The organism is Xenorhabdus budapestensis, from assembly GCF_017743015.1.
GTDB classification, from domain to species: domain Bacteria; phylum Pseudomonadota; class Gammaproteobacteria; order Enterobacterales; family Enterobacteriaceae; genus Xenorhabdus; species Xenorhabdus budapestensis.
Window position 1 is genome coordinate 345858 of record NZ_CP072455.1, and the last position, 57671, is coordinate 403528.

The following is a 57671-nucleotide window of genomic DNA, read 5'->3' on the forward strand; positions in this document are numbered from 1 at the left end:
CAAATCACCTTTGAAAGGCTCTACTTTGCCATCATGTACCAGATAAAGTTCATCTGTCGTGGAACGCAATAAGTGTCTGTCGTGCGATACCACAACAAGAGCGCCATCGAAATCGATCAAGGCTTCAGTCAATGCTTGTCTCATATCGAGATCGAGGTGGTTGGTCGGTTCATCCAACAACAGAAGATTCGGGCGTTGCCAGACAATCAGCGCCAGCACCAATCGGGCTTTTTCTCCTCCGGAGAAACGGACAGTTGGATCGGTCACTTGGTCACCTTTGAAACCAAAACCACCAAGATAATCTCTTAACTGTTGTTCTGTTTCCTGAGGAGCAAGTCTGGCTAAATGTTGTAAAGGAGATTCATCTGCACGAAGGTATTCCAACTGATGTTGTGCAAAATATCCTAGCTTGATGCCTTTAGCTAAGGAAATCTCTCCTCGTTGTGGGGCGAGTTCCCCTGCTAGTAATTTTATCAGGGTTGATTTACCTGCACCGTTACGACCCAACAAGCCAATTCGTGAACCCGGAACCAGATTTAATTTGATTGAGTTCAGTACCATTTTATCTCCGTATCCGGCACTGACTTTTTCCATAATTAATAGTGGATTTGGCAGGCTGTCTGGCTGGCGGAAACTGAAACGAAATGGGTTATCAACATGAGCAGGTGTAATCAGCTCCATTCGTTCCAACATTTTGATTCGGCTTTGGGCTTGTTTTGCCTTAGAAGCTTTAGCACGAAAACGATCAATGTAGCTTTGCAAATGCGCTACTTTCTCTTGCTGGCTTTGGTATAAGGCTTGTTGCTGGGCAAGTTTGGCTGCCCGTTGCCGTTCAAAGGAAGAGTAATTGCCTGTGTATTCAAATAAGTTCTGCTGTTCGATGTGCAGGACTTTATCAATGATTGGATCGAGGAAATCTCTGTCGTGCGATATCAGGATTAAAGTACCTGTATAGTTTTTCAGCCATTTTTCGAGCCAGATTACAGCATCCAGATCAAGGTGGTTGGTGGGTTCATCAAGCAACAATAGCTCAGAACGACAAATCAGTGCCTGAGCCAGATTAAGTCGCATACGCCAGCCACCGGAAAATGAACGGACAGGTTGTTCCAGTTGAGCCTGAGAGAATCCCAGACCATGCAGTAAACTGGATGCACGAGCACGAATTGTCCATGCCTGAATGGTGTCGAGCAAGCCGTGAAGGTGTGCAATGGCATGCCCATCATTCTGTTCGTTGGCAATTTTCAGTTTCTGCTCTAATTGGCGGAATTCACGATCACCATCGATCACATGTTCCAGAGCCGAAATCTCCAGAGCTGGTGTTTCCTGATTCACCCATGCTAAAGCCCAATTGTTGGGAAATGTCGCTAAGCCACTTTCAGCTTGTAGTTCACCTTTCAGTAATGAGAGTAGGGTTGATTTACCACAACCATTTTTACCAACTAATCCCACTTTTTGTCCGGGATTGATGGTTGCGCAGGCATTGTCCAGTAGGACGCGAATACCTCGACGGATTTGCAGAGAAGAAAAAACAATCATGATGTTGTCTGTATGGGATATGTTAAGTTAATAATGAAATTATATGTATTCGTTTTGATAGCTTGGCATGCATGGTAACGGAAAATAGGTGGCCTGACACGTCCTGAAAGGGGACTGATGTTATTGTCTCTAACATGGTGATGTGAGCGAAGTGGAACTACTGCGTAAAACATTAATCAGGTTAGGGGGGGCATCTGCATCAAGCATGAACAGCAATGGGGGTAAGTATGTCAGTGAGTCGTAAACGTTTTATAGCAGGTGCTGTGTGCCCGAAGTGTCAGTCACAGGATACTTTGGCAATGTGTCAGGAAAACAAAGTTGATATTGTCGAGTGTGTTCACTGTGGACATCTCCAGCGACAAACTGATGAGGCTGTAACATCTCATATCAGAGAGCAGGAACAAGTTATCGGCATTTTTACACCTCAGTAACTCAATGTAATTACAATGGGTAACGGATAAATTTTTCCATCTCTAGGTACAGTGAAGTAGAATTCCGGTACAATCAGCGGCATTTTTTTAGTCGTAACAATTTTCCCCACGTTTTTTCCTGGGTATCGTAGGAGATGTCATGAAAGTAGCAAAAGATTTGGTGGTCAGCTTGGCTTATCAAGTAAGAGCAGAAGATGGTGTTTTAGTTGATGAGTCTCCGGTGAGCGCACCGTTAGACTATCTGCATGGCCGCGGTTCCCTGATTAGCGGTTTGGAAAAAGCGTTGGAGGGCCGTGAGGCTGGTGAACGTTTTGATGTTAGCGTTGAAGCAAATGATGCGTATGGTCAATATGATGAGAACTTAGTTCAGCGCGTACCAAAAGATGTTTTTGTTGGAGTAGAAGAGTTACAGGTTGGTATGCGTTTCTTGGCGGATACTGATATGGGACCTGTACCTGTTGAAATCACCGCTTTAGAAGGTGATGAAGTTGTTGTTGATGGTAATCATATGCTGGCTGGTCAGAACCTGAAATTCAATGTTGAAATTGTAGCGGTTCGTGAGGCGACAGAAGAAGAACTGGCTCATGGGCACGTACATGGTCAGGGTGGTTGCGGTGATCACGATCATCATGATCATGAAGGTCATAGCTGTTGTGGCGGTGGTTGCCACTAAATTAGCTGGTTAGCTGAAAAAAGGGAAGCTGGTTGGCTTCTCTTTTTGTCGGTTTCTTTGCCTTCCCTGGTCAACGTTTCCCCAATTGGATAGCCAGAAGCGGCCTCAGTGGATCTGTTTTTCAGTAATGGGGCGGAGGCGTTTCTTCTGAAAGTGGTGCAATAATTGATGACTGATGAGCTTTAAGCCGTTCGGCCATTAATTTTAGATGTTCTTTTAGCTTATCTATTTCTACCTGCTGTTTTCTGACTTCTTGATTCAACGCTTCAATGGTAACTTCCTGATAGGCCAGTTTAGTTTCCAGTTGCTCAAATCTCTGCTCAATGCTGGATAATACCATTACTTTTCCCCCTGTCTTTGATCATGTAATTACGCGATGGAATGATTATTGTAACCAAACCGATACTATAATACTTGAAGCACAAGGCCTAATAGCCAAACCTTAATGTCTAAATTTTTTGGTGAAGGTGGAAAGCAGAGTGGAGAGAAATTGGAGAGCAGGAAAGCTTTTCACTCAATGAGTTACTTCAAGGTTGTTTCAGTATTTTTCAGGGCGGCGTATAGCAAATATTGTTATTGGTTTTCGTAGGCAGTTATAGTACATGTGGTTGCATGATTTTTGCTGACGGCAAACTCAGTCAAATTTATTGGAGAATAAGATGAAATCATTGTTAAAAACAACCTTGCTGGCAACTACACTGGCAATGGCATTCAGTGCACCGTATACAATGGCTGCTGAAACAAAAACCAACGATGAAGTGAAACTGAATAAAGCTTTTAAAACGGTAGTACAGCAGGATTCTTATGCGTTGGGAGCTTCCATAGGTCGTTATATGGAAAAATCTTTGGACGAACAAAAAGCGCTGGGTATTGATATTGATAAATCTCAGCTTTTGGCTGGGTTTGGAGATGCAGTCAATAATAGAAGTAAACTGAATGACACAGAAATTCAGCAAGTTCTCAGTGAGTTTGATGCAAAAATCCGAGCTTCTTTACAGGCTAAGCTGGAGAAAGAGGCCAGTGAAAATAGTGAGAAAGGAGATAAATTCCGGGAGCAGTTTGCTAAGGAAGCGGGAGTTGTAAAAACGAAATCCGGTCTTCTGTACAAAATTGAGCGGGAAGGAAGTGGTAAAACTCCTGTAGCAAGTGATACCGTAGTTGTGAATTACAAAGGAAGTTTGATCGACGGGAAAGTGTTTGATAATTCCTATGAACGCAAAGAGCCTCTGTCGATTCCTCTGGATAAAGTGATCCCGGGCTGGAAAGAAGGTCTTCAGCACCTGAAAAAAGGTGGAAAAATGAAATTGGTCATCCCACCTGAGTTAGCTTATGGCAAAAATGGAGTGCAAGAAATCCCGGCTAACTCAACCTTAGTCTTTGAAATTGAATTGTTGGATATTAAACTTAACGCGAAAGCAAAATAATTTTCATCGTAATTAATACATGATTTTATAACAGGGGCTACCAGGCCCCTGTTTTGTTATACCAATATTTACTTCGATTTAGTAAGTAATAAACGTAAATATAGAGAATGAATTTTACCAGTTATTATTTTACACAGCATTAAATGGAATAATTTTCTCATATATCAGGTATATTTGAACATAAACACTGTGATAACTCTTGGCAGTCTATTCAGTAAGGCCTTGACGACAATCTAATGTAGTTTTAACGTCATTATTCTGGATAGAATACAGCGTTTTTGAAATGTTTTCTGTTAAGTTGCGGTTATAATAAATCTCACTCTGATGCTTTTGGTGAGGTGAAGTCTAAGCTTGAAGGATGGTGTATTACATGTCTACCCCACTATTGTCCGGAGATCAAATATCTGGTGATAACAGCGATATTGATTTACTGGAAAACCAACCGTTCAGTGAAACGGATCATGAAATTTTAAAATCTTATGAAGCGGCTGTTGATGGCCTAGCTATGCTGATTGGTGGGTATTGTGAAATTGTTCTTCATTCACTGGAAGACCTTAAATGTTCAGCTGTCAGAATAGCTAATGGCGAACATACGGGCCGTAAGATTGGCTCTCCCATCACTGATCTGGCATTACGGATGTTGCACGATATTACGGATGAAGACGCCAGTGTTTCCAGAGCCTATTTCACACGGGCGAAAAGTGGAGCATTGATGAAATCGGTTACGATTGCGATTCGTAATCGCCAGCGCAGAGTTATCGGGCTTTTGTGTATTAATATGAATCTGGATATTCCTTTCTCAGAAATTATTCAGACCTTTATTCCGGAAAAAACTCACGAAGTTTCTTCAAACGTCAATTTTGCTTCTTCTGTGGACGATCTGGTTGCACAGACGCTGGAATATACTATTGAAGAGGTAAATGCTGATCGCAATGTTTCCAACAATGCGAAAAACAGACAGGTTGTCCTGAATCTTTATGAGAAAGGTATTTTTGATATCAAAGATGCTATTAATCAGGTCGCTGATCGCCTGAATATCTCTAAACATACGGTATACCTTTATATTCGCCAGTTTAAAAGTGGTGAATGTACAAGTCCGGAGAAGTAATGTCGTCACTATCTTATTGTCTTCTGGTGACCGGGCCAGCATATGGGACTCAGCAAGCCAGTAGTGCCTATCAATTTGCTCAGGCACTTATTGCTTCTGGCCATAAATTGCATAGCGTATTTTTTTATCGTGAAGGCGTTCAGAATGGCAATCGGCTGGTAGCACCTGCTAATGATGAATTTGATCTCGTCAGAGCTTGGCAGTCATTGGCTGCTCAGCACCAGTTTAATTTATTCATTTGTGTTGCGGCAGCGTTGCGGCGTGGTGTTGTAGATGAACAACAAGCAAATGAACTGAATCTGGATGCTGCGAATCTAGCCAGTGGGTTTGAGCTCAGCGGTCTTGGTTCTCTGGCTGAGGCCATGATGTTATGTGATCGCGTGGTACAGTTTTAGGGGCATAGGCAAAAGGGTATTGAGGGTAATAATGAAAAAAATCGCCTTCGTTTTTACTGAAGCTCCCCACGGATCTTCTGTCGGCAGAGAAGGGCTGGATGCTCTACTCGCAACATCAGCTTTGACGGAGCAGATTGGTGTATTTTTTATTTCTGATGGAGTATTCCAGCTACTGTCCGACCAGCAACCGGATAAAATTCTGTCACGTGACTACATTTCAACATTTAAGATTTTATCTCTGTATGACATTGATAAGTATTATATTTGTCTTGAAGATCTAATGGTTAGAGGATTTAGCCCAGAAAATGATTTTATTCTGGAGGCCGAGTTTCTCTCCACTGAGGCCATTCGGCAAATGTTAGCGGGCTATGATGCTGTGTTGAAATTTTAATCTATTTTGGAGAGATAACATGTTATATACTGTTAGATGCTCACCTTACCAGGATGACTTCAATGCAATACTTGGCCTGATCACTGATGCGGATGATGTCCTGCTGATTCAGAATGGAGTATTGCTCAGTGTGAATGGTAATCGCTATTTAGCTGAGTTGATCCGCACAGGAGCTGGTATCTATGCTTTGCAGGATGATCTGGATGCACGGGGGCTTGCTAATCAAGTTTCAGATCGTGTACAGGTGGTGAATTACAACGATTTTGTTAGCTTAACGGTGAAACATCAGCAAAGTTTCAGTTGGTAAATATTTCTGTATTTTGTCCACAGACACTGCCTGTATTATTCAGCCAGCAATACTTGCTAACTCTTTGACGCCGCCGACCACCGTAGAAAGACTGTATATTTCTTGACACCTCGTCAAGTCAGCAATAAAATTCTGCGTCCTCTCGTTTTGTCATCATGACTGACAGAGGGTAAAATCCGTGTTTACGAAGCAAAAAACCAGGAGCTTTTTTAATAATGGCAACTATTAACCAGCTGGTTCGCAAATCTCGTAGCTCGAAAGTTGTGAAAAGCAACGTTCCTGCTCTGGAAGCTTGCCCGCAAAAACGTGGTGTATGTACTCGTGTATATACCACTACTCCAAAAAAACCAAACTCAGCACTGCGTAAAGTATGCCGTGTTCGTTTGACTAACGGTTTCGAAGTGACTTCCTATATTGGTGGTGAAGGCCACAACCTACAGGAACACTCCGTAATCCTGATCCGTGGCGGTCGTGTTAAAGACTTGCCAGGTGTGCGTTACCACACTGTTCGCGGTGCACTGGACTGTTCCGGTGTTAAAGACCGTAAACAAGGTCGTTCTAAGTACGGTGTGAAGAAGCCGAAGGCTTAATGGTTCTCCGTTAAGTAAGGCCAAACATTTTTTACTTTAATGTCAGAATAAACTCGTAGAGTTTTGGACAACCCTGAAATTCGAAACGGAGTATTTCCATGCCACGTCGTCGTGTAATTGGTCAACGTAAAATTCTGCCAGATCCAAAGTTCGGATCTGAACTGCTGGCAAAATTTGTAAATATCCTGATGGTAGACGGTAAGAAGTCTGTCGCAGAAGCAATTGTATATGGTGCGCTTGAGACCCTGGCTCAGCGTTCTGGTAAAGATCATCTGGAAGCATTCGAGCTGGCACTGGATAACGTGCGCCCGACTGTGGAAGTTAAATCCCGTCGTGTAGGTGGTTCTACCTACCAGGTTCCAGTTGAAGTTCGTCCGGTTCGTCGTAATGCATTAGCAATGCGTTGGATCGTTGATGCTGCTCGTAAACGCGGTGATAAGTCGATGGCTCTGCGCCTGGCGAATGAATTATCTGATGCGGCTGAAAACAAAGGCGCTGCTGTTAAGAAACGTGAAGACGTTCACCGTATGGCAGAAGCTAACAAGGCGTTCGCACACTACCGTTGGTAATCCATTTTTTGGTATACCATCGGCAGTGAATATGTTCTGGGTAGCTGCTTGGCTACCCGTTCTTTAAATTGAACGCCCACGAGAGAGGAAAAAATGGCTCGTAAAACCCCTATAACTCGTTACCGTAATATCGGTATCAGTGCGCACATTGACGCGGGTAAAACCACTACCACCGAACGTATTCTGTTCTACACTGGTGTAAGTCATAAGATCGGTGAAGTTCATGATGGCGCTGCTACTATGGACTGGATGGAACAGGAGCAAGAACGTGGTATTACCATCACGTCTGCTGCGACTACCGCTTTCTGGTCTGGTATGGCTAAACAGTATGAGCCACACCGCGTCAACATCATCGACACCCCAGGCCACGTTGACTTCACTATCGAAGTAGAACGTTCTATGCGTGTTCTTGACGGTGCAGTAATGGTTTACTGTGCAGTTGGTGGTGTTCAGCCACAGTCTGAAACTGTATGGCGTCAGGCGAACAAATATAACGTTCCACGTATCGCGTTCGTTAACAAAATGGACCGTATGGGAGCGAACTTCCTGCGCGTTGTTGAGCAGATCAAAACTCGTCTGGCTGCTAACCCTGTTCCTCTGCAATTGGCAATCGGTGCAGAAGATACCTTCACCGGTGTTGTTGATTTGCTGAAAATGAAAGCAATCAACTGGAATGACGAAGATCAGGGTATTACCTTCGAATACGAAGATATCCCAGCTGACATGCTTGAGCTGGCTCAGGAATGGCATCAGAACCTGATCGAATCCGCAGCAGAAGCATCAGAAGAACTGATGGACAAATATCTGGGCGGTGAAGAGCTGACTGAAGAAGAAATCAAAGCAGCTTTGCGTAAACGTGTTCTGGCTAACGAAATTATCCTGGTTACCTGTGGTTCTGCATTTAAGAACAAAGGTGTTCAGGCAATGCTGGATGCAGTTGTCGAATATCTGCCAGCACCAACTGATGTTGAATCCATCAAAGGTATGCTGCCAGACGGTAAAGATACCCCAGCAGAACGTCATTCCAGCGATGATGAACCATTCTCAGCACTGGCGTTCAAAATCGCTACCGACCCATTCGTGGGTAACCTGACGTTCTTCCGTGTTTACTCTGGTGTTGTTAACTCTGGTGACACCGTACTGAACCCGGTTAAAGATAGGAAGGAACGTTTTGGCCGTATCGTTCAGATGCATGCTAACAAACGTGAAGAAATCAAAGAAGTCCGTGCAGGTGACATCGCAGCTGCTATCGGTCTGAAAGATGTAACTACAGGTGATACTCTCTGTGACCTGAACGCACCAATTATTCTGGAGCGCATGGAATTCCCAGAGCCAGTTATCTCTGTTGCTATCGAGCCAAAAACTAAAGCTGACCAAGAAAAAATGGGTATCGCTTTAGGTCGTCTGGCTCAGGAAGACCCATCATTCCGCGTGAGCAGTGATGAAGAGTCTGGTCAGACTATCATTGCTGGTATGGGTGAACTTCACCTCGACGTATTGGTTGACCGTATGCGTCGTGAATTCAACGTTGAAGCGAACGTAGGTAAACCTCAGGTTGCTTACCGTGAAACTATCCGTGCCTCTGTTGAGCAGGAAGGTAAACACGCTAAACAGTCTGGTGGCCGTGGTCAGTACGGTCATGTATGGCTGCGTATCGAACCTCTGGAAGCCGGTGGAGCTGGTTACGAATTCGCGAACGAAATCGTTGGTGGTGTTGTTCCTAAAGAATACATCCCAGGCGTCGACAAAGGCGTTCAGGAACAGCTGAAGAGTGGTGTTCTGGCTGGTTATCCAATAGTTGACGTTAAAGTTGCCCTGTTTGATGGTTCTTACCATGACGTTGACTCCTCAGAAATCGCCTTTAAAATTGCTGCATCTATGGCATTTAAAGAAGGCTTCATGAAAGCGAAACCAGTTCTGCTGGAACCTATCATGAAAGTTGAAGTGGAAACACCAGAAGACTACATGGGTGACGTCATCGGTGACTTGAACCGTCGCCGTGGTATGATCGATGGTATGGATGATGTAGCTACGGGCAAAATTGTTCGTGCTCAAGTACCATTGTCTGAAATGTTTGGTTATGCTACTGACCTGCGTTCTCAGACCCAAGGTCGTGCTTCTTACTCCATGGAGTTCTTGAAGTACAACGAAGCGCCGAGCAACGTCGCTCAGGCTATTATCGAAGCTCGTAAATCTAGATAAGTTTTCGAGTTTACTATCTTTTTAGCTCCCTCCTCTTTGTGACGGGGGAGCGGTATTAAGGAATAGAGTCGTGTCTAAAGAAAAGTTTGAACGTTCAAAACCGCACGTTAACGTTGGTACTATCGGCCACGTTGACCATGGTAAAACTACCCTGACTGCTGCAATCACCACCGTTCTGGCGAAAACTTACGGCGGTAATGCTCGTGCATTCGACCAGATCGATAACGCACCAGAAGAAAAAGCACGTGGTATCACCATCTCTACTTCTCACGTAGAATACGATACTCCATCCCGTCACTACGCACACGTTGACTGCCCAGGCCACGCCGATTACGTGAAAAACATGATCACCGGTGCTGCCCAGATGGACGGTGCGATCCTGGTTGTTGCGGCAACTGATGGCCCAATGCCACAGACTCGTGAGCACATCCTGCTGGGCCGTCAGGTAGGTGTACCATACATCATCGTGTTCCTGAACAAATGTGACATGGTTGATGATGAAGAGCTGCTGGAACTGGTAGAAATGGAAGTACGTGAGCTGCTGTCTCAGTACGATTTCCCAGGCGATGACACTCCAATCATCCGTGGTTCTGCTCTGAAAGCGCTGGAAGGCGACGCAGAGTGGGAAGCGAAAATCATCGAACTGGCTGAAGCGCTGGATTCTTACATCCCAGAACCAGAGCGTGATATTGATAAGCCATTCCTGCTGCCAATCGAAGACGTATTCTCTATCTCCGGCCGTGGTACTGTAGTTACTGGTCGTGTAGAGCGTGGTATCGTTAAAGTGGGTGACGAAGTTGAAATCGTGGGTATCAAAGAAACCACCAAAACAACTTGTACTGGCGTTGAAATGTTCCGCAAACTGCTGGACGAAGGCCGCGCAGGTGAGAACGTAGGTGTTCTGCTGCGTGGTACTAAGCGTGATGACGTTGAGCGTGGTCAGGTTCTGGCGAAGCCAGCTTCTATCCACCCACACACTCAGTTCGAATCTGAAGTGTACATCCTGAGCAAAGATGAAGGTGGCCGCCATACTCCATTCTTCAAAGGTTACCGCCCACAGTTCTACTTCCGTACAACTGACGTAACTGGTACTATCGAACTGCCAGAAGGCGTAGAGATGGTAATGCCAGGTGACAACATCAACATGAAAGTAACCCTGATTGCGCCAATCGCAATGGACGAAGGTCTGCGTTTCGCAATTCGTGAAGGTGGCCGTACGGTAGGTGCTGGTGTTGTTGCTAAAGTGATCGCATAATCTTTTTAATGTGTTCATTTTGGAAGGGGCATCGACAGATGCCCTTTTTATACGTTGTCTTAGGAAGAACCTATCTCATCAATAGTTGTCTGATGGTACGCTGACTGAACAGCTGTGAATTATTGGTGAGATAGGCTCTGATACAACGGATAGACTTTGGTATCGCCCAGTTTTCAAGATTTCTTTCCAAAAAATAGTTTTCAAGAAAACAGATACAAAAAGTCCTGCTGAATTATGGCACCGAGTCAGATACAATTACAATTATCTTTGGGTTCGGTCTGATTTGTTTTGCTCTTGCGAGGCAAGCTGGCTATCTATTTACATCATAGTTACTTACATATAGTTACAGGTTGGTTTATGAGTGCGAATAGCAATGCTCAAGAAAGCGGGCGTGGTCTTGATATAGCAAAATGGCTATTGGTGGCAGTGCTGCTGGTGGTTGCTATTGTGGGTAATTACTATTACCGGGAGTATAACCTGCCTCTGCGCGCGATAGCTGTTGTTGCTATTGTTGCCCTTGCAGGAGCAGTTGCATTGTGGACTGCGAAAGGTAAAGCTGCATTAGCATTTGCTCGTGAATCCCGCGTTGAAATGCGTAAAGTCATTTGGCCAACACGCCAGGAAACCCTGCATACAACACTGATTGTTGCGGCAGTAACGGCTGTTATGTCTCTTATTTTGTGGGGACTGGATGGTATTCTGGTGCGTTTAGTTTCATTTATTACAGGCCTGAGGTTTTAAGAATGTCTGAATCTCCAAAAAAGCGTTGGTATGTCATACAGGCATTTTCTGGGTTTGAAGGTCGTGTGGCTCAATCTCTGCGTGAGCATATCAAATTGCATGATATGGAAGATTCTTTCGGCGAAGTGATGGTGCCGACAGAAGAGGTTGTTGAGATCCGCAGTGGCCAGCGTCGTAAAAGCGAGCGTAAGTTCTTCCCTGGTTATGTCTTAGTACAAATGGTAATGAATGATGCGACCTGGCATCTGGTTCGCAGTGTGCCACGCGTAATGGGCTTTATCGGTGGTACATCTGACCGCCCGGCACCAATTAGTGATAAAGAAGTCGATGCGATTATGAATCGTCTTCAGCAAGTTGGTGATAAACCACGTCCAAAAACTTTGTTCGAACCAGGCGAAATGGTTCGTGTCAGCGATGGTCCGTTTGCGGACTTCAATGGGGTAGTGGAAGAAGTCGATTACGAGAAGAGCCGTTTGAAAGTTTCGGTTTCTATTTTTGGTCGTGCTACGCCAGTTGAGCTGGATTTCAGTCAGGTCGAGAAAGTCTGATCTGATGCTTAATTAAGCGAATTGGCTTGCAAAGGGTGTGAAATTAACATACAATTTCGCGCCTTTTGTTTTTATCTGGACGCCATTTTGAGTTGTCTGGATAAGCAACTAAGTCTGGTCACAGACATAACTTTTTTTGTGGTCTGGTCTTACATTAGAATATTAGACGAGGCCTGAATCGTAGGGGAGCCTCTTTCTGGAGGCGATAACACCCATATTGAGGAAATATAATGGCTAAAAAAGTACAAGCCTACGTTAAGCTGCAAGTTGCGGCGGGTATGGCTAACCCAAGCCCACCAGTTGGTCCAGCTCTGGGTCAGCAAGGTGTTAATATCATGGAATTCTGTAAAGCGTTCAATGCTAGAACTGAAAGCATTGAAAAAGGCCTGCCAATTCCAGTTGTTATCACTGTTTACGCAGACCGTTCTTTCACTTTCGTTACTAAAACCCCACCAGCGGCTGTCCTGCTGAAGAAAGCAGCAGGCATCAAATCTGGTTCTGGCAAGCCGAACAAAGACAAAGTTGGTAAAGTAACCAGCGCTCAGATTCGTGAAATTGCTGAAACTAAAGCTGCGGACATGACTGGTGCTGACGTTGACGCAATGATGCGTTCGATCGAAGGTACTGCTCGTTCCATGGGCCTGGTAGTGGAGGGTTAATCAATGGCTAAACTGACCAAGCGCATGCGCACTATTCGTGAAAAAGTTGATGCAACTAAACAATATGACATTAACGAAGCTGTTGCTCTGCTGAAAGAATTGGCTACTGCTAAATTCGTAGAAAGCATTGACGTAGCTGTCAATCTTGGCATTGATGCTCGTAAATCTGACCAGAATGTTCGTGGTGCAACTGTACTGCCACACGGTACTGGTCGTTCAGTACGCGTTGCTGTATTTACCCAAGGTGCAAACGCTGAAGCAGCTAAAGCTGCTGGCGCAGAACTGGTAGGTATGGAAGATCTGGCTGAACTGATTAAGAAAGGCGAGATGAATTTCGACGTAGTTATCGCATCTCCAGATGCAATGCGCGTTGTTGGCCAATTAGGTCAAATCCTGGGGCCACGTGGCCTGATGCCAAACCCGAAAGTTGGTACTGTAACTCCTAACGTTGCTGAAGCTGTACAGAACGCTAAAGCAGGTCAGGTTCGTTACCGTAACGACAAGAACGGTATCATCCACACCACCATCGGTAAAGTTGACTTTGACGCTGACAAACTGAAAGAAAACCTGGAAACTCTGCTGGTTGCGCTGAAAAAAGCTAAGCCATCTTCTGCTAAAGGCGTTTACATCAAGAAAGTTAGCCTGTCCACTACCATGGGCGCAGGTGTTGCGATCGACCAATCTGGTCTGAACACCGTAGCTTAATAATTTAAGCTAAAAGCGAATAACGCTTTACCTTGGCGTCAGATTTGTCTAAAATCTGACGCTTCAAATTTGCCTGAACAGATGTATAACAATTGATAATAATTGATACATAAAACGTATCAGGACAAATCACAGTTTTCGGTTGGAGCTTGGCCTAATCCAAGCCCCGTCCAAGACCGCAGGCGTAAAATTACTTAATATCCTGCGTAGACGGTGACAGAGCCAAAAGAAATTTATTTTCTGGATTCTGCTCACCGTGTTTTAGCGCTCAGGCACATTTCGTGCTTTGAGTGAAGTGAGTCCCGGGTTTGCCCGGTTAATCCAGGAGCAAGAAGCTAATGGCACTAAATCTTCAAGACAAACAAGCGATTGTTGCTGAAGTCAGCGAAGTAGCCAAAGGCGCGCTGTCTGCGGTTGTTGCGGATTCTCGCGGCGTTACCGTAGATAAAATGACTGAACTGCGTAAAGCAGGTCGCGAAGCTGGCGTTTACATGCGTGTTGTTCGTAACACTCTGATGCGTCGTGCTGTTGAAGGTACTGAGTATGAGTGCCTGAAAGAAGCGTTTGTTGGTCCAACCTTGATTGCTTTTTCTAACGAACATCCGGGCGCAGCTGCTCGTCTGTTCAAAGATTTCGCGAAAGCGAACCCAGCATTCGAGATTAAAGCAGCAGCCTTTGAAGGTGAGTTTATCCCAGCGAGCAACATCGATCGTCTGGCAACACTCCCAACTTACGAAGAAGCAATCGCACGCCTGATGTCAACCATGAAAGAAGCCGTTGCAGGCAAACTGGTTCGCACCCTGGCTGCGCTACGCGATCGGAAAGACGCAGCTTAATTGCTTATTTCTTTCGTTGCTTTTTAACGTATAAATTTTTTCTGAATTTTAGGAACACTTGTTATGTCTATCACTAAAGAACAAATTCTGGACGCAGTTGCAGAAATGTCTGTAATGGACGTTGTTGAAATTATCAGCATGATGGAAGAAAAATTCGGCGTTTCTGCTGCTGCTGCTGTAGCTGTAGTTGGTGCTGCTGCTGAACCAGTTGAAGAGAAAACTGAATTCGACGTAATCCTGACTGGCGCTGGTGCTAACAAAGTTGCTGTAATCAAAGCAGTACGTGGCGCAACTGGTCTGGGTCTGAAAGAAGCTAAAGACCTGGTTGAAAGTGCACCAGCAGCACTGAAAGAAGGCATCAGCAAAGAAGACGCTGAAGCTCTGAAAAAATCTCTGGAAGAAGCAGGTGCTTCTGTTGAGATCAAGTAAGATCAGTTTGAAGTTCGCAGCCTGATTTACTAGGCTGGCGGCTGGCGATTTTTTAATCGCCAGCCTTTTTGCGCTGTAGAGCACCTTGTTGTTTTAAAGTCATGTTGTTTTATAAAGTCATTTTGGAGTTTTATAAGGCATATGCTCTATAGAGCACAACGCAGGGAGTTAGTAGCATTTCACACTGTTTGGCTACTAATGAACCCACAATACTCCTTCCTATTGACGACTTAATATACTGCGTTCTCAGCTACTATCCACTTGGGTAGCTCGGTAGTAAGGTAACGTAATGAAATGATTTAAGAGTAATAGTAATGAGTATTACGGAAAATATTCTATTTTCTGGTCGAAAAAATAGTGTTGTAGAGTGCTGTCCTTAAGGGCGGACAGAGTGGGTCACTTATCAGCGAGCTGAGGAACCCTATGGTTTACTCCTATACCGAGAAAAAACGTATTCGTAAGGATTTTGGTAAACGTCCACAAGTTTTGGATGTTCCATACCTTCTTTCTATCCAACTTGACTCGTTCCAGAAGTTTATCGAGCAAGATCCTGAAGGCCAGAATGGACTGGAAGCGGCCTTCCGTTCTGTGTTCCCAATTCAGAGTTACAGCGGCAGTTCTGAGCTGCAATATGTAAGCTACCGTCTTGGCGAACCTGTTTTTGATGTTCAAGAATGTCAGATCCGTGGCGTGACTTATTCCGCTCCACTGCGTGTTAAACTGCGTCTGGTGATCTATGAGCGTGAAGCGCCAGAAGGCACAGTTAAAGACATCAAAGAACAAGAAGTCTACATGGGTGAAATTCCACTCATGACTGATAACGGGACTTTCGTTATCAACGGTACTGAGCGTGTAATCGTATCTCAGTTGCATCGTAGCCCAGGCGTTTTCTTTGACAGCGATAAGGGTAAAACCCATTCATCCGGTAAGGTACTATATAATGCACGTATCATTCCTTACCGTGGTTCATGGCTGGATTTCGAATTCGATCCTAAAGATAACCTGTTTGTGCGTATCGACCGTCGTCGTAAATTACCGGCTTCGATTATTCTGCGCGCGATGGATTATACCACTGAGAACATTCTGAACCTGTTCTTCGATAAAACTATTTTCGAAATCCGCGACAATAAATTGCAGATGACTCTGGTTCCAGAACGTCTGCGTGGCGAAACAGCTTCATTCGATATTGAAGCAAACGGCAAACTTTATGTTGAAAAAGGCCGTCGTATCACTGCTCGCCATATCCGTCAGTTAGAAAAAGATCAGGTAGACCGTATTGAGGTGCCTGTCGAATATATTGCGGGTAAAGTTGTTGCAAGAGATTACATCGATCAGAACACAGGTGAAATCATCTGTACTGCTAACATGGAACTCTCTTTGGATCTGCTGGCGCGTTTGAGCCAATCTGGTCATAAAACCATTGAGACCCTGTTCACCAATGACTTGGACCACGGGGCATACATTTCCGAAACTCTGCGTATTGACCCAACCAACGATCGTTTGAGCGCATTGGTTGAAATTTACCGCATGATGCGTCCGGGCGAACCACCAACCCGCGAAGCTGCAGAAAACTTATTTGAGAACCTGTTCTTCTCTGAAGATCGTTATGATCTGTCTGCAGTTGGCCGTATGAAGTTCAACCGCTCCTTGGATCGTGAAGAGGTTGAAGGTTCCGGTATCCTGAGCAAAGATGACATCATTGATGTCATGAAGAAGCTTATTGATATCCGTAACGGTAAAGGCGAAGTGGATGATATTGACCACTTGGGCAACCGTCGTATTCGTTCCGTTGGTGAAATGGCTGAAAACCAGTTCCGTGTTGGTCTGGTACGTGTAGAACGTGCGGTGAAAGAGCGTTTGTCTCTGGGTGATTTGGATACCCTAATGCCACAGGACATGATCAACGCCAAGCCAATTTCTGCGGCAGTGAAAGAGTTCTTTGGCTCCAGTCAGTTGTCTCAATTTATGGACCAGAACAATCCACTGTCTGAAATCACCCATAAACGTCGTATTTCTGCTTTGGGTCCGGGTGGTCTGACCCGTGAACGCGCAGGCTTTGAAGTTCGAGACGTACACCCGACTCACTATGGTCGTGTATGTCCAATTGAAACGCCTGAAGGTCCAAACATTGGTCTGATTAACTCACTGTCTGTTTATGCACGTACTAACGAGTATGGTTTCCTTGAAACCCCTTATCGTTTAGTACGCGACGGTGTAGTAACAGATGAGATTCATTACCTGTCAGCGATTGAGGAAGGTAACTACGTCATTGCGCAGGCTAACTCCGCATTGGACGAAGAAGGCCACTTTATCGAAGAACTGGTAACTTGCCGTCACTATGACGAATCCAGTTTGTTTAACCGTGATCAGGTTCAGTACATGGACGTTTCGACACAACAGATCGTGTCCGTCGGTGCTTCCTTGATCCCATTCCTTGAACACGATGACGCCAACCGTGCATTGATGGGTGCAAACATGCAACGTCAGGCGGTTCCAACTCTGCGTGCAGATAAGCCGCTGGTTGGAACAGGTATGGAGCGTGCGGTAGCGGTTGACTCTGGTGTAACCTCCGTTGCTAAACGTGGTGGTGTGGTTCAGTACGTTGACGCATCCCGTATCGTGATTAAGGTTAACGAAGATGAAATGTACGCGGGTGAAGCGGGTATTGATATCTATAACCTGACTAAATACACCCGTTCTAACCAAAATACTTGTATCAACCAGATGCCATGTGTATCTCTGGGTGAACACGTAGAACGTGGTGACGTTCTGGCTGATGGTCCATCCACTGACTTGGGTGAACTGGCGCTGGGTCAGAACATGCGCGTGGCGTTCATGCCATGGAATGGTTATAACTTCGAGGACTCCATCCTCGTTTCGGAACGTGTAGTTCAGGAAGACCGTTTCACTACTATTCATATTCAAGAACTGGCTTGTGTATCCCGTGATACCAAACTGGGGCCTGAAGAGATCACCGCTGACATCCCTAACGTGGGTGAAGCAGCGCTGTCTAAGCTGGACGAATCCGGTATCGTTTATATCGGTGCGGAAGTGAAAGGTGGCGACATTCTGGTGGGTAAAGTAACACCGAAAGGTGAAACGCAGTTAACGCCAGAAGAAAAACTGTTGCGTGCGATCTTTGGTGAAAAAGCATCTGACGTTAAAGACTCATCACTGCGCGTACCGAACGGTGTTTCCGGTACTGTTATCGACGTACAGGTCTTTACCCGTGATGGTGTAGAAAAAGACAAGCGTGCGCTGGAAATCGAAGAGATGCAGTTGCGTCAGGCGAAAAAAGACTTGACTGAAGAACTGCAAATTTTCGAAGCCGGACTGTTTGCCCGTATTCGCAATGTACTGATTTCCGGTGGCATTGAAGCGGAGAAATTAGACAAACTGCCACGTGAGCGCTGGTTAGAACTGGGTCTGGCTGATGAAGATAAACAAAATCAGCTTGAGCAGTTGGCAGAACAGTATGACGAACTGAAAGCTGAGTTCGAGAAGAAGCTGGATGCTAAACGCCGTAAGATCACTCAGGGTGATGACTTGGCACCGGGCGTACTGAAAATTGTCAAAGTTTATCTGGCAGTGAAACGTCAGATCCAGCCTGGTGACAAGATGGCAGGTCGTCACGGTAACAAGGGTGTAATCTCTAAGATTAACCCGATCGAAGACATGCCTTACGATGAAAACGGTACTCCGGTTGACATCGTACTGAACCCGCTGGGCGTACCATCACGTATGAACATCGGTCAGATTCTGGAAACCCACTTGGGTATGGCGGCGAAAGGTATTGGTGACAAGATCAATGCGATGCTGAAACAGCAGCAGGAAGTTGCCAAACTGCGTGAATTCATCCAGAAAGCTTATGATCTGGGTGATGACACCCGTCAGAAAGTTGATTTGAATACTTTCACTGACGACGAAGTCATGCGTCTGGCTGAAAACCTGAAAAACGGTATGCCAATCGCAACTCCAGTCTTTGACGGTGCGAAAGAGACTGAAATCAAAGAGCTGTTGAAATTGGGTGGTTTACCGACCTCCGGTCAGATCACACTGTTTGATGGCCGTACTGGTGAGCAATTTGAGCGTCAGGTAACTGTTGGTTACATGTACATGCTGAAATTGAACCACTTGGTTGATGACAAGATGCATGCTCGTTCTACCGGTTCTTACAGTCTGGTTACTCAGCAGCCGCTGGGTGGTAAGGCACAGTTCGGTGGTCAGCGTTTCGGTGAGATGGAAGTGTGGGCACTGGAAGCATACGGTGCAGCATATACTCTGCAAGAAATGCTTACCGTTAAATCTGATGATGTTAACGGTCGTACCAAGATGTATAAAAACATCGTGGATGGTAACCACCAGATGGAACCAGGTATGCCGGAATCTTTCAACGTATTGCTGAAAGAGATCCGTTCCTTGGGTATCAATATCGAGCTGGAAGACGAATAAATTGTTTTCCGCTGGCACTGTCCGGCCTTATGTTGAAACCGGGTGTTGAAAGATAGACTGCGTGTTGAAACATATAGCAATGTCGGGCAGTTTGCCAGCCAGTGGTTACACTGGTCATAGGGGGGAGTGGCATGGGCCACTCACCTAACAGGTCTAACTCCGACAGGAGCCATTTCGTGAAAGACTTATTGAAGTTTCTGAAAGCGCAAACCAAGACCGAAGAGTTTGATGCGATCAAAATTGCTCTGGCCTCTCCAGATATGATCCGTTCGTGGTCATTCGGGGAAGTAAAAAAGCCGGAAACCATTAACTACCGTACGTTCAAACCTGAGCGTGACGGCCTTTTCTGTGCACGTATTTTCGGGCCAGTAAAAGATTATGAATGCTTGTGTGGTAAATACAAGCGTTTGAAACACCGTGGTGTGATTTGTGAGAAGTGTGGTGTTGAGGTTACTCAGACTAAAGTTCGCCGTGAACGTATGGGGCACATCGAACTGGCATCTCCGACTGCTCACATCTGGTTTCTGAAATCTCTGCCATCCCGTATCGGTTTGTTGCTGGATATGCCGCTGCGCGACATTGAACGCGTATTGTACTTCGAATCCTATGTGGTTGTTGAAGGCGGTATGACCAGCCTTGAGCGCAGCCAGATCCTGACTGAAGAACAGTATCTGGATGCACTGGAAGAATTCGGTGATGAATTCGACGCTAAAATGGGTGCGGAAGCGATCCAATCTTTGTTGAAGAACATGGATCTGGAAAACGAATGTGAAACCCTGCGTGAAGAACTGAATGAAACCAACTCTGAAACTAAGCGCAAAAAGCTGACTAAGCGCATTAAATTGTTGGAAGCTTTCATTCAGTCTGGTAACAAACCAGAGTGGATGGTTCTGACCGTTCTGCCAGTTCTGCCACCGGATCTGCGTCCATTGGTTCCACTGGATGGTGGTCGTTTCGCAACTTCAGACCTGAACGATCTGTATCGTCGCGTTATTAACCGTAACAACCGTCTGAAACGCCTGTTGGATCTGGCTGCGCCAGATATCATCGTACGTAACGAAAAACGTATGTTGCAGGAAGCGGTTGATGCATTGCTGGACAACGGTCGTCGCGGTCGTGCGATTACAGGTTCCAATAAACGTCCTCTGAAATCCTTGGCAGACATGATTAAGGGTAAACAAGGTCGTTTCCGTCAGAACCTGCTGGGTAAACGTGTTGACTACTCAGGCCGTTCTGTAATTACCGTAGGTCCATACCTGCGTCTGCATCAGTGTGGTCTTCCTAAGAAGATGGCACTGGAGCTGTTCAAGCCATTCATTTATGGCAAGCTGGAACTGCGTGGTCTGGCGACTACCATCAAAGCAGCCAAGAAAATGGTTGAACGTGAAGAAGCGGTTGTATGGGATATCCTTGATGAGGTTATCCGTGAGCACCCGGTTCTGTTGAACCGTGCACCAACCCTTCACCGTCTGGGTATTCAGGCATTCGAACCAGTTCTGATCGAAGGTAAGGCAATCCAGCTGCACCCGCTGGTGTGTGCGGCTTATAACGCCGACTTCGACGGTGACCAGATGGCTGTTCACGTGCCGTTGACACTGGAAGCTCAGCTGGAAGCGCGTGCGCTGATGATGTCTACCAACAACATCCTGTCTCCAGCGAGTGGTGAACCAATTATCGTTCCATCTCAGGACGTTGTATTGGGTCTGTACTACATGACTCGTGACTGTGTTAACGCGAAAGGCGAAGGCATGGTTCTGACCGGTCCTAAAGAAGCAGAGCGCGTATACCGTGCAGGTCTGGCTTCTCTGCACGCCCGTGTCAAAGTTCGTATCACTGAAGAAGTGAAAGATGGTGAAGGTAATGTCACCGTTAATACAGGGTTGGTTGATACGACCATCGGTCGTGCCATCCTGTGGATGATTGTACCAAAAGGTCTGCCATACTCACTGATTAACCAGCCACTGGGTAAAAAAGCTATCTCTAAAATGCTGAATACCTGTTACCGCATACTGGGCTTGAAACCAACCGTTATTTTGGCTGACCAGACCATGTATACCGGTTTTGCTTACGCTGCCCGTTCAGGGGTATCCGTAGGTATTGATGATATGGTTATTCCTGAGAAGAAAGAAGGCATCATTGCTGAAGCAGAAGCTGAAGTTGCCGAAATTCAGGAACAGTTCCAGTCAGGTCTGGTAACTGCGGGTGAACGTTATAACAAGGTTATCGATATCTGGGCTGCGGCGAACGAACGTGTTGCTAAGGCGATGATGGAAAACCTCTCTTCTGAAACTGTTATTAACCGTAATGGTGAAGAAGAGCAGCAGGTTTCCTTCAACAATATCTTTATGATGGCAGACTCCGGTGCTCGTGGTTCTGCGGCTCAGATCCGTCAGTTGGCGGGTATGCGTGGTCTGATGGCAACGCCAGATGGTTCCATCATCGAAACCCCAATCACTGCGAACTTCCGTGAAGGTCTGAACGTACTCCAGTACTTCATCTCAACTCACGGTGCTCGTAAAGGTCTTGCGGATACCGCATTGAAGACCGCGAACTCCGGTTACCTGACACGTCGTCTGGTTGATGTTGCTCAAGACCTGGTTATCACTGAAGATGACTGTGGTACTCACGACGGTATCCTGATGACTCCGGTCATTGAGGGTGGTGACGTTAAAGAACCTCTGCGTGAACGTGTACTGGGTCGTGTGACTGCTGAAGACGTTCTGAAACCGGGTTCAGCGGATATTCTGGTTCCACGTAATACACTGTTGAACGAAAAATGGTGTGATCTGTTAGAAGAAAATTCCGTTGACAGTGTGAAAGTACGTTCCGTAGTTAGTTGTGAAACTGATTTCGGTGTTTGTGCAAAATGTTACGGACGTGACCTTGCTCGTGGTCATATCATCAACAAAGGTGAAGCAGTTGGTGTTATCGCGGCACAGTCAATCGGTGAACCAGGTACACAGCTGACGATGCGTACGTTCCACATCGGTGGTGCGGCATCTCGTGCGGCAGCAGAATCCAGCATTCAGGTACGTAACAAAGGTCAGCTGAAACTGACTAACGCAAAATTTGTTACTAACTCTGTGGGCAAACTGGTTATTACTTCCCGTAATACCGAATTGCGCCTGATTGATGACTTCGGTCGTACAAAAGAAAGCTATAAAGTACCTTACGGCTCGGTATTGGCTAAAGGTGATGGTGAAGCAGTAACTGGCGGTGAAACCGTTGCGAACTGGGACCCACACACCATGCCAGTCGTGAGTGAAGTGTCCGGTATCATCCAGTTCTACGATATGGTTGATGGTCAAACCATCACCCGTCAAACGGATGAACTGACCGGTCTGTCATCACTGGTAGTTCTGGATAGCGCAGAGCGTACTGGTAGCGGTAAAGACTTGCGTCCGGCTCTGAAAATCGTAGATGCTCAGGGTAACGATGTTCTGATCCCAGGTACAGATATGCCTGCTCAGTACTTCCTGCCGGGTAAAGCGATTGTTCAGCTGGAAGATGGCATGGCTATCTCTGCGGGTGATACGTTGGCGCGTATTCCTCAGGAATCTGGCGGTACTAAAGATATCACCGGTGGTCTGCCACGCGTTGCAGACCTGTTCGAAGCTCGTCGTCCGAAAGAGCCTGCTATTCTGGCAGAGATCAGCGGTATCGTTTCCTTCGGTAAAGAAACCAAAGGTAAGCGCCGTCTGGTAATCAGCCCACTGGATGGTAGTGATGCTTACGAAGAGATGATCCCTAAATGGCGTCAGCTCAACGTGTTCGAAGGTGAGGTTGTTGAACGTGGTGACGTGATCTCCGATGGCCCAGAATCTCCACATGACATTCTGCGTTTGCGAGGTGTTCATGCTGTTGCTCGTTACATCACCAACGAAGTTCAGGAAGTTTACCGTTTGCAAGGCGTTAAGATTAACGATAAACACATCGAAGTTATCGTTCGTCAGATGCTGCGTAAAGCTACCATTGCAAGTGCGGGAAGTTCTGAATTCCTTGAAGGCGAGCAGGTTGAATACGCACGCGTTAAAGTTGCTAACCGTAAGCTGGAGCAGGACGGCAAAGTACCTGCGACTTTCCACCGTGATCTGCTGGGTATCACCAAAGCGTCACTGGCAACAGAATCTTTCATCTCTGCGGCGTCGTTCCAGGAAACAACCCGCGTATTGACTGAAGCAGCTGTTGCAGGTAAACGTGATGAATTGCGTGGTCTGAAAGAGAACGTTATTGTGGGTCGCTTGATCCCTGCGGGTACAGGTTATGCTTACCATCAGGATCGTATGCGTCGTCGTCACGAAAATGAAGTGGTTGAAGCACCACAAGTCAGTGTTGACGAAGCCACTGCAAACCTTGCTGAATTGTTGAATGCTGGTTTCGGTAGCAGTAATAACGAGTAAACTCGTGATGATGATGAATAATAGTATACTTAATCAGTATAGCTAATTGTAAAATGCCCTCTCTTGGTAGAGGGCATTTTTTATTGGGTGGAAAATACAAATGAGACGAATCGTTCATGTTTCTGTAATGGTTTTCTTACTGTCCTTGATATTTTTTCTCAATCCGGCCGTAGCACATCAGCATGATCGGTCAGACTATCTCTATATGGAGGTAACCAGAGACAGTGAAATCTATGCCTGGATTGGTGAACATGTTATTCAGGTTGGGCTATTCAAAAAAGGGCAAAACCTGAAAGTGATTCAGGAAGAAGGGGAAAACAGTGATTATTACGAATTTAGCTTTGGTAATGGAAAAGGTTATATTGCTAAAGGTAACTTAAGAGAAATAAAAAAATCTACATTTCCTATTGACCCTTTCCAGACTCTCAATAAAAAAGCATCACAAGGCTTAGTTATTTTTAAGGACATTCGAGTCTATAGCACACCGAAAGTAGATAATAAACCCGTCGCAATTTTGGCAGCGGATCTCCGTTATCCAATTTTGGATAAATTACAGGACGCTTCACATCATATTTGGTATGAAATTAATTTAGGCGATCGCTTGGGTTACATTAGTGACCAAGATGCTGAGTTGGATAATGGTATTCCTGTATTGACTTATCACCATATTCTTAAAGATAAGGAAAATAAACGTTTTTTCCATACTTCAACGACCACATCTTTGACTGCCTTTCGTAATCAGATGGCTTATCTGAAACAGGCGGGCTATACCACGATTTTATTGTATGAATTGGAAGGATACCTAAATGGAGCCATTAACTTGCCAGCTAAAGTGGTTGCTTTGACATTTGATGATGGATTGAAATCTGTATATCGGTATGCTTATCCAATATTGAAAGAGAATGGGCAGAAGGCAACACTTTTTATTATTTCATCCCGAATTAAGCGTCATCCACAGAAATGGAACCCTAATAGCCTGCAATTTTTAAGCCTTTCTGAATTATACTCCCTGCAGAATGTTTTTGATTTTCAATCTCATACCCATTTCTTGCATCGTCTAAATAAAAATAAACAGCCAATATTATTCAGTCGTTCATACCGCAATATCTTGTATGATTTTGAGCGTTCACGCCGGGCATTATTACAATTTAATCCCCATGTACTTTATCTCTCTTATCCTTTTGGTGGGTATAATCAGACAGCGATGAAAGCTGCCAAAAATGCAGGATTTCATTTAGCGGTTACTACAGTACAAGGGAAAGTAAAGCTAGGTGATAATCCTTTCTCTTTGAAGCGATTATATATATTACGGACAGATCCCATTGAAAAAATGGCAAAAATGATTTCTAACCAGGCAGATACTGTATCTTTACAGCCTATAGATAACAGGATGTAAAATATTAATACATTACCAGGTTTTTAGGGGTTCACCATAGTTATAAACATATCTGAATTTATAGGATATAGAGCCTATTCCTTTAGGCCCTAAGTTTAATTATTGAATCTCACTATAGCTTTCGCTGAATCAAGCTTATTCTTTGTTTTTTACCATTTTGATAAAAGTTTCTCGTGCACTTGGTGAGCCAAGACGTTCTGCTTCATCTAATAACTTCAGTGCCTTATCAATATCACCACTTCTAATCGCTTTTTTAATAGCATCATTGAAATACTGTTCGGTATCACCTAAGACTGGTTTGGTTTCCGGTGTAATAGGTGACGGTTGTCCAGAAGGAGCTGTATTTAGTTGTGTAGAACCAACAGTCACTGTTTTAGGCTCGGATACAGTAAAAGAATGACCAATTAAAATATTTCCAGCATCTCGTTCCGATTTCACTTTCAGTGTTAAAATACCAGTATCGGTATGGCGAGCTATCGGATTAGGAATATTAGGCACAGCATTACCGACTCCCTGTGCATAGGCTTTGGCTGGATTAACCATTTCTGTGGATGTTTGTAGATCTGCATGGGTCGTATAAATCAGCATATAAATTTGCTGTTGCCCTAATGCGGGTGTCAGTTTTAATGTTCCCTCAAGCCTGTCTGCCGACATAATACTTGGCTGCTGATAGGTAAAATAATGACTTGGATAAAACGCAGCAGGACGGAATTGTTCATCAAGCACTAACACATTAGGTGAATAAACCTGCCTATCTTTTATCGGGCTACTCAGGGTTATTTTCAATGCTCCATGATTGGCAGGTAAAGCAAGAGCAGCAACTGGACCCTGGATATTTCCTTGGTTAAGCTGAAGTGATGCATGACTAAGAGTCACTGTTTGCTTGGCATTGGTATTCACCGATTGCCATGCTAATTTCTGTAAAACGGAGATAGGTAAAGAAGGCGCAACGAGGTTGCGCTTTCTCAAATCAGTTATGGTCTTATCAGAAACAGTCTCAGTGACAGCATAAGTTATTGTGGGTATGTTCATGTAGAACAAGATACCGAAACAAATAGGAAGTAGTTTGATTCTCATCTTATGACCTTTGCCTGACATTACCACCAAGCCTCAAATTGAGCCCCAAACGTGAATTCATCACTCTTACCACGGCTGAAACGGTGTGCCGATGTGTCAGAATAAGCAACGCCATCAAGATAACCGACATTGTTATTGGCATAACCCCACTTTTCATTCCATTTAGCATAAGTAACAAATAAACGGATAGCAGGGCGGGACCAGATACTATCCCCAGCTTGCCATTGCTGAGCCAATGTAATTTTGTATTGGTTATTTGTTGCTTTAGTGCGTTGAGATTTTACATTGTCATAGCCAGCTTCCATCAACGTACTCATAACGGGGGTCCACTTATACATTGGTCGGATCCCAACCGTATACCATGTGGTGCCGTTACGATTGTCGCGATCAATATCCTGATACATAGCCACGTACATCAGATCCCATTTTTTTGCCAGATTGATTGCACCATGATTTAAAATACGCAGCATATGACCATTATTGTTGATGTTGGCACCTTCTGGACGACCATTATTGCTGGAAGTCATAGAGTCAGTTGCATACTGAACGACAAACTTGTTGAATCCTCCCAACATACTTTGTGTGTGTTCAGCCGTTAGCATAACGCCATCTTTGGAGGCATTTTTATTCAGATGATAGCCTTTACGTGCATTAGCGCGTCCATAGTCAATCCCCAATTCCAGCGTTCCACCATCATTGATAGGTAAATTAGCAAGCCGAATATCGAAAACATCATTAGAGGTGGAGGGATCGCCCTGTTTACCTGCAATCCAGCCATATGAGCCACCTTTTTCGGTATTGCGAGTCACAGCAAGAGAAAGTTTGCCCAAACCAAGATCAATATTCTCCAAACCTGCACCAGGGCCTGAGATATCCCAATAATAAAAATCGATCATATGCACATCATGGCGTTGGTAAAAGCGCTTACCTGCCCATAAAGTCGAGCCGGGCAGCCAATCAATGATATTACTTGCTTTCACATTCATTTCACGGAGAGCTGGGCTGGTTGATTCCCAATCGCTCTTTTGCGAGATGGAATAGGCCAGATTAGTGTCAAAATAGAAGCGTTTGTCACCTTCCTGCCACAATTCTTGCCCTAATTTTAATTCGGCATAGGTTTCACACTCATTGCCGAGGCGATATTTACTTTGTGCTCCTGTACTTTGAGCACATTTTTGTTCACCTCCACTGCCTGTCCAACCAATACCTGAACGGGCATAACCGTGAAAGTCTACCGCAGCGGCTTGTATGGAAAAGAATCCAGCCAGTATAGTCAATGAGAGAGGTAAGATACGCATTAATAATTCTCCTGTTATTTTTTTATGGAGTAGATTTAAACTCCTGGTTCTTTATGCAAACGCTGACATGCCGTTCCATCTTCCCGGAACAGATGGCAGCGATGAGGAGCTAACCCGATCGTGAAGGTTTCCCCTTCTTCCACGAGAACAATATCAGGCCGGAGATAAACGAGGTTTTGATGAATAGCGGATATGTGGATATGGATTTGCGTTTCATTTCCTAACTGCTCTACTAGCTGTATTGTTCCTTCTAGTGTTACGTCGGCAATATCATTAGGCAGTAGATGCTCCGGGCGAATGCCCAGGGATACGTTACTGCCAACGGTGAGGCCTTTACTTTCGACAGGGAGCCAAACATGCTGTCCATTGGGCAGGCTGATTTGCACTTGATCGACGGCGATAGCAGAAACCTTGACGGGTAAGAAATTCATTTTCAGAGAGCCAATAAAGCTGGCTACAAAACGGTTGGCTGGGTAGTGATAAATCTCCAGAGGTTTTCCGACCTGAGCAATATTGCCTGCGTTTAATACGACGATTTTATCTGCCAATATCATAGCTTCAGTTTGGTCATGGGTGACATATATCATGGTGCGTTTCAGGCGTTTATGTAGGCGTGAAATTTCAATACGCATTTGGACACGCAGGGCTGCATCCAAGTTAGAAAGGGGCTCATCCAGCAAAAAGATATTAGGTTCGGCTACCAGAGTTCGGCCAATAGCAACTCGCTGACGCTGCCCGCCTGATAGCGCTTTTGGACGGCGATCTAATAGATGGGCAAGCTGGAGAGTTTCTGCAACTCGCTCTACTCGCTTCTGAATTTCACTTTTTTTAACACCTGCCAGTTTTAAGCCGAAAGACATATTATCTGCTACAGACAGATGGGGGTAGAGTGCATAAGATTGAAAAACCATTCCGATACTGCGTTTGGCAGGAGGTACATCATTTATCCTTTGTCCTGCGATCAGTATTTCACCGGAAGTAATATCTTCCAGACCGGCAATCATCCTTAATAAGGTCGATTTCCCACATCCTGATGGGCCAACAAAAACCACGAATTCCCCTTCTTTAATATCAAGATTGAGATTTTTGGAAATAATATTTTCACCATAAGCCTTAGATACATTACGAAGTGTGACGCTGGACATGTGTTTCCCTCGGAGTTGCCATCCTGGTTTGTAGTGAAAAGCAGATGGCAGGATTGTGTGCAAAATAACAGGAACAAAAATCCTCCATTTGATAGTTTTTTATGGGGGAGGAAGTAGGAGGATGAGATTAATGAAATTGAAAAATTCTTTGATAAGTCACGGAATAAGATGTGATTTTAATCCCAAAAATTGATGCCTTTTTAAGGCTAACAGTATGGTTTACAGTGCTTTTGTAATCACGCTCACACTCGTTTGATGGGAGGCGTAGGATGGAGGAGGATGAGCCTGTTTTCTATTGATTGCACACTGAGGACTATTTTCTGAAAGTGTAATGAGAAATTTAGCTTAAATTAGTAGACGATGAAAAGGACGGAATGATGACAAAAACAACCTTGAAAGTGAGTGTTCGTACTCTGATGCTTTCCGTTTTATCTACATGGGTACTCTCTGCTCCTGCTTTTGCAAAATTGGAAGAAGGTAAGCTGGTAATTTGGATCAATGGGGATAAGGGGTATAACGGTCTGTCCCAGGTTGGTGATAAATTTGCGCAGGAAACGGGCATTTCAGTCAGTGTTGAACACCCAGACAAACTAGAAGAAAAGTATTCCCAGATTGCTGCAACGGGAGATGGTCCAGATATCATTTTCTGGGCACATGACCGTTTCGGAGGCTATGCACAGTCTGGGCTGCTGGCTGAGGTTACACCCGATAAAAATCTTACGGAGAAGCTGTTTCCTTTCACTTGGGATGCGGTTCGCCATGATGGCAAGATAGTTGGTTATCCTGTTGCGGTTGAAGCACTTTCCCTTATTTACAATAAGGATCTGCTTAAGTCACCACCCGCAACATGGGAAGAAATTCCGGCATTGGATAACGAACTAAAAAAACAGGGAAAGAGTGCAATAATGTTTAATTTACAGGAGCCTTATTTCTCCTGGCCCCTGATTGCTGCTGATGGTGGGTATGCTTTTAAGAGGCAGGGAGATACCTACAATATTAAAGATAGTGGTGTAAATCATGCTGGCTCTAAAGCAGGTTTGGCATTTTTAGTCAGCTTGGTAAAAAACAAACATCTCAGTGCGGATATCGATTACTCCATTGCTGAAGCTGCTTTCAATCAAGGTAAAACAGCAATGACTATCAATGGCCCTTGGTCATGGGCGAATATTGACAAAAGTAAGATCAATTACGGTGTCACTCTGTTACCCACTTTTAAAGGTCAACCCTCTAAACCTTTTGTTGGTATTTTAAGTGCGGGAATCAATGCAGCCAGTCCTAATAAGGAATTGGCGAAAGAGTTTTTGGAAAATTACCTGCTGACGAATGAAGGTTTGACCATGATGGATAAGGATAAGCCATTAGGCGCTGTAGCGTTGAAATCCTATCAGGATATCCTTGCCAAAGATCCTCGAATTGCTGCCACGATGGGAAATGCTCAGAAAGGGGAAATTATGCCGAATATTTCACAAATGAGCAGTTTCTGGTATGGCATGCGTAGCGCCGTACTCAATTCAATAAGTAGTCGACAATCTGTAGATGCGGCTCTCAATGATGCAGAGGCTCGAATAGTAAAATAAACGAATATTAGGCTCCTGATTTTGAAGGAGCTTTTTTGTCTATTGAGGGACAGGTTTGGTCACTGGATTTCAGTAACAGATTCTGAATAAAGGTCTTTTTGTAACGGGAATAGTTATTAACTGGGATAGTAACAGGAAGTGCATAATGTCAACGAGATTGAACAAAAAAGTATGGTGGTCACGCTCTGTCCTGAAACGGCTTGTCGTGGGGCTGATAGCGGGGCTGGGCCTATTTTTTACGGGTTATTTGACTGTGTTGATGTATGCACAAGGGGAATATCTGTTCGCTATGCTGACACTGGTATTACTGGGCAGTGGTATTTATATCTTTGTCAATAGCAGATCTTATGTTTGGCGTTATACCTATCCGGGTATTGCCGGAATGGCTTTGTTTGTATTGTTTCCACTCATTTGCACCATTGCGATTGCTTTTACAAATTATAGCAGTACCAACCAACTCACTCTTGAACGGGCTAAGACAGTATTAATGAGTCGTCAATATCAGACAGGAGAAGCATTTGATTTCAAGCTTTATCCTGAAGCTGAGCGGTGGGTTTTGGCATTGAGTATCTCGGATAGTTCCAAGATATCCAGTTCTAATATATTAGTATCAGAGCCTTTTTCTTTATCTGAATCTGAAAAGGAAGAGATGATTCTGCCATTGCATGAACGAACAGTTGGTTTTGAACGCAGTGCTGCTACATTGCGTACTATCACTCAGAACCGACAGATATTAGGGCAAATTGTGGTGATTTTGCCCGATGGCAGTAAGTTACGTATGAGTTCCCTACGGAAATTTTCCGGTATACATTCACTTTATACTCTAAGTGAAGATGGTAACACCCTAACTAATAATCAAACTGGTGTGCAATACCGACCAAATATGGAGACGGGCTTCTATCAATCCATTAATGCCAAAGGGGGATGGGGGCAAGAAACGTTGAGTCCCGGATTTACCGTTTCTATTGGATGGAAAAACTTCCTGCGGGTGATACAGGATGAAGGGATTCAAAAACCTTTTCTCTCCATTTTTGTCTGGACGGTGATCTTTTCTCTGTTGACAGTAATATTGACTGTAGCGCTGGGTATGATTCTGGCTTGTATTGTGCAGTGGGAAGCACTTAAAGGCAGGGCAATCTACCGAGTATTACTTATCTTACCGTATGCTGTACCTTCCTTTATTTCCATCTTGATCTTTAAGGGGTTATTTAATCAGAGCTTTGGCGAAATTAATTTGCTGCTAAATGGGTTATTTGGTCTGAAACCGGATTGGTTTACTGATCCGACTCTGACCAGAACCATGCTGATTATTGTCAATACATGGTTGGGCTATCCCTATATGATGATCCTGTGTATGGGGTTGCTGAAAGCGATTCCTGATGATCTGTATGAAGCATCTGCAATGGATGGTGCAGGACCATTACAGAATTTCTTCTATATCACGTTTCCTTTGTTAATTAAGCCTCTAACACCATTGATGATTGCCAGCTTTGCTTTTAACTTCAACAATTTTGTTCTGATCCAATTACTCACTAAAGGTGGGCCAGATCATATTGGCACAACAACACCTGCGGGTTATACCGACCTCTTAGTCAGCTATACCTACCGAATTGCGTTTGAAGGTGGTGGGGGACAGGATTTTGGGTTAGCTGCGGCGATAGCAACGTTAATTTTCCTGCTGGTGGGAGCCTTAGCAATTATCAATCTGAAAACCACACGCATTAAATTTGACTAAGGAGATGACAACATGGCGATGGTGCAACCTAAATCACAACGGTGGCGAGTATGGGCAACACATATACTCATGCTGACTTTTATCGCTTTGATTTTATTTCCATTACTGATGGTTATTGCTATTTCCTTACGACCAGGAAATTTTGCTACAGGTAGTCTTATTCCGGATGCGATTTCCTGGGAGCACTGGAAATTGGCACTTGGTATTAGCGTAGAATCCGCTGATGGGCGTGTTACACCTCCACCATTTCCGGTTATGTTATGGCTATGGAACTCTGTAAAAGTCGCATTTATTACTGCCACGGGTATTGTTGCACTATCAACAACATGTGCTTATGCCTTTGCTCGTATGCGTTTTCGTGGCAAAAGTACCTTGTTGAAAGGAATGCTGATTTTTCAAATGTTCCCTGCTGTTTTGTCATTGGTGGCACTATATGCTCTGTTTGATCGACTGGGAGAATATATTCCTTTTATCGGGTTGAATACCCATGGCAGTGTGATCTTTGCTTATATGGGGGGAATTGCTCTGCATGTGTGGACGATAAAAGGTTATTTTGAAACGTTAGATCGTTCTTTAGAAGAGGCGGCTATGTTGGATGGGGCGACATCGTGGCAAGTTTTTCGTTTGATACTTTTGCCTCTTTCTGTACCAATACTGGCGGTTGTATTTATTCTGTCTTTTATCGGTGTGATTACTGAAGTGCCAGTGGCGTCGCTATTGTTAAGAGATGTGGACAATTACACATTAGCTGTGGGTATGCAGCAATATCTTCATCTACAAAATTATCTCTGGGGTGATTTTGCAGCGGCTGCCGTACTTTCTGCTGTGCCTATCACAGTGGTTTTCTTACTTGCTCAGCGCTGGTTAGTGGGAGGATTAACAGCGGGTGGTGTGAAGGGGTGACTATCTGATTGAAAGTCAACCAAGGTAAGGGAGAATTAAGGTGGAACTTCGTACCGGAATAATTGCGGTACGAAGTTCTGATGGTCTTTCCAAAAGAATATGGCTTTTTCAATATCTGCTTGTTGCTTACGAAATCGTCCTTCTGTGCTTATCCACTGTTTCCAGCAAGTGATTTACGCGCTCATCCTTGAAAATAGCTTCCAATGTAACGGCTAATTTACGTCGCCAATTCGGGTATTCCTTGGTTGTGCCGGGAACATTGACAGGGTGTTCCATGTCCAACCAATCTTCGGGTTGTAAACCTAATAAGGCACTGGTACTGCTGGCGAGATAATAGTGTATGTCATGATTAATGGAGACTGATATCTGTGATGATGATGCCTCTTGCTGCAATTGAATTGGCGTATTTGTTATGAACGATGATTCAGAGAGATAGCCAGAGCGGTGTAAACCTGCCAATAGCTTTTGCTTACAATGTTCGCGTTCATCATATAACTCAGCAAGTAGCGCATTATCTGGATATAGGCCGATTGATTCCCCCAGTTTCAGATCGCCACTTTGCCAAAACCCGCGTAATGTTGGCAAATCATGGGTGGTGATAGTTGCCATCGCTTGTGTGGTATATTCATCAGGTGACTTAAATTCCCCTTTTTCGTCGCGCTCGAAATAAAATACCTTGTAAGAATAGACACCACGGTCGCGTAATTTCCCGACAATCTCTTCTGGTACAATCCCTAAATCTTCACCTATCACCATGCAGCAATGGCGTTGACTTTCCAGTGCCAGTATTGCCAGCAGATCATCAACGGGATAGTGAACATAAACCCCTTGGGCTGCGCTTTCGCCTTGTGGGATCCACCAAAGCCTGAGCAGTGCCATCACATGATCAATTCGTAATGCACCGCAGTGACGCATATTGCTACGTAGTAATTCAATAAAAGGCCGATAGTGTTGGGCCTGTAACACGTGGGGATTCATCGGTGGAAGTCCCCAGTTCTGCCCTAGTGGTCCCAGAATATCCGGCGGTGCGCCAATGGATACTTCGGTGCAATAGAGCTCTCGGTTCTCCCAGGTTTCTGAACCGCCTTGTGCCACACCAACGGCCAGATCACGGTAAATACCAATTGGCATAGAACTGTTTTGACTTTCACTGAAACAGTCAGCTAACTGACTGTCAGCTATCCATTGTAGCCAAAGAAAAAATTCTATTTCCTGAGAGTGGGTATGACAAAATTCCTGAACGGTATCACTATCAGGTTCACGATATTTTTCTGGCCAGACGGGCCAACCCCAATAAGCATGGTTTTCACTGTACAGTTTACAGAGCAGAGCATCATAGACAGCCTGTGAATACAGGCTTTTACCACTTTGAGTAATAAATTGTCGGAAAGCGATGTACAGGGGATCTGCATCAGTTCGGGTATTGAATTGCTGATAAGCCAAACGTAACGCCGTTATTTTTAATGTCATTACGGTGGAATAATCGACCCATTCTGTTTGGCGGGCATGTTGAAGTTTGTGCTGAGTTTCCGGTGACTTCCACCATGTTTGAGCTTCGGTACTGGATTTAAAGTCTTCTACCTGATTTACATCAATATAAATGACATTAAGCCAATGGCGGGATGAGGGACTATAAGGGCTGGCGTTTTCAGGCATGGCTGGATACATTGCATGTAGCGGATTCAGGCCGATAAAAGCCCCTCCGCGTTGTGCCAGTTTTCTCAGCATCTGTTTTAAATCGCCAAAATCACCGATTCCCCAGTTATTTTCTGAACGCAGGGTATAGAGTTGAACACAGGCTCCCCAAAGTTTATGGCCCTTCTTCAGGGGTTTTGGTTCATAACAGCGTTCTGGTGTGACGATGATTTGCATCGTGTGATGTTGTGCATCATCTTTTTGCCTTGATATGGGGGTTAAAATAAGAGTGTGGTAACCCAGGGGCAAAGAGGTCGGCGATGTAAGTTGATACTGGCAATTTCCATGCAAATCTTCTCCTTGTTCTGTCTGTATCTGCCATTGATATTGTGTTGAGCTATTCAAAGTCAAAGTAAATGCTTTGCCCTGCATCAATACCTTAACTGTGGGTAAAGGCAAAGCAGTTAAGTCAGAAACCGGTCTTTCGACCGGTATATTTGTTCCCATAGCTTGTAAAATTCGATGCCTTATTTGAGCAGGAATAGCCTGTGGTTTCCCGTAAGCATTAATATATTCAGTGGCAATACCAGCCTCTGTTGCCAAATCATCAAGGCATTTATTTTCCATGACGGATCCTTATCTCGCCTGCCAGATACGTTGTTGATAATCTTGAATAGTTCGGTCAGAGCTGAATTTCCCCATACGAGCAGTATTAAGGATCGTGCTCTGTGTCCAACATTGGGTATTACGGTATAGCTCATCGATCCGCTGCTGAGCAGCGCAGTAATCAGCAAAATCTGCCAGTACCAAATAAGGGTCACCGCCATCAATCAGGCTATGCAGCATTAAAGCAAATGCTTGTGTATCTCCATGACTGAATTCACCGTTGGCAAGAGAATCGAGTATGTCTTGTAGATGACTGTTTTGTTGGAGGATGCTTTGTGGGTTGTAGCCATTTTTCAGTAATGCTTTTGCTTCCTCTACTGTATGCCCGAAGATAAAAATATTATCGTTGCCAACTTGTTCGGCTATTTCGACATTCGCACCATCCAGTGTGCCGATAGTCAGCGCTCCATTTAAGGCGAGTTTCATATTACCTGTGCCAGAGGCCTCTTTTCCTGCCGTAGAGATCTGTTCTGATACATCGGCGGCAGGGATCATTAATTCAGCTTTAGAAACATTGTAATCGGGAATAAAGGCAATTTTTATGCGATCACGCACGATCGGATCATGGTTGATCTTTTCGGCTGCGTGGTTGATAGCTGAGATAATATTTTTTGCCAGATAGTAACCGGGGGCGGCTTTAGCACCGAACAGGAAAACACGTGGGTGAATATCCAACGCCGGGTTTTCCTGAATTTGTCGATAAAGTGAGAGGATATGTAGCAGATTCAAATGCTGGCGTTTGTATTCATGCAGTCGTTTGATTTGTACATCAAAGATGGCATGAGGATCGAGTTTAAGCCCCATCACTTTATTAACGTAGTTGGACAGGCGGATTTTATTGTCCTGTTTTACGCCCCAATAAGCTTCACGGAAAGCCGCATCATTGGCATAGGGTTCGAGTTTTTTTAACGCGGTAATATCATTGATCCATTCATGGCCTAATGTCTGATCAATCAATGAGGAGAGTGCTGGATTGCATTGTTTTAGCCAACGGCGTGGTGTAACACCATTGGTTACGTTATGGAATTTTTCTGGCCACAATTGATGATATTCAGGGAATAGATCTGTCACAATCAAAGATGAATGCAGTGCTGCAACTCCATTGACTGCAAAACAGGCCACAACACAGAGATTAGCCATTCTCACCTGATGGTCATGGATAACAGCCAGTTTTTCCCATACTTGTTGATTGCCAGGCCAGTTTTGTTCCACTGTTTTACGGAAGCGACGGTTTATTTCTTGGATAATACGGTGGTGGCGCGGCAGTAATTCGCTGATCAGGTGTTCATCCCAACGTTCTAAACCTTCTGGTAATAGGGTGTGGTTGGTATAAGCGAAGGTCTGACCGGTAATGGCCCATGCAGTATCCCAATCCAATTGGTGCTCATCAATCAGAAGGCGCATCATCTCAGGAATGGCAATGGTTGGGTGAGTATCATTGAGCTGGATAACTTCGTACTGCGGTAACTCTTGTATTTTGCGGCCAGCTTGCTGATGACGACGTAGAATGTCAGCCACAGCACAGGCACACTGGAAATACTGCTGCATCAGGCGAAGACGTTTTCCGGCCTGATGATTATCATTCGGATAGAGGACCTTGGTCAGGCTGGTGGCTTGAATGCCTTGTTGCTCAGCATGCAGGAACTGCCCATCATTAAACAGTGATAAATCAAAGGGGTTATCGTGAGTTGCCAGCCATAGACGCAGGGGTTGTATAACACCATTATCATAACCAATCACAGATAGATCCCATGCTTCTCCTGTCAGCCTAAAATTAGGTCGCCAGGTTTCACGACCGTCTGCTGTTGTGACAATTTCACCGCCGAAACCGATATTAACTTTCAGCTGTATATTGCGGTAAAACCACGGATAGGTATTGCGTTCCCAATCATCAGGGGCTTCAATTTGTAGCCCCTGTTCGAAAGATTGCCGGAACAGACCATACTGGTAATTGAGTCCGTAGCCGATTGCCGGTTGATTAAGGGTTGACATTGAATCAAGAAAACAAGCTGCCAGACGCCCTAATCCACCATTACCCAAGGCAGGGTCAACTTCTTCTTCCAGCACGTCACTTAATACCACGCCATATTCGGCTAAATAAGTCTGAACGTCATCATACCAGCCAAGGTTAAGCAAATTGTTAGCAGTCAAACGGCCGATCAGGAATTCCATTGAAATGTAGTTTACGTGCCGTTGATTGCCTTTTGGACTATCGGTGGGGTTTGGATTATCAGTTTGATGGTTATTGTCTTGGCGATAAGTAGGCAGTAATTCCAGAAGAGTGGCACTGATAGCTTGCCACCACTGATGTGTTGTCATTTCCTGTGCTGAATCAAGGCCAAAGCGCTGCCACTGACGGGTAAGTGCAGCCTGGAATATGGTTTTATCGAGTTTGGGCTGTTTCATGGAGTCTTCATCCTGAGGAAAATATAGAGATTATTTAGCCTGATATGCTGAAGGCTCAGTAGGCAAGACACATCATCCTGTAAGGATATTCACAGGGATGAGTATTGGGGCGTAGCTATTTTTTCGAATGCTTTCGCAATTTTATCGGGAACAAGAAACGTTTCAGGTAAAGAATGTGACAAGGTGCAACTTAACACAATGAAATCAATCAACCTAATTGCAAAAGGCGGGCGTTTCTCTAAATTTGGTTGTTCATTAGCAAATGTTACTGATTTTGATTGCTTAATAACATCGAAACAAGGTTTCAGGTATCAGTTTTACTCATTACTTGTGAGGGGAGGAAATAATGCTTATCCCGTCGAAACTCAGTCGCCCTCTTCGCCTCAATAATATGGTTATGCGTGAGCGCCTGTTAAAACAGCTCAATGAAGCACAGAATTATCGACTGGTGCTGATAACCAGTCCGGCAGGGTATGGTAAAACCACATTAATGTCACAATGGGCTGCCGGACAGGATAATCTGGGGTGGTATTCTCTGGATGATAGTGATAATCAGCCGGAACGTTTTGCCAGCTATCTGATTGCTGCTGTCCAACAGGCGACACAGGGGCATTGTGTTAAAAGTGAAGTATTAGCGCAAAAACATCAATATGCCAATTTATCTGCACTGTTTGCACAATTGTTTATTGAACTGAATGAATGGAAGCAGCCACTGTTTCTGGTGATCGATGATTATCATTTGATAGTGAATAAGCTTATCCATGAAGCTATGCGTTTCTTTCTACGCCATCAGCCGGAAAACCTGACGTTGATTATCCTTTCCCGTCACTTACCGTCATTGGGAGTTGCTAATTTACGTGTGCGCGAGCAATTGTTGGAATTCGATAGTCAGCAGTTAGCTTTTAGCTATCAGGAAGCTCAGCAATTTTTTGATAAACGGCTGGCCAGACCATTAGAGGCTGAGCATTGCAGACAGTTATGTCATGACGTGGGAGGGTGGGCGACGGCGTTGCAGCTAATTGCTCTTTCTGCCCGTCAGGCAGGTAATACAGCAGAAATGTCGGCAAAACGTCTTTCAGGAATTAATGCCTGCCATTTGTCAGATTATCTTGTGGACGAAGTTTTAAACCGTGTTGATCAGGAAACACGAGAGTTTTTGTTGCGTAGTTCTATCCTGCGTTCGATGAATGATGGATTGATTGTTTGTCTGACAAGGATGGAAAATGGTCAGCAACGTCTTGAAGATATTGAACGTCAGGGGTTGTTTATCCAGCGCATGGATGATTCTGGCGAATGGTTTTGTTTTCATCCTTTGTTTGCTTCATTCCTTCGCCAACGTTGCCAGTGGGAAATGGCGGCGGATTTACCGGAATTGCATCGTGCGGCGGCAGAAGGCTGGTTGATGCAGGGGTATCCGGGAGAAGCGGTTCATCATGCTTTGGCGACAGCAGATACGAAGTTGTTATGTGATATTTTGCTGCAACATGCATGGGAGTTGTTTAACCACAGCCAGTTATCACTGCTGGAAGAGTGCATGAATGCTTTGCCACATGAGCAGCTACTGGAAAATCCGCGTTTGGTGCTGTTACAGGCATGGCTGGCGCAGAGTCAGTATCGGTATTATGAGGTCAATGCGTTATTGAATCAGGCAGAGCAATCTTTGGAGCAAAAAGAGATAAAGGTTGAGGCTGAATTACTGGGAGAGTTTGACGCATTGCGTGCTCAGGTCGCGATTAATGACGGCCGACCGGATGATGCCGATTTATTGGCTGAAAAAGCGTTGGCAAGTCTGCTGCCTGATAATGAATATGGCCGTATTGTCGCGATGTCAGTGAAAGGGGAGGTACTGCACTGTAAAGGGGAGTTGTCTCCTGCATTAACGTTGATGAAGCAGACAGAACAGCTCGCCCGCCGCTGCCATGTTTACCACTATGCTTTATGGGCATTATTGCAGCAAAGTGAAATTTTACTGGCCCAGGGATATTTACAGACCGCCTATGAAACTCAAAATCACGCTTTTGACTTGATCCGTGAGCAGCATTTGGAACAGTTACCCATGCACGAGTTTCTGCTGCGTATTCGTTCACAGCTTTTGTGGTGTTGGGCGCGTATTGATGAATCGGAGGAATCGGCACGTCGTGGTTTAGATGTGTTGTCTAACTTTCAACCTCAGCAGCAATTACAGTGTCTGACTCAACTGGCGAAATGCTCTTTGATTCGTGGAGATATTGATAATGCTCGTCGTCATTTATCCCGGTGTGAGAATCTACTCAATAATGGGCATTATCATCGTGACTGGCGAACGAATACTGATAAATTGCGAGTCATTATCTGGCAACATCTGGAGGATAATATTTCAGCGGCACAATGGTTGGTTCAGGCAGAAAAACCTGAAAGTTTCAGTAACCATTTCAACCAGAACCAGTGGCGTAATATTGCCCGTGCTCAGATCTTGCTTGGTCAGTATGAAGAAGCAGAAACCATTTTGGAAACGCTGAATGAATATGCTTTAAAGCTGGAACTGGTAAGCGATCTGAATCGCAATTTGTTGTTATGCAACTTACTTTACTGGCAGCTTGAGCGTAAGGCTGAAGCGCAACAAGTGCTGATGGAAGCCTTGCATTTGGCTAATCGCACGGGGTTTATCAGTCATTTTGTGCTTGAAGGTGAATTAATGGCTCAGCAATTGCGCCAGCTCATTCAACTCAATATTTTGCCTGAATTTGAGCAACATCGGGCGCAGCGTATCCTGCGGGAAATCAATCGCCAGAATCGGCATAAATTTGCCCACTTTGATGAAACCTTTGTTGAGCAGCTTCTTACTCATCCTGATGTTCCTGAACTTATTCGCAATAGTCCATTAACTCAACGTGAATGGCAGGTATTGGGGTTAATTTATTCTGGTTACAGTAATGAGCAGATTGCTGTTGAACTGGAAGTGGCAGCGACGACAATTAAAACTCATATCCGCAATCTGTATCAGAAAATGGGTATTTCCCATCGTCAGGAAGCTATTCAGCAAGCACAGTATTTAATGCAAATGATGGGATTAGGAGTCTGATAATTTTTTCCAGATGTGACCTTACTGATAAGAACATAAATATGAAGAAATAAAAATACAACTTAAAAATATAAAATAATTTTTAAAACTATTTAATATTTTTTATGGTAGTTCTGTGATAGACATCACATTTGAAAGAGGTCTAATCTTATTCTCCATAGTTGGCGGGTTTTTTGTTAAATATAACTAATGATGGAGAGTGATTATGGAAAATAACTATCACCTTAAAGAAGATCACCTTAAAGAGAATCACCTTGAAGAAATGCTTTCTCGTTATGTCGGTCATGGCCCGTATTTGGTCATTGATGGTGAAAAATATATTGATACAGCATCAGGAACGTTTAATTTGCCGCTTGGTTACACCAATCACAGGATCGCCGAAAAATTAAAGCAGCAGATTGATAGGTGCACGCATTTGAGTTCTGCCTATACACGAGAAATGTCGCAGTATATTTTGAGTAAGTTGGTTAAACATACCCCTAAAGGTATAGACAGTATTTGGTTACGAGATGTTTCTGGCTCTGGTGCTGTGGAGTGTGCCATTCGTATTGCTCAAAAAGCGACAGGACGTTCTGGTATTGTTTCTTTCTTTCTTGCCCATCACGGTCAGTCTCTTGCTACGGCGCAGGTTTCTGGTAATGCGTTCCGGCTTAAAAATTTTCATATCAATATCGAAGGCTCCATAAAAATTCCAGCGCCAAGTAGTGTCATGGCTGAACCCCCAGATGAAGCAACACAGTATATCGATCTGGAGCAGTTCATTCAGTTGGGCTCAAGCGACAATATCGCATGTCTGATTATTGAACCGATTCAGGGGAATGGCGGAAATATTGTTTTCCCTGTGGAGTTCTATCGCAAGATCCGGGAAATTTGCCACCAGCATGGCATCATCATTATTGCAGATGAAGTTCAGACAGGGTTTGGGCGTACTGGTACTTTCTTCGCTTCTACAGGTTATGCCAAAGAACTAGAGCCAGATATTATCGTTTTTGCCAAAGGTGCCGGCGGCATTGGCATCCCAATCGGCGGTGTGCTGATGCGTAGTTCATTGGATGTATTGGAATCATTCGAGCATTCAAGCACCTCCGGCGCGAATCCGTTGTCTTTGGTCGCGCTTAACGAAATCATCGATATTATTGAAGATGAACATATCTTAGAAAATGTACGTCAGAACGAAACCTTCCTGCGTAACGGGTTGCTGGATTTACAACATAAATATCCTGAAATCACTGGAGTCAGGGGCATTGGTTATATGTTTGGTTTTGATACGCCAAGTCCAGAGTTTGCAGCAAGGGCGATTGCGGTTGCCAACTACCATAAACTTATCCTGCGTGGTTCCCGGTATGGTAAGGGGCGAGCACTCAAGATACGTCCTCCTTTGATTTGTACACAAGTACACTTGAACGAAATCCTCCATAAATTGGATCTGACTTTTGCGGAGCTGACGGTTTCTGCCCAGGGACACAGGGAGGTTGCATAATGAAAGCGCTTAAATTTAATCAAGTATGGGATATTCAAGTCCAGGACGTTGAGCCGTTGCACTGTATTGAACCGGATGATGTGGTGGTGAATATCGCTGTATGTGGGATATGCGGAACTGATGTAGGTATTATCACTGGTTCTTACCCTGTTGCAGTACCCGGAACGACATTGGGTCATGAAACGACAGGCGTTGTAGCACAGGTGGGTAGTGGGGTGACGCGTTTTCAAGTTGGTGATCGTGTAGTTATTAACCCGACATACTCTTGCGAGTGTTGCAGAATGTGTCAGACAGGCAACCCAAATCATTGTGAGAAGAAAATGGGTACAGAAGCGGGTGTTTCCTATGATGGCGCATTTGCTGAGCAGTATCTGGCAAAAGAGGGTTCACTGATTAAATTGGAGCCTCATGTCAGTATGGAAGCAGCTTCATTGACAGAGCCATTAAGTTGTACATTGACTGGCGTGGATAAATTGGGGATTACTCATACCAATATTCGTGCAGTAGTGGCAGGTGCAGGGCCAATGGGGATGCTGTACCTTTGGGCGTTGCATGAGCGAGGCGTTAAGGCGTTCATGATTGAGAAAAACCCGAACCGTATACAATTTGCCTGCCAGAATTTACCTGCGGAATGCAGACTATATACTGATTTTGATGAAGCACTGACACAGGAATACGGTGATAAATCCGCATTGATAGACCTGTGTGTAGATACTACCGGGCAACTGACAGAGTATATTTTCGGTCATTTGGCACCGGGAGGTAAGTTGTTGAATGTTGCCTTAAAAGATAAGCATGCCAATCTCGATATCTTAAAAATTGCGGATAAAAGCCTTTCTGTGATTGGTTCTATTGATTCCCTGAACAACAGTTTTGAACGGGCTTACACCATGATCCGTGATGGTGTGATCCCGGCAGATCGTCTGATTAGTCATGTTTTTGATTTTGATGATTATCAGCAGGCATTTCTGACAGTTGGTTGTGATGTTGCAGGCAAGGCTCAAATACCGCTTAGCACGCCAAACTGTAAAGTGTTAATTCGTGTGGCTGATTTGAAGTAATCGATAAGTATTGGAATAGTGATGATGGATAAATTCAATGTCATTTTTGATATCGATGGGGTCATTGTTGATAGTGAACAGTTACATTTTGATGTGCTATGTGAATTGGCACCTGAACAGACACGCGATATTCAGCCGCAACAATTGATCGGCCTGAGTCTGGCAGAAACACTGAATGCGATTGGTATTCCATCACAAGTACAGCAAAGTATTACCAATAGGATTATCTCGGTTTATCAAGATAAATTATCTACACATTACCTGCGACCAGGCATTGCTGGCTTGCTAACAGCCTTACAGCAAAATGGAGTTGTTTTTGGCTTTGTTTCGACCGCTCCACGTGAAGTGTGTTTGGCCAATCTTGGGTTGTTGGGTCTGGCGGAAGAACCAGCGTTGATTTCTGGTGATGATGTTGAACAAACTAAGCCTTTTCCCGATCCCTATCTGGCTATGCTTAAATTGAAAAGAATGGATGCCCGGCAGACTTTGGTCATTGAGGATACTGATTTGGGAATTATGGCAGCAAAACAAGCGGGTATTCCACAGATATATGCCTGGCCTCATGCCTTGTCAGTAATGGAACAGTACAAGCAGGCAACGTGTGTTATTAAGAGGCTGGCAGATATTCCTCAATTTGCAGGGTTAATCTCAATATAATCCAAAAAGATTTTCAGCCAGTATGATTTGGGTTTTATATCCCATGCTCATGCCTTTCTCAAAAAATAGAGAAGGGCATTGTTTGAATAAGGGTGATTTTTTATCAGGCTTGTGTATGTAAAACAACGTTGCATAAGCAGAAATTGATGGAGGGAGCGGATGTCTGGGGAGTATGCGATTTCTTTGGTTAAACAGCCTATTATGGCGACAAAAAACTCTTTTTTTATCGCAGGTTTCAGTATGGCGAGTTGGGCTCCTCTGATCCCATTAGTCAAAGAGCGACTGTTTTTGGACGATGGTGCAATGGGGTTGCTGATGCTGGCATTTGGTATTGGTTCTTTCATTATGATGCCAGTCGCAGGAATGTTGTCCGCACGATTTGGTTGTCGGAAAGTTTTTACTTTCTTCACGTTACTGGCAATTTTGATGTTGCCGGGATTGAGTATCCTGCCTACTCCCGCAGTTCTGGCTTGTGCACTATTTCTATTTGGGGCAGGGATTGGGGCGATGGATGTCTCGGCCAATATCCACGCAGTTAATATTGAAAAAAGAGTGCAGAGTCCTGTGATGTCAGGTTTTCATGCCCTGTTCAGTTTAGGGGGAATAGCTGGGGCTGGTTCGGTGAGTTTGTTGTTGTTTATGGGAATATCCCCATTTTTAGTAATGGTCGCTGTGACATTATTGATTATCCTGTTGCTGTTTCCGGTATGGAATGGATTGCTGGATGATGCAGAAGACGGAGATACCCCGTTTTTTGCTTTGCCGCGTGGTATTGTGATCCTGATAGGTTTTCTCTGCTTTGTTGTTTATCTGATGGAAGGTTCCATGCTGGATTGGAGTGGGATCTTATTAAGCAGTGTTCATAGCATAGATAGCCATCAGGCGGGACTGGGTTATACCCTGTTTGCCATTACCATGACATGCGGTCGATTTTTCGGAGACAGGCTGATCGCCGCCTGTGGGTATCGGCAGGTTTTTTTGGCAAGCGCTATGTTGGCGACATCAGGGTTTATCTTGATTTATCTGGCATCCGGTGTAATTGCATTAGCGTTGGCATTCCTGATGATCGGCGCTGGTTTGTCCAATCTGGCTCCGATGTTTTTTACCGCATCGGGACGGCAAAAAGTGATGCCTGACTCTCTGGCTGTTTCTGCTGTCTCTACGATGGGATATTCAGGTATTCTGCTTGGGCCTGCGATTATTGGTGGTTTAGCCCATCAGATAACATTGCATAGTGCATTTGGCTGTATCGCTTTGTTATCTCTTTCATTATTGGCGGGATATTGGTTAATTGCACCCGACCGAAAATAACAGAGGAAATATTGATGAATTTGTTGCACTGCCATTGGCTTAATGAACCCGTTTTGTGGAAGCATCAAGATGATGAATTGCATGTGGTAACTGATAATCAAACAGATTTTTGGCGTGATACATGGTATGGCTTCCAACGTCATAGTGGACATGTTTTTGGTGGTTATGTAGAGGCTGCTTTTGTCGAAGAAGGGTTCACTTTTCAGCTCTGCATTGAAGGGCGTTTTGAGCAGTTATACGATCAGGCCGGTATTATGTTGCTAGTGGATGAGCACCACTGGTTGAAAGCGGGTATTGAGCATTCTGATGGGCAGTCAACCATTGGCAGTGTACTGACAGCTCCTTGCTCTGATTGGGCAATGGGGGTTTTTCCGGGTGACCCTGATAAATTCTGGCTGCGTCTGACTTATCAGGAAGGGGCTATCCGGTTGCAATATTCCACCGATGGTAAGCGCTGGCCACTGCTGCGATTATCTCCTTTTAATATCAGTAATCATATTGATCAACGGGTATTTATTGGGGCTATGTGTTGTTCACCAGAACGTGAAGGATTACAGGTGAAATTCTCTGAATTCAAACTGACGTCATCATTGAACAAAGCTCTGCATGATTTGAGTTAGTGTTTTTGAATGAATGCAAATCATCTTAATATTCCCGCACCAGTATTGGACGGGAATATGTTGACTTTTACCGTCCCAAATAACTATCCCAATCCTTCCAAACCGGTTGTAATCCCGATTTCGCCAAAGCGTCTGCAACCTGTTCAACAGAACGATGATCGTTTGGAGAGAACTGTTCCAGCTCGTGATGGTCATTATCGACATAACCACCCGGTTGGGTTTTGGAACCGGCACTGACACTATTTATTGCCAGTGGCACGACGTGATCGCGGAAATACGGGGATTCACGAGTGGAGAGGGAAAGCTCTACATCTGGTGCCAGCAGGCGGAATGCACAGATCAGTTGTACCAGCTCGGCTTCATTCATCAGAGAAGCGGGTTCAATGCCACCAGCACAGGGACGCAGGCGTGGAAAAGAGATGGAGTAGCGGCTTTTCCAGAATTTTTTTTGCAGGAAGAGCAGATGCTCTGCCACCAGGTAACAGTCTGTGCGCCAGTTATGAGATAAACCGATTAATGCGCCCAAACCGATTTTGTCGATACCTGCTCGTCCGAGTCGTTCAGGGGTTTCCAGTCGCCAATGGAAATCCTGTTTTTTCCCTTTGAGATGATGCAATTGGTAACTCGGTTCGTGATAGGTTTCCTGATAGACCAGTACGCCATCCAATCCTAGCGTTTTTAGTTCTGCATATTCCTCTTGTGCCAATGGTTGCACTTCCATTGTGACAGAGCTGAAATAACGGTGTATTAAGGGAAGATAACGACGAAAATAATCCATGCCGACCTTTTTCTGATGTTCCCCGGTTACCAGCAGGATATGCTCGAACCCTAGTTTTTTGATGGCCTGACATTCAGCTTCAATTTCCTGTTCATTGAGCGTCTTACGTTTGATGTGGTTACTCATGGAAAAACCACAATAAGTGCAGTCGTTGGCGCACAGGTTGGAAAGGTAAAGTGGGATGTAAAATCCCACGGTATTACCAAATCGTTGACGGGTTAATTGTTGTGCCCGCTGAGCCAAAGGTTCAAGGTAAGACTGCGCTGCGGGGGAGAGCAGTGCCATAAAATCATCCAATGTCAGATGTTCGTTGTTTAGGGTATGTTCGACATCTTGTCTGGTTTTACTGTTGAGACGCAGAGTGATGTCATCCCAATCCAACTGTTGCCAGCGTTGACGGAAGGTCGCTTCTGTCAATCGATTACTGGTCGTTGTATTACTGGTTACTGTATTACCTGTCATAGCACCCCCAGAAAATCAGTCAATGGACTGGAGGCTTCTGCATGGGATTTCTGGCTTGCCATACCGGCCTGATAAGCAAGTTCACCTGCCTCAATGGCTGCTTTAAATGCTTGCGCCATTTTGACCGGATTATGGGCAACGGCGATGGCGGTATTGACCAGTACGGCATCAGCTCCCATTTCAATGGCTGCCAGTGCATGGCTTGGTGCGCCAATGCCAGCGTCCACGACGACAGGAACATGGGATTGTTCGATAATGATTTGCAGAAAATCACGGGTGAGCAAGCCTTTGTTTGAACCAATAGGAGCGCCTAATGGCATCACAGCAGCACAGCCCACTTCTTCCAGGCGGCGGCACAGAACCGGATCTGCGCCGCAGTAAGGCAGGACAATAAAACCTTCTTTGACTAACTGCTCTGCACCTTTCAGAGTTTCTACCGGATCGGGCAACAGGTATTTTACGTCAGGATGAATTTCCAGTTTGATCCAGTTGGTGTCCAGTGCTTCCCGTGCAAGGCGGGCGGCAAACACAGCTTCCTCTGCGGTTTTTGCCCCAGAAGTATTGGGCAGGAGTTTAATGCCTGACTCTTGTAATGGTGCGAGAATGCCATCATCGTTGCCATGCAGATCGATACGTTTCATGGCCATTGTGACTAACTGGCTGCCGGAAGCACGGATAGCTTCCATCATCAATCCGGCGTTGGCGAATTTACCTGTTCCTGTAAACAGGCGGGAGTGAAAGGGGGTATCAGCGATTTTTAACATGACTAACCTCCGGCATTAGCCACCAGCAATGGCCTGAAACAGCAGGATATTGTCCCCATCATTAATCAGGTGAATATCCCATTCTGAGCGCGGGATAATGGTCTGATTAATGGCTAACGCAGTGCCCAATTGAGTACGTTGTATATGTTCCAGTAACTGTTGTACCGTCATAGGCTTATTCACAGGATCTGGCAGTGTGACTGTTTGATCGTTGACGATGATGTTCATGCGATTTTTTTTCCTGAAACTGTTTTATCTATAAAAGATAATGTTCCGCAGATTGGGCATTGCGGTGATGCAGTCAGCTGTAATGTGCTCCAGCTTTGTTGTCTGCCATCAAACAGCCGTAGTTTTCCACTCAGATGAGAAGGGAGACTGGCCAACATTTTGATTGCTTCCAGTGCTTGCAGTGTGCCGATAACACCAACTACTGGCCCCATAACACCAGCGGTTCGACAATTACGTTGCGGCTCTTCCTGATCGGGATAGAGGCAGGTATAACAGCCATGTTGGTAAGGGGGTTCAAACACCATAAGTTGCCCGCTGAACCCTACAGCACTGCCACTGATAAGGGCGGTATTGGTCTCAACACTGGCAGCATTAATGGCGTGTCGGGTTGCCATGTTATCGCAGCAATCCAATATCAGATCGACTTGCCGGGCAAGGTTTGTCAGTGATTTCTTATCCTGTCGCTCACTTATAACAGTGAGATTGACAAGGGGATTTAAATCGGCCAATTGCTCTGCCGCCAGAGCCGCTTTTCCGGCGGAAATATCTGCCGTGCGATAGAGGATTTGGCGTTGCAGGTTAGAGATATGTAATTTGTCATCATCTGCAAGATAGAGGTGCCCCACTCCTGCTGCGGCGAGATAGAGTGCGGCGGGGGAGCCTAACCCCCCGATTCCAACAATTAATACCTTGCTTGCTTTTAATTTTTCCTGTCCGTCAGGGCCGATGTCTTCCAGTAACAATTGGCGGCTGTACCGCATAAATTCTTGATCGTTCAACATAAGAGCCTCCGATCATTTCCTTCAACGATTCTTTCAACCATTATTCCTTCAACTAAATGAAGTAATCTGGATGTTGCTTGTCGCCAATCTTTGGCTTTAGTGATGGCAGTGACCAGCGCCACACCTCCGACACCTGTTGCAACCACATCCGGCACACGCTCCAGTGAAATACCGCCAATGGCAACGGTAGGAAATTCTGGCGTGATCTCCACCTGATGTTTCAGGGCGATAAGCCCCTGTGGCGATGATGGCATCTCCTTGGTCGTGGTCGGGAAAATATGTCCCAGTGCGATATAAGATGGGCGCAGAGCTTTTGCCCGCGCCAATTCCTGCTCATTATGGGTGGAAATACCCAGACGAAGTCCGGCCTGTTGGATGGCCTGAAGATCGGCGATATCCAAATCTTCTTGCCCCAGATGTACGCCATAGGCGTGGTGTTTGATTGCCAGACGCCAGTAATCGTTGATGAACAGACGAGCGTTATATTTATTTCCCAGTGTAATGGCTTGCCGGATATCGTCCTCCATTTGCTCTTCGGGCATATCTTTGATGCGCAATTGCAGGGTTCTGACACCCGCTTCCAGTAATCGCTCAATCCACATCAGGGAATCCACAACGGGATATAACCCCAATCGGTGTTCAGTTGGAGCAAAGGATATCGCTTTAAGCTGATTTGACATCGTTGATATCCTCGGCACGGTGATACAGTTCACTACCATGAACACGGAACTCTTCGGACATCTGTTCCATGCCAGCTTCTTGCTCTAGTTTTGCCGCATAATCCCGCACATCCTGCGTTATCTTCATTGAACAGAATTTTGGTCCACACATTGAGCAGAAGTGAGCAACCTTACCGGATTCTTGTGGTAAGGTTTCATCGTGGTAAGCGCGGGCAGTTTCAGGATCAAGCGCCAGATTAAATTGATCTTCCCAGCGGAATTCAAAACGGGCTTTTGACATGGCGTTATCACGAATTTGAGCACCGGGATGACCTTTAGCAAGATCTGCCGCATGAGCGGCGATTTTGTAGGTGATCAGCCCCTGTTTCACATCCTCTTTGTTTGGCAGGCCGAGATGCTCTTTGGGAGTGACATAACACAGCATGGCACAGCCGAACCAACCGATCATTGCAGCACCAATACCAGAGGTGAAATGGTCATAACCCGGGGCGATATCAGTTGTCAGTGGCCCCAAGGTATAGAATGGCGCTTCGTGGCAGTGCTCCAGTTCTTCTGTCATATTGCGGCGAATTAACTGCATCGGAATATGCCCCGGCCCTTCTATCATCACCTGAACATCATATTCCCAGGCGATTTTGGTCAGTTCACCGAGGGTATGTAGTTCGGCAAATTGAGCTTCATCATTAGCATCCTGAATGGAGCCGGGGCGCAATCCGTCCCCCAAAGAGAGGGAAACGTCGTAGGCCGCACAGATTTCACAAATTTCACGAAAGTGAGTATAGAGAAAGTTTTCCTGATGATGGGAAAGGCACCATTTCGCCATAATTGAACCACCACGGGAAACAATGCCTGTCAGGCGCTTGGCGGTCATGGGAACGTAACGCAGCAACACCCCTGCATGGATGGTGAAATAATCCACTCCTTGTTCGGCCTGCTCCAGTAACGTATCGCGGAACGTTTCCCATGTCAGGTTTTCCGCTATGCCATTGACTTTTTCCAGTGCCTGATAAATAGGAACTGTGCCGATGGGTACTGGACTGTTACGTAGTATCCATTCACGGGTTTCGTGGATGTAGCGTCCGGTGGAGAGATCCATCACCGTGTCAGCACCCCAACGGGTAGACCAAATCAATTTTTCGACTTCTTCTTCGATAGAGGAAGTGACGGAGGAATTACCGATATTGGCATTAACTTTCACCAGAAAATTACGACCGATAATCATCGGTTCAGATTCTGGATGGTTAATGTTAGCAGGAATAATCGCACGGCCGGCCGCCACTTCCTGACGAACAAATTCCGGTGTGATGTTATCCGGTAAGTTTGCGCCGAAACTTTGCCCTGTATGTTGTTGGAGCAGAATTTCACCACGGATACGCTCACGCCCCATATTTTCACGCAGTGCGATAAATTCCATTTCCGGTGTGATGATACCCTGGCATGCATAGTGCAATTGAGTCACGCGCCTGCCCTGTTTGGCTTTTAATGGATGGGAACGATGTTTGAAGCGCAGGTGATCCAGTCCGGCATCTGCAAGGCGCTGTTGAGTAAAATCAGAACTGAGGCTTGCGACAGATTCAGCATCATTGCGCTCTTCAATCCACGGTTGACGGAGCTTTTGCAAACCCGTTTGTACGTTCAGTATGGCTTCTGGATCGCCATAAGGGCCGGAAGTGTCATAGACTGGCACGGGTTCGTTTTCCTCAAATTGAGGATTCTCTTTCGTTCCGCCAATCAGTGTGGGAGATAACTGGATTTCCCGCATGGGAACCCGAATATCTTCGCGTGATCCTGCCAGATAAATACGGTTTGAATTGGGAAATGTCACACCTTGAATCGAACTGATAAATTCCTGTGCTGCATCTCGTTGGACTTTACGTGGCCGTGCTGGATGGGCTTTAGGTGAGATATTGGTTGCAGGGATAATGTCAGCAGTAGAGGTAACGCTGTTGTTAGTAATAGCATTAGACATAGCAAATTCCTGACTGTGTTATCGCCTGTCTCATTGCGCAAATAAAAAACATGACGCTCAGATAGGGCTTAAGTTGAGAAAATTGCTTGTCTGGAGCTCGCAGGGAGTAATGGTTGATTGCTGAATTACGTCATCCGGACAGATTTGTTTGTACAACAATTTATCTGTACAACAACAAGAAGAACACATCAGCGGGGTGATTACTCTTGTTCCCTTCGCGGGTATTAGCCCGATCAGGTTCTGCGGATCCCGAATAAACGGTCTCAGCCTGTGTCCACCGTGAGATAGGGTGAACGCTAGGCACTCCGACAAGAAAACACCCAGAGTATAAAGGGGATTCTGAAAACTGCAACCAGAAAGCACTAAGCTGAAACCAGAACTCTTCGTGTGAAACTGACTTCCTGGGGTTAATTATTTGACTATAAAGCCCAATTCAATTGTTTCCAGCCATGAACTTCTGCTGCTGCCCGCAATTGTATATCTGGATTGACGGTAAAGACTTTGGTGGCAAATCGGCACATCGGTAAATCATTCGCAGAGTCTGTATAAAAATAGATATGTTGTGGCGATAAATTCTGCTCTGCCAGCCATTGTTGTAAACGGGCAACTTTTCCTTCCCGGAAGGTAGGGATACCCTGAATGTCTCCGGTATAACAACCATCTTTCATTACCATATCAATCCCCATCGCTGTTTGTGCTCCAAATGCAGCAGCGATTTTCTTAACTACAAAAGAAACGGTGGCAGAAATGATGATAATAGGAATGTTTTGATGGCGGTAGATATCTAATTGTTTTCTGGCGGCAGGATAGAAGACAGGTTTGATTTTGGTTTCCACGAAATCGGTCAGCCAGATATCTATTTGCTCATGAGGAATTTGGCTGAGTGCCTGTAAGTTGGTCGCCAGATACTCTTGCATATTCAGTTTTCCTGCACAGTAATCCAATATCATTTTCTGGTCTGCCTCTATAAAGCGTGGGTCAGTAATGATGCCTTTTTCCCATAAATAATGAGTCCAGAGCTGGCTGGAATCCCCACAAATCAGGGTGTCATCCAAATCAAATACGGCAACCTGTTGTGACATAGTTGTTATTCCTCAATTTAGGATACCTATTGATACCTGCATATTATTGATTGAAAGCAAATCAAACACTTTATCTGCATTAAATGAACATTCAGAAACGTAATTAATATAACAGACTGCAGACAGAATTCGATGAAGAGGAGTATGCTGTACTTACACTAAGATTTAATAACATTTAATTAATATTTCAATGTGGCTATGACACAACATCCGATGCAACAAATGATGGAACCGATAATGCAAAAAAAATTAACAGGCATAGAACGAGGCTGGTGGATTGTCAGCCTTGAAAACAGAGTTTGGCTACCACAAGGGGAATTGCCATTAGGAACAGCCAACCAGTGGTCATTGCAAGGTTATGTAGCTTACGCTATCGGTGAATGGTTAGGGGAAACTGTTTGGCTGGTAGGCCATAAGATGGAGGCAGATATGTCTTCTCCTCGTCGGATTGCAGAGCAAGATCCCAAGTTATTTCAACTGGCAGGACGCGGAATCCAATTGGCTGAGTTCTATCGTTCTCATCATTACTGCGGTTACTGTGGACAAAAAATGCAACAGAGCCAGCATGAATGGGCTTGTTTGTGCCAGAGCTGTGATGAACATTATTATCCGCAAATTGCACCTTGCATTATTGTCGGCATTCGTCGCGATGATCACATTCTGCTGGCACAGCATCAGCGCCATCGTAACGGTATCCATACGGTACTTGCCGGATTTGTTGAAGTGGGGGAAACACTGGAAGAAGCTGTACATCGTGAGGTGATGGAAGAGAGTGGAATAAAAATCCGTAACTTGCGTTATGTCGCTTCTCAACCGTGGCCTTTCCCAAATTCATTGATGATGGGATTTCTGGCGGATTATGATAGCGGTGAAATTGAGCATGACCCTGTCGAACTTATTAGCGCAGATTGGTATCGCTATGATCAGCTTCCCCTTATCCCTACGTCTGATACGATTGCCCGCCGTTTGATTGAGGAGGCGGTTGCATTATGTCGTCAGCAGTGATGTTGATTGATCAATGAGTTAATCCTTTTTAAAACATGTCCATATCTGTGCGGGGTAGCTGGTAACAGCTACCCCTACTGCGACCGTATAAAGCATGAGAGTTACCTTATGTTTTGTATAAGGATTCGATATCCATATCAAAACGGGTAACTCTTAATCTTTAATACACCTTATTGTTTTTGTTCCTCTAGGCCTCGGTTTTTCAGCATATGCTTAATACTCGGTGGCTTACCGCGCCAGTCGATATACAGTTTTTCCAAGTCTTCACTATTACCACGTGACAACACCTTATCGCGGAAACGTTGGCCATTCTCTGCCGTCAGGCCTCCGTGTTCGGTAAACCAGGCAAAAGCATCATCTGCCAGCATTTCTGTCCACAGATAAGCATAATAACCGGCAGCATAACCGCCACCCCAAATGTGGTTGAAGTAGCTGGAACGATAGCGCGGTGGTACGTAGCTGAGATAGATGTTGTCTTGTTGCAGAGACTTGGCTTCAAACTTATCCACGTCCTGCTGTGGCTGAGCAGCGGTCAGCATATGCCAGTGCATATCCAGCAACGCGGCTGACAGCAGCTCAGTCATGCTATAACCTTTGTTGAATTTGTCAGCCTTATTGATCTTATCCACCAATGCTTGTGGCATTGCTTCACCAGTTTGGTAATGCTTGGCGTAATGGGCAAACACCTTTGGATCACGCGCCCAATACTCATTAAATTGTGATGGAAATTCCACAAAATCACGAGCGGTATTAGTACCGGACAGGCTCGGATATTCCTGATCGGCAAACATTCCGTGCAAGGCATGGCCAAACTCATGGAACATGGTGATCACGTCATCATACGACAATAGTGCTGGTTGGCCCGGCGCAGGTTTGGTAAAGTTGGCGACGTTGTAAATCACCGGTTTGGTTCCGATGAGCTTTGACTGATCGACAAAATTATTCATCCAGGCACCACCACCTTTGTTGTCGCGCTTAAAATAATCGGTATAAAACAACGCCAACGGCTGTCCGCCTTTATCGAAAACTTCATACACACGGACGTCGGATTGATAAACCGGGATGTCTTTGCGCTCTTTAAAGGTAATGCCATACAGCAGATTGGCGGCATAGAACACGCCATTGTTCAGGACATTATTCAGCTCGAAATACGGCTTAATCTGTGATTCATCCAAATCATATTTTGCTTTGCGTACCTGCTCGGCATAAAATGACCAGTCCCAGGCCTCCAGTTTGAAGCCCCCTTTTTGCTGGTCAATCACAGCCTGAATGTCTTTGGCTTCGCGCTCAGCGCGTGCAGTTGCTGCCGGTACAATATCACGCAAAAATTTCAACGCAGCTTTGGGCGTTTTTGCCATCTGATTTTGCAGTTTCCACGATGAATAATCCGGGAAACCCAGCAGTTTAGCCTGCTCAGCACGGATCTTCGCTAACCGGGCTAAGGTTTGACGTGTGTCATTATCGTCACCTTTTTCGGCTCGGGTCCACGATGCCTCAAATAATGCTTTACGCGTATCACGATCTTTCAGGTTTTGCAGACTCGGCTGTTGGGTGGTGTTTTGCAATACCAACAGCCACTGCTTGTCTAGTTTACGCTCACTGGCGGCCTGCGCAGCCGCGGCAATTTCGCCATCGGACAGCCCGTCCAGCCTGGCTTTATCTTGAATCGCCAGCGCGCCATTTTTAGTTGCCGCCAGCAGTTTGTTGGCAAACTGGGTACTGAGTTTTGCTGCTTCCTGATTCAAAGCTTTTAACTTCGCTTTATCCGTATCAGACAAGTTGGCCCCTGCTAACACGAAGCTTTGATAAGTCACTTCCACCAATCGGTGTGATTCTGGATCCAGATTCAATGTCCCGCGCTGCTGGTATATGGCTTTGATACGGTTGAACAGTTTACTGTTCAGCGTAATTTCATCATTCATCGCCGCCAGCTTTGGTGAAGTTTCCTCATTCAGTTTTTGCAGCCGGTCAGTGGTATTAGCCAACGTCATCGCCCCAAATACATTCATCACCCGTGTCAACATTGCACCCGATTTCTCCAGCGCGACAAATGTATTTTCAAAATCAGGTATGGCGGGATTATTGGCGATCTTCTCTACTTCCTTCAGTTTCTGTTTAATACCGGCAGCAATCGCGGGCGCATAGTCTGTTTCTTTTATCTTATTGAACGGAGGAGCCTGGAATGGTAGTACACTTGGATAGAAGAACGGGTTTTTGTTCTTCTTGTGTTGCTGTTGATTAGCTTCACCGGTCGCACTCACCTCCTTAACCTGATCACTTGATATGTTCGTGTGGTCAGATCCCAGTTTATTTTCTTCGGCCTGCGCCTGAGTGCCTAGTGCCAAGCCAATAGCTAGTACTAAAGTGGATAAACGCATTAGTCGAAACTCCTTCATGTAAATAGTTTATTTATCAATGAAAATGACTTCATAAGCGCTTTGATACAGTTAATTAACTAAATAATTAATTAACTAAACAATTAACTAACGTAAACCAATTCATCCAACGATTAACTGAAGAGCGCGAACAATGAAGGCTTATGGCAACGTGAGAAACGGTATTGCCTTCACGCAACACGCGTGTTACATGAATGTAACATAATGAGAGCGATGAGCCGATGTGCATAGTCCTTGTTCTGGGTTTTGTGACTCTGCACATAAATTTTTTCATCTGGGATCATACGTTATGGGGGATTGGCGCTTGAACGTTTATTTATTGGCGGTCAGGACGGAAGTTCGGCTTCCGACGTGTTATCATGCGCGCGCTTTTTGTCGATAATCAAGGGAGCTTGTCATGAATGAGTTGAAAAACGACCGCTATCTGCGCGCCTTATTACGTCAGCCTGTTGATATTACACCAGTATGGATGATGCGTCAGGCAGGACGCTATTTACCTGAATATAAAGCTACGCGTCAGGAGGCGGGGGATTTCATCTCGTTATGCAAAAATACTGAGTTGGCTTGCGAAGTTACGCTCCAGCCCCTGCGACGTTTTCCATTGGATGCGGCGATCCTGTTTTCTGATATCTTGACTATCCCCGATGCAATGGGATTGGGGCTCTATTTTGAAGCAGGCGAAGGGCCGCGTTTTCAATTTCCGATCCTTAATCATGCCGATGTGGAAAAGTTGCCGGTCCCCGATCCAGAGATGGAGCTAGGTTATGTGATGGATGCTGTTCGAGCGATCCGCAAGGCGCTAGCAGGACAAGTTCCTCTGATCGGTTTTTCTGGTAGCCCTTGGACGCTGGCGACTTATATGGTCGAAGGGGGAAGCAGTAAGGCATTTACTAAGATCAAAGCCATGATGTATGCTGAGCCCGCGACATTGCATCTACTGCTGGATAAATTGGCAAACAGCGTTATTCTATATCTGAACGCGCAAATTAAAGCTGGTGCTCAATCTGTCATGATTTTCGATACTTGGGGTGGTGTGTTATCTCAGCGTGATTATCAGGAATTTTCGTTGCAATATATGCATAAAATTGTCGATGGATTGATCCGTGAACATGAAGGCCGCCGTCTACCTGTGACTCTGTTTACAAAAGGCGGCGGACAGTGGCTTGAAGCGATGGCAGCAACAGGTTGTGATGCCCTTGGGCTGGATTGGACAACGAATATTGCTGACGCCCGCCGCCGTGTCGGGGATAAAGTTGCTTTACAAGGTAATATGGATCCATCCATGCTGTATGCCGCGCCAGCGCGAATTGAACAAGAAGTTTCGACTATCCTACAGGACTTTGGTGCAGGCAGCGGGCATGTTTTCAATCTGGGGCATGGGATCCATCAGGATGTTCCGCCAGAACATGCAGGGGCTTTTGTCGAAGCAGTGCACAGACTTTCAGTAAAATATCATCAATAGCCTATGATTGATACGAAGGCATTACGTCAGGAACAGATAGAAAAAGCACGGCAGGTTATCCGCCATGATGCTTTTTCTGCGTCTTTTGTACCGGAGTTCATTGCGGGTGCGGACGTTGGGTTTGAAGAAAACGGTACGATAACCCGTGCCGCCATTGCTATCTTGCATTATCCCACCCTTAAACTGGTAGAATATCAAATCGCGAGGGTAGAAACTGTACTCCCCTATATTCCCGGCTTACTCTCATTTCGTGAATATCCAGCATTGCTTGCAGCGTGGAATAAGCTAAATCTACGACCTAATCTGGTGATGGTTGATGGTCAGGGTATTGCCCATCCGAGACGTCTGGGGGTTGCCAGCCATTTTGGCTTGCTGGTGGATGTT

47 protein-coding genes, 1 pseudogene and 1 riboswitch (2 of these 49 cut by a window edge) are annotated in these 57671 nt (G+C 45.1%); of the genes and pseudogenes, 32 read left to right on the forward strand and 16 right to left on the reverse strand.

Annotated features, from left to right (window positions below):
* Positions 1 to 1536 carry the 5' portion of an ABC transporter ATP-binding protein gene (locus HGO23_RS01410; protein WP_209027696.1) on the reverse strand. The gene continues 417 nt to the left of window position 1, outside the view, so only the first 1536 of its 1953 coding nucleotides appear in the window; it begins with the start codon at positions 1534 to 1536; its stop codon lies off the left edge, out of view.
* Between the two features lie 227 nt (positions 1537 to 1763).
* Here HGO23_RS01410 and HGO23_RS01415 point away from each other — a divergent pair, with 227 nt between their 5' ends.
* Positions 1764 to 1967, forward strand: a complete 204-nt coding sequence (locus HGO23_RS01415; protein WP_209027698.1) for a YheV family putative zinc ribbon protein — start codon at positions 1764 to 1766, stop codon at positions 1965 to 1967.
* A gap of 139 nt (positions 1968 to 2106) precedes the next feature.
* Positions 2107 to 2640 (forward strand): peptidylprolyl isomerase, encoded by a 534-nt coding sequence (gene slyD, locus HGO23_RS01420; protein WP_209027700.1) that lies wholly within the window; start codon positions 2107 to 2109, stop codon positions 2638 to 2640.
* A gap of 121 nt (positions 2641 to 2761) precedes the next feature.
* On the opposite strand, the gene HGO23_RS01425 is transcribed toward slyD, so the two are convergent.
* A complete protein-coding gene (locus HGO23_RS01425) occupies positions 2762 to 2980 on the reverse strand; it encodes a SlyX family protein (RefSeq protein ID WP_099134956.1) in 219 nt (72 codons plus the stop codon).
* Between the two features lie 319 nt (positions 2981 to 3299).
* Between HGO23_RS01425 and fkpA the strand changes: the two genes are divergently transcribed.
* The 18 genes from fkpA (at position 3300) to HGO23_RS01515 (ending at position 25047) form a co-directional block, all read left to right on the forward strand.
* A complete protein-coding gene (gene fkpA / locus HGO23_RS01430) occupies positions 3300 to 4064 on the forward strand; it encodes an FKBP-type peptidyl-prolyl cis-trans isomerase (protein WP_209027702.1) in 765 nt (254 codons plus the stop codon).
* Between the two features lie 370 nt (positions 4065 to 4434).
* Positions 4435 to 5172, forward strand: coding sequence for a helix-turn-helix transcriptional regulator (locus HGO23_RS01435; protein ID WP_209027704.1), 738 nt, complete (start codon positions 4435 to 4437; stop codon positions 5170 to 5172).
* Positions 5172 to 5567: a sulfurtransferase complex subunit TusD gene (gene tusD / locus HGO23_RS01440; protein WP_099134959.1), complete on the forward strand. Its 396-nt coding sequence runs from the start codon at positions 5172 to 5174 to the stop codon at positions 5565 to 5567. Before HGO23_RS01435 ends, tusD begins: the two co-directional genes overlap by 1 nt.
* 31 nt (positions 5568 to 5598) lie before the next feature.
* Positions 5599 to 5958: a sulfurtransferase complex subunit TusC gene (gene tusC / locus HGO23_RS01445; protein WP_099134960.1), complete on the forward strand. Its 360-nt coding sequence runs from the start codon at positions 5599 to 5601 to the stop codon at positions 5956 to 5958.
* Positions 5959 to 5977: 19 nt separating this feature from the next.
* Positions 5978 to 6265 carry a sulfurtransferase complex subunit TusB gene (gene tusB, locus HGO23_RS01450; RefSeq protein WP_209027705.1) on the forward strand — a complete coding sequence of 96 codons (288 nt, stop codon included), beginning with the start codon at positions 5978 to 5980 and terminating at the stop codon, positions 6263 to 6265.
* Between the two features lie 215 nt (positions 6266 to 6480).
* The gene (gene rpsL, locus HGO23_RS01455) at positions 6481 to 6855 is read left to right on the forward strand and encodes a 30S ribosomal protein S12 (RefSeq protein WP_038269449.1); all 375 of its coding nucleotides are present in this window, start codon (positions 6481 to 6483) and stop codon (positions 6853 to 6855) included.
* 98 nt (positions 6856 to 6953) lie between these two features.
* Positions 6954 to 7424 (forward strand): 30S ribosomal protein S7, encoded by a 471-nt coding sequence (rpsG, locus tag HGO23_RS01460; RefSeq protein ID WP_038269448.1) that lies wholly within the window; start codon positions 6954 to 6956, stop codon positions 7422 to 7424.
* 93 nt (positions 7425 to 7517) lie between these two features.
* Entirely contained in the window at positions 7518 to 9626 is a 2109-nt protein-coding gene (gene fusA, locus HGO23_RS01465) for an elongation factor G (RefSeq protein ID WP_099134962.1), read from the forward strand.
* Between the two features lie 70 nt (positions 9627 to 9696).
* A complete protein-coding gene (tuf, locus tag HGO23_RS01470; RefSeq protein ID WP_209027467.1) occupies positions 9697 to 10881 on the forward strand; it encodes an elongation factor Tu in 1185 nt (394 codons plus the stop codon).
* A 357-nt stretch (positions 10882 to 11238) separates the two neighbouring features.
* Positions 11239 to 11622 carry a preprotein translocase subunit SecE gene (gene secE, locus HGO23_RS01475; protein WP_099134963.1) on the forward strand — a complete coding sequence of 128 codons (384 nt, stop codon included), beginning with the start codon at positions 11239 to 11241 and terminating at the stop codon, positions 11620 to 11622.
* A 2-nt stretch (positions 11623 to 11624) separates the two neighbouring features.
* Positions 11625 to 12170 (forward strand): transcription termination/antitermination protein NusG, encoded by a 546-nt coding sequence (gene nusG / locus HGO23_RS01480; protein WP_038260749.1) that lies wholly within the window; start codon positions 11625 to 11627, stop codon positions 12168 to 12170.
* A 230-nt stretch (positions 12171 to 12400) separates the two neighbouring features.
* On the forward strand, positions 12401 to 12829 hold the full coding sequence (gene rplK, locus HGO23_RS01485) for a 50S ribosomal protein L11 (RefSeq protein ID WP_099134964.1): 429 nt from the start codon (positions 12401 to 12403) through the stop codon (positions 12827 to 12829).
* 3 nt (positions 12830 to 12832) lie between these two features.
* The gene (gene rplA, locus HGO23_RS01490; RefSeq protein ID WP_099134965.1) at positions 12833 to 13534 is read left to right on the forward strand and encodes a 50S ribosomal protein L1; all 702 of its coding nucleotides are present in this window, start codon (positions 12833 to 12835) and stop codon (positions 13532 to 13534) included.
* A gap of 338 nt (positions 13535 to 13872) precedes the next feature.
* Positions 13873 to 14370, forward strand: coding sequence for a 50S ribosomal protein L10 (rplJ, locus tag HGO23_RS01495; protein ID WP_099134966.1), 498 nt, complete (start codon positions 13873 to 13875; stop codon positions 14368 to 14370).
* Positions 14371 to 14433: 63 nt separating this feature from the next.
* Positions 14434 to 14799 (forward strand): 50S ribosomal protein L7/L12, encoded by a 366-nt coding sequence (rplL, locus tag HGO23_RS01500; RefSeq protein ID WP_209027707.1) that lies wholly within the window; start codon positions 14434 to 14436, stop codon positions 14797 to 14799.
* Positions 14800 to 15222: 423 nt separating this feature from the next.
* Positions 15223 to 19251 carry a DNA-directed RNA polymerase subunit beta gene (rpoB, locus tag HGO23_RS01505; protein ID WP_099134968.1) on the forward strand — a complete coding sequence of 1343 codons (4029 nt, stop codon included), beginning with the start codon at positions 15223 to 15225 and terminating at the stop codon, positions 19249 to 19251.
* A gap of 176 nt (positions 19252 to 19427) precedes the next feature.
* Positions 19428 to 23651 (forward strand): DNA-directed RNA polymerase subunit beta', encoded by a 4224-nt coding sequence (rpoC, locus tag HGO23_RS01510; RefSeq protein WP_209027709.1) that lies wholly within the window; start codon positions 19428 to 19430, stop codon positions 23649 to 23651.
* 100 nt (positions 23652 to 23751) lie between these two features.
* Positions 23752 to 25047, forward strand: a complete 1296-nt coding sequence (locus HGO23_RS01515) for a polysaccharide deacetylase family protein (protein ID WP_209027711.1) — start codon at positions 23752 to 23754, stop codon at positions 25045 to 25047.
* Between the two features lie 135 nt (positions 25048 to 25182).
* Here the strand turns inward: HGO23_RS01515 and malM are convergent, their stop codons facing one another.
* From malM to malK, 3 genes are read right to left on the reverse strand one after another with little or no spacing between them, the layout of a single operon-like run.
* Positions 25183 to 26124, reverse strand: coding sequence for a maltose operon protein MalM (malM, locus tag HGO23_RS01520; RefSeq protein ID WP_209027712.1), 942 nt, complete (start codon positions 26122 to 26124; stop codon positions 25183 to 25185).
* Positions 26125 to 26144: 20 nt separating this feature from the next.
* Entirely contained in the window at positions 26145 to 27422 is a 1278-nt protein-coding gene (locus HGO23_RS01525; RefSeq protein WP_209027714.1) for a maltoporin, read from the reverse strand.
* Between the two features lie 35 nt (positions 27423 to 27457).
* A complete protein-coding gene (malK, locus tag HGO23_RS01530) occupies positions 27458 to 28567 on the reverse strand; it encodes a maltose/maltodextrin ABC transporter ATP-binding protein MalK (protein ID WP_099134972.1) in 1110 nt (369 codons plus the stop codon).
* A gap of 377 nt (positions 28568 to 28944) precedes the next feature.
* Between malK and malE the strand changes: the two genes are divergently transcribed.
* From malE to malG, 3 genes are all read left to right on the forward strand, one after another.
* Entirely contained in the window at positions 28945 to 30144 is a 1200-nt protein-coding gene (malE, locus tag HGO23_RS01535) for a maltose/maltodextrin ABC transporter substrate-binding protein MalE (RefSeq protein WP_099134973.1), read from the forward strand.
* A 145-nt stretch (positions 30145 to 30289) separates the two neighbouring features.
* Entirely contained in the window at positions 30290 to 31879 is a 1590-nt protein-coding gene (gene malF, locus HGO23_RS01540; RefSeq protein ID WP_099134974.1) for a maltose ABC transporter permease MalF, read from the forward strand.
* Between the two features lie 12 nt (positions 31880 to 31891).
* Positions 31892 to 32782, forward strand: coding sequence for a maltose ABC transporter permease MalG (gene malG / locus HGO23_RS01545; RefSeq protein WP_099134975.1), 891 nt, complete (start codon positions 31892 to 31894; stop codon positions 32780 to 32782).
* Between the two features lie 126 nt (positions 32783 to 32908).
* Here malG and malQ read toward each other — a convergent pair whose 3' ends face one another.
* Both malQ and malP read right to left on the reverse strand, forming a co-directional pair.
* Positions 32909 to 35044 carry a 4-alpha-glucanotransferase gene (malQ, locus tag HGO23_RS01550; RefSeq protein ID WP_209027715.1) on the reverse strand — a complete coding sequence of 712 codons (2136 nt, stop codon included), beginning with the start codon at positions 35042 to 35044 and terminating at the stop codon, positions 32909 to 32911.
* Positions 35045 to 35053: 9 nt separating this feature from the next.
* Entirely contained in the window at positions 35054 to 37489 is a 2436-nt protein-coding gene (gene malP, locus HGO23_RS01555; RefSeq protein WP_209027717.1) for a maltodextrin phosphorylase, read from the reverse strand.
* A 346-nt stretch (positions 37490 to 37835) separates the two neighbouring features.
* On the opposite strand from malP, the gene malT reads away from it, so the two are divergent.
* From malT to HGO23_RS01585, 6 genes are all read left to right on the forward strand, one after another.
* Entirely contained in the window at positions 37836 to 40550 is a 2715-nt protein-coding gene (gene malT / locus HGO23_RS01560) for an HTH-type transcriptional regulator MalT (protein WP_209027719.1), read from the forward strand.
* Positions 40551 to 40755: 205 nt separating this feature from the next.
* Positions 40756 to 42030: a class-III pyridoxal-phosphate-dependent aminotransferase gene (locus tag HGO23_RS01565; RefSeq protein ID WP_099134980.1), complete on the forward strand. Its 1275-nt coding sequence runs from the start codon at positions 40756 to 40758 to the stop codon at positions 42028 to 42030.
* The gene (locus HGO23_RS01570) at positions 42030 to 43091 is read left to right on the forward strand and encodes a zinc-dependent alcohol dehydrogenase (RefSeq protein ID WP_099134981.1); all 1062 of its coding nucleotides are present in this window, start codon (positions 42030 to 42032) and stop codon (positions 43089 to 43091) included. The genes HGO23_RS01565 and HGO23_RS01570 overlap by 1 nt, the downstream gene beginning before the upstream one ends.
* A gap of 24 nt (positions 43092 to 43115) precedes the next feature.
* The gene (locus HGO23_RS01575; protein ID WP_099135139.1) at positions 43116 to 43748 is read left to right on the forward strand and encodes an HAD family hydrolase; all 633 of its coding nucleotides are present in this window, start codon (positions 43116 to 43118) and stop codon (positions 43746 to 43748) included.
* Between the two features lie 159 nt (positions 43749 to 43907).
* Positions 43908 to 45059, forward strand: a complete 1152-nt coding sequence (locus HGO23_RS01580; protein ID WP_099134982.1) for an MFS transporter — start codon at positions 43908 to 43910, stop codon at positions 45057 to 45059.
* A 14-nt stretch (positions 45060 to 45073) separates the two neighbouring features.
* A complete protein-coding gene (locus HGO23_RS01585; protein WP_209027721.1) occupies positions 45074 to 45679 on the forward strand; it encodes a DUF1349 domain-containing protein in 606 nt (201 codons plus the stop codon).
* A gap of 67 nt (positions 45680 to 45746) precedes the next feature.
* Here the strand turns inward: HGO23_RS01585 and thiH are convergent, their stop codons facing one another.
* The 7 genes from thiH to HGO23_RS01620 all read right to left on the reverse strand — a co-directional run bounded on the left by thiH (position 45747) and on the right by HGO23_RS01620 (position 52424).
* Positions 45747 to 46919, reverse strand: a complete 1173-nt coding sequence (gene thiH, locus HGO23_RS01590) for a 2-iminoacetate synthase ThiH (protein WP_209027723.1) — start codon at positions 46917 to 46919, stop codon at positions 45747 to 45749.
* The gene (locus tag HGO23_RS01595; protein WP_209027725.1) at positions 46916 to 47683 is read right to left on the reverse strand and encodes a thiazole synthase; all 768 of its coding nucleotides are present in this window, start codon (positions 47681 to 47683) and stop codon (positions 46916 to 46918) included. The genes thiH and HGO23_RS01595 overlap by 4 nt, the downstream gene beginning before the upstream one ends.
* A gap of 15 nt (positions 47684 to 47698) precedes the next feature.
* Positions 47699 to 47911 (reverse strand): sulfur carrier protein ThiS, encoded by a 213-nt coding sequence (thiS, locus tag HGO23_RS01600; RefSeq protein ID WP_099134986.1) that lies wholly within the window; start codon positions 47909 to 47911, stop codon positions 47699 to 47701.
* The gene (locus HGO23_RS01605) at positions 47908 to 48693 is read right to left on the reverse strand and encodes a HesA/MoeB/ThiF family protein (RefSeq protein WP_209027727.1); all 786 of its coding nucleotides are present in this window, start codon (positions 48691 to 48693) and stop codon (positions 47908 to 47910) included. The genes thiS and HGO23_RS01605 overlap by 4 nt, the downstream gene beginning before the upstream one ends.
* Positions 48687 to 49373, reverse strand: coding sequence for a thiamine phosphate synthase (thiE, locus tag HGO23_RS01610; protein WP_209027729.1), 687 nt, complete (start codon positions 49371 to 49373; stop codon positions 48687 to 48689). Before thiE ends, HGO23_RS01605 begins: the two co-directional genes overlap by 7 nt.
* Complete coding sequence (thiC, locus tag HGO23_RS01615) at positions 49357 to 51342, reverse strand: phosphomethylpyrimidine synthase ThiC (RefSeq protein WP_209027731.1); 1986 nt, start codon at positions 51340 to 51342, stop codon at positions 49357 to 49359. The genes thiE and thiC overlap by 17 nt, the downstream gene beginning before the upstream one ends.
* Before the next feature lie 193 nt (positions 51343 to 51535).
* A riboswitch (TPP riboswitch) is annotated at positions 51536 to 51660 on the reverse strand.
* Positions 51661 to 51761: 101 nt separating this feature from the next.
* Entirely contained in the window at positions 51762 to 52424 is a 663-nt protein-coding gene (locus HGO23_RS01620; protein WP_209027732.1) for an HAD family hydrolase, read from the reverse strand.
* A 237-nt stretch (positions 52425 to 52661) separates the two neighbouring features.
* On the opposite strand from HGO23_RS01620, the gene nudC reads away from it, so the two are divergent.
* Entirely contained in the window at positions 52662 to 53429 is a 768-nt protein-coding gene (gene nudC, locus HGO23_RS01625) for an NAD(+) diphosphatase (RefSeq protein WP_209027734.1), read from the forward strand.
* Between the two features lie 170 nt (positions 53430 to 53599).
* Here the strand turns inward: nudC and dcp are convergent, their stop codons facing one another.
* Entirely contained in the window at positions 53600 to 55807 is a 2208-nt protein-coding gene (gene dcp / locus HGO23_RS01630; protein WP_099134991.1) for a peptidyl-dipeptidase Dcp, read from the reverse strand.
* Positions 55808 to 55913: 106 nt separating this feature from the next.
* A pseudogene (locus HGO23_RS19495) lies at positions 55914 to 56109 on the reverse strand (hypothetical protein); the annotation flags it as partial.
* 113 nt (positions 56110 to 56222) lie between these two features.
* Between HGO23_RS19495 and hemE the strand changes: the two are divergent.
* Together hemE and nfi are read left to right on the forward strand one after the other, a co-directional pair.
* A complete protein-coding gene (hemE, locus tag HGO23_RS01635) occupies positions 56223 to 57287 on the forward strand; it encodes a uroporphyrinogen decarboxylase (protein ID WP_209027736.1) in 1065 nt (354 codons plus the stop codon).
* 3 nt (positions 57288 to 57290) lie between these two features.
* Positions 57291 to 57671: the 5' portion of a deoxyribonuclease V gene (gene nfi / locus HGO23_RS01640; RefSeq protein WP_209027738.1), read on the forward strand. 297 nt of this gene lie beyond the right edge of the window; the window shows 381 of its 678 coding nt (coding positions 1-381); it begins with the start codon at positions 57291 to 57293; its stop codon lies beyond the right edge, outside the window.

Bases quoted from the DNA above. Each gene is read 5' to 3' on its own strand.
- HGO23_RS01415 (WP_209027698.1), top strand. From the start codon at position 1,764: ATGTCAGTGAGTCGTAAACGTTTTATAGCAGGTGCTGTGTGCCCGAAG.
- slyD (WP_209027700.1), top strand. From the start codon at position 2,107: ATGAAAGTAGCAAAAGATTTGGTGGTCAGCTTGGCTTATCAAGTAAGA.
- HGO23_RS01425 (WP_099134956.1), bottom strand. From the start codon at position 2,980: ATGGTATTATCCAGCATTGAGCAGAGATTTGAGCAACTGGAAACTAAA.
- fkpA (WP_209027702.1), top strand. From the start codon at position 3,300: ATGAAATCATTGTTAAAAACAACCTTGCTGGCAACTACACTGGCAATG.
- HGO23_RS01435 (WP_209027704.1), top strand. From the start codon at position 4,435: ATGTCTACCCCACTATTGTCCGGAGATCAAATATCTGGTGATAACAGC.
- tusD (WP_099134959.1), top strand. From the start codon at position 5,172: ATGTCGTCACTATCTTATTGTCTTCTGGTGACCGGGCCAGCATATGGG.
- tusC (WP_099134960.1), top strand. From the start codon at position 5,599: ATGAAAAAAATCGCCTTCGTTTTTACTGAAGCTCCCCACGGATCTTCT.
- tusB (WP_209027705.1), top strand. From the start codon at position 5,978: ATGTTATATACTGTTAGATGCTCACCTTACCAGGATGACTTCAATGCA.
- rpsL (WP_038269449.1), top strand. From the start codon at position 6,481: ATGGCAACTATTAACCAGCTGGTTCGCAAATCTCGTAGCTCGAAAGTT.
- rpsG (WP_038269448.1), top strand. From the start codon at position 6,954: ATGCCACGTCGTCGTGTAATTGGTCAACGTAAAATTCTGCCAGATCCA.
- fusA (WP_099134962.1), top strand. From the start codon at position 7,518: ATGGCTCGTAAAACCCCTATAACTCGTTACCGTAATATCGGTATCAGT.
- secE (WP_099134963.1), top strand. From the start codon at position 11,239: ATGAGTGCGAATAGCAATGCTCAAGAAAGCGGGCGTGGTCTTGATATA.
- nusG (WP_038260749.1), top strand. From the start codon at position 11,625: ATGTCTGAATCTCCAAAAAAGCGTTGGTATGTCATACAGGCATTTTCT.
- rplK (WP_099134964.1), top strand. From the start codon at position 12,401: ATGGCTAAAAAAGTACAAGCCTACGTTAAGCTGCAAGTTGCGGCGGGT.
- rplA (WP_099134965.1), top strand. From the start codon at position 12,833: ATGGCTAAACTGACCAAGCGCATGCGCACTATTCGTGAAAAAGTTGAT.
- rplJ (WP_099134966.1), top strand. From the start codon at position 13,873: ATGGCACTAAATCTTCAAGACAAACAAGCGATTGTTGCTGAAGTCAGC.
- rplL (WP_209027707.1), top strand. From the start codon at position 14,434: ATGTCTATCACTAAAGAACAAATTCTGGACGCAGTTGCAGAAATGTCT.
- rpoB (WP_099134968.1), top strand. From the start codon at position 15,223: ATGGTTTACTCCTATACCGAGAAAAAACGTATTCGTAAGGATTTTGGT.
- HGO23_RS01515 (WP_209027711.1), top strand. From the start codon at position 23,752: ATGAGACGAATCGTTCATGTTTCTGTAATGGTTTTCTTACTGTCCTTG.
- malM (WP_209027712.1), bottom strand. From the start codon at position 26,124: ATGAGAATCAAACTACTTCCTATTTGTTTCGGTATCTTGTTCTACATG.
- HGO23_RS01525 (WP_209027714.1), bottom strand. From the start codon at position 27,422: ATGCGTATCTTACCTCTCTCATTGACTATACTGGCTGGATTCTTTTCC.
- malK (WP_099134972.1), bottom strand. From the start codon at position 28,567: ATGTCCAGCGTCACACTTCGTAATGTATCTAAGGCTTATGGTGAAAAT.
- malE (WP_099134973.1), top strand. From the start codon at position 28,945: ATGACAAAAACAACCTTGAAAGTGAGTGTTCGTACTCTGATGCTTTCC.
- malF (WP_099134974.1), top strand. From the start codon at position 30,290: ATGTCAACGAGATTGAACAAAAAAGTATGGTGGTCACGCTCTGTCCTG.
- malG (WP_099134975.1), top strand. From the start codon at position 31,892: ATGGCGATGGTGCAACCTAAATCACAACGGTGGCGAGTATGGGCAACA.
- malQ (WP_209027715.1), bottom strand. From the start codon at position 35,044: ATGGAAAATAAATGCCTTGATGATTTGGCAACAGAGGCTGGTATTGCC.
- malP (WP_209027717.1), bottom strand. From the start codon at position 37,489: ATGAAACAGCCCAAACTCGATAAAACCATATTCCAGGCTGCACTTACC.
- malT (WP_209027719.1), top strand. From the start codon at position 37,836: ATGCTTATCCCGTCGAAACTCAGTCGCCCTCTTCGCCTCAATAATATG.
- HGO23_RS01565 (WP_099134980.1), top strand. From the start codon at position 40,756: ATGGAAAATAACTATCACCTTAAAGAAGATCACCTTAAAGAGAATCAC.
- HGO23_RS01570 (WP_099134981.1), top strand. From the start codon at position 42,030: ATGAAAGCGCTTAAATTTAATCAAGTATGGGATATTCAAGTCCAGGAC.
- HGO23_RS01575 (WP_099135139.1), top strand. From the start codon at position 43,116: ATGGATAAATTCAATGTCATTTTTGATATCGATGGGGTCATTGTTGAT.
- HGO23_RS01580 (WP_099134982.1), top strand. From the start codon at position 43,908: ATGTCTGGGGAGTATGCGATTTCTTTGGTTAAACAGCCTATTATGGCG.
- HGO23_RS01585 (WP_209027721.1), top strand. From the start codon at position 45,074: ATGAATTTGTTGCACTGCCATTGGCTTAATGAACCCGTTTTGTGGAAG.
- thiH (WP_209027723.1), bottom strand. From the start codon at position 46,919: ATGACAGGTAATACAGTAACCAGTAATACAACGACCAGTAATCGATTG.
- HGO23_RS01595 (WP_209027725.1), bottom strand. From the start codon at position 47,683: ATGTTAAAAATCGCTGATACCCCCTTTCACTCCCGCCTGTTTACAGGA.
- thiS (WP_099134986.1), bottom strand. From the start codon at position 47,911: ATGAACATCATCGTCAACGATCAAACAGTCACACTGCCAGATCCTGTG.
- HGO23_RS01605 (WP_209027727.1), bottom strand. From the start codon at position 48,693: ATGTTGAACGATCAAGAATTTATGCGGTACAGCCGCCAATTGTTACTG.
- thiE (WP_209027729.1), bottom strand. From the start codon at position 49,373: ATGTCAAATCAGCTTAAAGCGATATCCTTTGCTCCAACTGAACACCGA.
- thiC (WP_209027731.1), bottom strand. From the start codon at position 51,342: ATGTCTAATGCTATTACTAACAACAGCGTTACCTCTACTGCTGACATT.
- HGO23_RS01620 (WP_209027732.1), bottom strand. From the start codon at position 52,424: ATGTCACAACAGGTTGCCGTATTTGATTTGGATGACACCCTGATTTGT.
- nudC (WP_209027734.1), top strand. From the start codon at position 52,662: ATGCAAAAAAAATTAACAGGCATAGAACGAGGCTGGTGGATTGTCAGC.
- dcp (WP_099134991.1), bottom strand. From the start codon at position 55,807: ATGCGTTTATCCACTTTAGTACTAGCTATTGGCTTGGCACTAGGCACT.
- hemE (WP_209027736.1), top strand. From the start codon at position 56,223: ATGAATGAGTTGAAAAACGACCGCTATCTGCGCGCCTTATTACGTCAG.